The organism is Inquilinus sp. CA228 (assembly GCF_052078665.1).
Lineage (GTDB): Bacteria > Pseudomonadota > Alphaproteobacteria > DSM-16000 > Inquilinaceae > Inquilinus.
Genome location: NZ_JBQJIK010000059.1, coordinates 1 through 52,479 on the forward strand (window position 1 = coordinate 1; position 52,479 = coordinate 52,479).

At 70.4% G+C, this 52,479-nt stretch carries 52 protein-coding genes; 19 read left to right on the top strand and 33 right to left on the bottom strand.

The window, feature by feature from the left end:
* Positions 1-235: 235 nt before the first annotated feature.
* Positions 236-751, bottom strand: coding sequence for a peptide deformylase (def, locus tag ACTOWL_RS25980; RefSeq protein WP_441324188.1), 516 nt, complete (start codon positions 749-751; stop codon positions 236-238).
* 133 nt (positions 752-884) lie between these two features.
* Here def and ACTOWL_RS25985 point away from each other — a divergent pair, with 133 nt between their 5' ends.
* From ACTOWL_RS25985 to ACTOWL_RS26000, 4 genes are all read left to right on the top strand, one after another.
* Positions 885-1,511, top strand: coding sequence for a hypothetical protein (locus ACTOWL_RS25985; protein WP_441324189.1), 627 nt, complete (start codon positions 885-887; stop codon positions 1,509-1,511).
* Positions 1,512-1,533: 22 nt separating this feature from the next.
* Positions 1,534-2,691, top strand: a complete 1,158-nt coding sequence (locus tag ACTOWL_RS25990) for an aminotransferase (RefSeq protein ID WP_441324190.1) — start codon at positions 1,534-1,536, stop codon at positions 2,689-2,691.
* A gap of 146 nt (positions 2,692-2,837) precedes the next feature.
* Positions 2,838-3,434, top strand: coding sequence for a DUF1345 domain-containing protein (locus ACTOWL_RS25995; RefSeq protein WP_441324191.1), 597 nt, complete (start codon positions 2,838-2,840; stop codon positions 3,432-3,434).
* A gap of 567 nt (positions 3,435-4,001) precedes the next feature.
* The gene (locus ACTOWL_RS26000; RefSeq protein WP_441324192.1) at positions 4,002-4,574 is read left to right on the top strand and encodes a DJ-1/PfpI family protein; all 573 of its coding nucleotides are present in this window, start codon (positions 4,002-4,004) and stop codon (positions 4,572-4,574) included.
* A gap of 47 nt (positions 4,575-4,621) precedes the next feature.
* Here the strand turns inward: ACTOWL_RS26000 and ACTOWL_RS26005 are convergent, their stop codons facing one another.
* From ACTOWL_RS26005 to ACTOWL_RS26050, 10 genes are all read right to left on the bottom strand, one after another.
* Positions 4,622-5,584 carry an isopenicillin N synthase family dioxygenase gene (locus ACTOWL_RS26005; protein WP_441324193.1) on the bottom strand — a complete coding sequence of 321 codons (963 nt, stop codon included), beginning with the start codon at positions 5,582-5,584 and terminating at the stop codon, positions 4,622-4,624.
* Between the two features lie 215 nt (positions 5,585-5,799).
* Positions 5,800-6,837, bottom strand: a complete 1,038-nt coding sequence (locus ACTOWL_RS26010) for an ABC transporter ATP-binding protein (RefSeq protein ID WP_441324194.1) — start codon at positions 6,835-6,837, stop codon at positions 5,800-5,802.
* 10 nt (positions 6,838-6,847) lie between these two features.
* The gene (locus tag ACTOWL_RS26015) at positions 6,848-7,960 is read right to left on the bottom strand and encodes an ABC transporter ATP-binding protein (RefSeq protein ID WP_441324195.1); all 1,113 of its coding nucleotides are present in this window, start codon (positions 7,958-7,960) and stop codon (positions 6,848-6,850) included.
* 19 nt (positions 7,961-7,979) lie between these two features.
* A complete protein-coding gene (locus tag ACTOWL_RS26020; RefSeq protein ID WP_441324196.1) occupies positions 7,980-8,897 on the bottom strand; it encodes an ABC transporter permease subunit in 918 nt (305 codons plus the stop codon).
* 10 nt (positions 8,898-8,907) lie between these two features.
* Positions 8,908-9,828, bottom strand: coding sequence for an oligopeptide ABC transporter permease OppB (gene oppB / locus ACTOWL_RS26025; RefSeq protein ID WP_441324197.1), 921 nt, complete (start codon positions 9,826-9,828; stop codon positions 8,908-8,910).
* 111 nt (positions 9,829-9,939) lie between these two features.
* On the bottom strand, positions 9,940-11,544 hold the full coding sequence (locus ACTOWL_RS26030; protein ID WP_441324198.1) for a peptide ABC transporter substrate-binding protein: 1,605 nt from the start codon (positions 11,542-11,544) through the stop codon (positions 9,940-9,942).
* Positions 11,545-11,792: 248 nt separating this feature from the next.
* The gene (locus ACTOWL_RS26035) at positions 11,793-12,806 is read right to left on the bottom strand and encodes a COX15/CtaA family protein (RefSeq protein ID WP_441324199.1); all 1,014 of its coding nucleotides are present in this window, start codon (positions 12,804-12,806) and stop codon (positions 11,793-11,795) included.
* A 115-nt stretch (positions 12,807-12,921) separates the two neighbouring features.
* Positions 12,922-13,152: a hypothetical protein gene (locus tag ACTOWL_RS26040; RefSeq protein WP_441324200.1), complete on the bottom strand. Its 231-nt coding sequence runs from the start codon at positions 13,150-13,152 to the stop codon at positions 12,922-12,924.
* A 56-nt stretch (positions 13,153-13,208) separates the two neighbouring features.
* Complete coding sequence (locus tag ACTOWL_RS26045; RefSeq protein WP_441324201.1) at positions 13,209-14,156, bottom strand: DnaJ C-terminal domain-containing protein; 948 nt, start codon at positions 14,154-14,156, stop codon at positions 13,209-13,211.
* 88 nt (positions 14,157-14,244) lie between these two features.
* Complete coding sequence (locus ACTOWL_RS26050) at positions 14,245-15,213, bottom strand: Gfo/Idh/MocA family protein (protein WP_441324202.1); 969 nt, start codon at positions 15,211-15,213, stop codon at positions 14,245-14,247.
* Positions 15,214-15,355: 142 nt separating this feature from the next.
* Here ACTOWL_RS26050 and ACTOWL_RS26055 point away from each other — a divergent pair, with 142 nt between their 5' ends.
* From ACTOWL_RS26055 to ACTOWL_RS26070, 4 genes are all read left to right on the top strand, one after another.
* Positions 15,356-16,099: an SDR family oxidoreductase gene (locus ACTOWL_RS26055; RefSeq protein WP_441324203.1), complete on the top strand. Its 744-nt coding sequence runs from the start codon at positions 15,356-15,358 to the stop codon at positions 16,097-16,099.
* Between the two features lie 48 nt (positions 16,100-16,147).
* A complete protein-coding gene (locus tag ACTOWL_RS26060) occupies positions 16,148-16,990 on the top strand; it encodes a fumarylacetoacetate hydrolase family protein (protein WP_441324204.1) in 843 nt (280 codons plus the stop codon).
* A gap of 158 nt (positions 16,991-17,148) precedes the next feature.
* On the top strand, positions 17,149-17,511 hold the full coding sequence (locus ACTOWL_RS26065; RefSeq protein ID WP_441324205.1) for a hypothetical protein: 363 nt from the start codon (positions 17,149-17,151) through the stop codon (positions 17,509-17,511).
* A gap of 152 nt (positions 17,512-17,663) precedes the next feature.
* Positions 17,664-17,846 carry a hypothetical protein gene (locus tag ACTOWL_RS26070; protein WP_441324206.1) on the top strand — a complete coding sequence of 61 codons (183 nt, stop codon included), beginning with the start codon at positions 17,664-17,666 and terminating at the stop codon, positions 17,844-17,846.
* A gap of 8 nt (positions 17,847-17,854) precedes the next feature.
* Here the strand turns inward: ACTOWL_RS26070 and ACTOWL_RS26075 are convergent, their stop codons facing one another.
* Together ACTOWL_RS26075 and ACTOWL_RS26080 are read right to left on the bottom strand one after the other, a co-directional pair.
* Positions 17,855-18,769, bottom strand: coding sequence for a DMT family transporter (locus ACTOWL_RS26075; RefSeq protein ID WP_441324207.1), 915 nt, complete (start codon positions 18,767-18,769; stop codon positions 17,855-17,857).
* Positions 18,766-19,530, bottom strand: a complete 765-nt coding sequence (locus tag ACTOWL_RS26080) for a class I SAM-dependent methyltransferase (RefSeq protein ID WP_441324208.1) — start codon at positions 19,528-19,530, stop codon at positions 18,766-18,768. Before ACTOWL_RS26080 ends, ACTOWL_RS26075 begins: the two co-directional genes overlap by 4 nt.
* A 158-nt stretch (positions 19,531-19,688) precedes the next feature.
* Here ACTOWL_RS26080 and ACTOWL_RS26085 point away from each other — a divergent pair, with 158 nt between their 5' ends.
* Genes ACTOWL_RS26085 through ACTOWL_RS26095 form a run of 3 tightly spaced genes read left to right on the top strand, consistent with a single transcriptional unit; the run spans position 19,689 to position 21,567 of the window.
* Entirely contained in the window at positions 19,689-20,549 is an 861-nt protein-coding gene (locus ACTOWL_RS26085) for a helix-turn-helix domain-containing protein (RefSeq protein WP_441324209.1), read from the top strand.
* A 23-nt stretch (positions 20,550-20,572) separates the two neighbouring features.
* Positions 20,573-21,271: an AzlC family ABC transporter permease gene (locus ACTOWL_RS26090; protein ID WP_441324210.1), complete on the top strand. Its 699-nt coding sequence runs from the start codon at positions 20,573-20,575 to the stop codon at positions 21,269-21,271.
* Positions 21,268-21,567, top strand: coding sequence for an AzlD family protein (locus tag ACTOWL_RS26095; RefSeq protein ID WP_441324211.1), 300 nt, complete (start codon positions 21,268-21,270; stop codon positions 21,565-21,567). The genes ACTOWL_RS26090 and ACTOWL_RS26095 overlap by 4 nt, the downstream gene beginning before the upstream one ends.
* A gap of 6 nt (positions 21,568-21,573) precedes the next feature.
* On the opposite strand, the gene ACTOWL_RS26100 is transcribed toward ACTOWL_RS26095, so the two are convergent.
* From ACTOWL_RS26100 to ACTOWL_RS26130, 7 genes are all read right to left on the bottom strand, one after another.
* Positions 21,574-22,017 carry a type II toxin-antitoxin system VapC family toxin gene (locus tag ACTOWL_RS26100; protein WP_441324212.1) on the bottom strand — a complete coding sequence of 148 codons (444 nt, stop codon included), beginning with the start codon at positions 22,015-22,017 and terminating at the stop codon, positions 21,574-21,576.
* Positions 22,018-22,026: 9 nt separating this feature from the next.
* A complete protein-coding gene (locus ACTOWL_RS26105; protein ID WP_441324213.1) occupies positions 22,027-22,272 on the bottom strand; it encodes a type II toxin-antitoxin system prevent-host-death family antitoxin in 246 nt (81 codons plus the stop codon).
* A 69-nt stretch (positions 22,273-22,341) separates the two neighbouring features.
* Positions 22,342-24,285, bottom strand: coding sequence for an acetate--CoA ligase (gene acs / locus ACTOWL_RS26110; RefSeq protein WP_441324214.1), 1,944 nt, complete (start codon positions 24,283-24,285; stop codon positions 22,342-22,344).
* Positions 24,286-24,420: 135 nt separating this feature from the next.
* Positions 24,421-25,677, bottom strand: a complete 1,257-nt coding sequence (locus tag ACTOWL_RS26115) for an LVIVD repeat-containing protein (RefSeq protein ID WP_441324215.1) — start codon at positions 25,675-25,677, stop codon at positions 24,421-24,423.
* A gap of 51 nt (positions 25,678-25,728) precedes the next feature.
* A complete protein-coding gene (locus ACTOWL_RS26120) occupies positions 25,729-26,838 on the bottom strand; it encodes a substrate-binding domain-containing protein (RefSeq protein WP_441324216.1) in 1,110 nt (369 codons plus the stop codon).
* A gap of 1 nt (position 26,839) precedes the next feature.
* On the bottom strand, positions 26,840-27,943 hold the full coding sequence (locus tag ACTOWL_RS26125) for an ABC transporter permease (RefSeq protein ID WP_441324217.1): 1,104 nt from the start codon (positions 27,941-27,943) through the stop codon (positions 26,840-26,842).
* Positions 27,944-28,164: 221 nt separating this feature from the next.
* The gene (locus tag ACTOWL_RS26130) at positions 28,165-29,724 is read right to left on the bottom strand and encodes a sugar ABC transporter ATP-binding protein (RefSeq protein WP_441324218.1); all 1,560 of its coding nucleotides are present in this window, start codon (positions 29,722-29,724) and stop codon (positions 28,165-28,167) included.
* A gap of 148 nt (positions 29,725-29,872) precedes the next feature.
* Between ACTOWL_RS26130 and ACTOWL_RS26135 the strand changes: the two genes are divergently transcribed.
* The 4 genes from ACTOWL_RS26135 (at position 29,873) to ACTOWL_RS26150 (ending at position 35,384) form a co-directional block, all read left to right on the top strand.
* A complete protein-coding gene (locus ACTOWL_RS26135; protein ID WP_441324219.1) occupies positions 29,873-30,667 on the top strand; it encodes a helix-turn-helix domain-containing protein in 795 nt (264 codons plus the stop codon).
* A 131-nt stretch (positions 30,668-30,798) separates the two neighbouring features.
* The gene (locus ACTOWL_RS26140; RefSeq protein WP_441324220.1) at positions 30,799-33,294 is read left to right on the top strand and encodes a mechanosensitive ion channel family protein; all 2,496 of its coding nucleotides are present in this window, start codon (positions 30,799-30,801) and stop codon (positions 33,292-33,294) included.
* Complete coding sequence (locus tag ACTOWL_RS26145) at positions 33,284-34,057, top strand: class I SAM-dependent methyltransferase (RefSeq protein WP_441324221.1); 774 nt, start codon at positions 33,284-33,286, stop codon at positions 34,055-34,057. The genes ACTOWL_RS26140 and ACTOWL_RS26145 overlap by 11 nt, the downstream gene beginning before the upstream one ends.
* 250 nt (positions 34,058-34,307) lie before the next feature.
* Entirely contained in the window at positions 34,308-35,384 is a 1,077-nt protein-coding gene (locus tag ACTOWL_RS26150; RefSeq protein WP_441324222.1) for an OmpA family protein, read from the top strand.
* 28 nt (positions 35,385-35,412) lie between these two features.
* Here ACTOWL_RS26150 and ACTOWL_RS26155 read toward each other — a convergent pair whose 3' ends face one another.
* The 6 genes from ACTOWL_RS26155 to ACTOWL_RS26180 form a co-directional block, all read right to left on the bottom strand.
* Complete coding sequence (locus ACTOWL_RS26155) at positions 35,413-35,973, bottom strand: RES family NAD+ phosphorylase (protein WP_441324223.1); 561 nt, start codon at positions 35,971-35,973, stop codon at positions 35,413-35,415.
* Positions 35,974-35,984: 11 nt separating this feature from the next.
* Positions 35,985-36,524, bottom strand: a complete 540-nt coding sequence (locus ACTOWL_RS26160; RefSeq protein WP_441324224.1) for a hypothetical protein — start codon at positions 36,522-36,524, stop codon at positions 35,985-35,987.
* A 101-nt stretch (positions 36,525-36,625) separates the two neighbouring features.
* Entirely contained in the window at positions 36,626-38,704 is a 2,079-nt protein-coding gene (locus ACTOWL_RS26165; protein ID WP_441324225.1) for a hypothetical protein, read from the bottom strand.
* A gap of 2 nt (positions 38,705-38,706) precedes the next feature.
* A complete protein-coding gene (locus tag ACTOWL_RS26170; RefSeq protein ID WP_441324226.1) occupies positions 38,707-41,463 on the bottom strand; it encodes a DUF4159 domain-containing protein in 2,757 nt (918 codons plus the stop codon).
* A complete protein-coding gene (locus tag ACTOWL_RS26175) occupies positions 41,457-42,374 on the bottom strand; it encodes a DUF58 domain-containing protein (protein WP_441324227.1) in 918 nt (305 codons plus the stop codon). Before ACTOWL_RS26175 ends, ACTOWL_RS26170 begins: the two co-directional genes overlap by 7 nt.
* A gap of 7 nt (positions 42,375-42,381) precedes the next feature.
* Complete coding sequence (locus tag ACTOWL_RS26180; RefSeq protein WP_441324228.1) at positions 42,382-43,389, bottom strand: AAA family ATPase; 1,008 nt, start codon at positions 43,387-43,389, stop codon at positions 42,382-42,384.
* Positions 43,390-43,500: 111 nt separating this feature from the next.
* On the opposite strand from ACTOWL_RS26180, the gene ACTOWL_RS26185 reads away from it, so the two are divergent.
* From ACTOWL_RS26185 to ACTOWL_RS26195, 3 genes are read left to right on the top strand one after another with little or no spacing between them, the layout of a single operon-like run.
* The gene (locus ACTOWL_RS26185) at positions 43,501-44,004 is read left to right on the top strand and encodes a DUF1285 domain-containing protein (RefSeq protein ID WP_441324229.1); all 504 of its coding nucleotides are present in this window, start codon (positions 43,501-43,503) and stop codon (positions 44,002-44,004) included.
* Entirely contained in the window at positions 44,001-44,615 is a 615-nt protein-coding gene (locus tag ACTOWL_RS26190) for a CoA pyrophosphatase (protein WP_441324230.1), read from the top strand. The genes ACTOWL_RS26185 and ACTOWL_RS26190 overlap by 4 nt, the downstream gene beginning before the upstream one ends.
* Entirely contained in the window at positions 44,612-45,814 is a 1,203-nt protein-coding gene (locus tag ACTOWL_RS26195) for a CCA tRNA nucleotidyltransferase (protein ID WP_441324231.1), read from the top strand. Before ACTOWL_RS26190 ends, ACTOWL_RS26195 begins: the two co-directional genes overlap by 4 nt.
* Here ACTOWL_RS26195 and ACTOWL_RS26200 read toward each other — a convergent pair.
* From ACTOWL_RS26200 to ACTOWL_RS26215, 4 genes are read right to left on the bottom strand one after another with little or no spacing between them, the layout of a single operon-like run.
* The gene (locus ACTOWL_RS26200) at positions 45,811-46,386 is read right to left on the bottom strand and encodes a LysR substrate-binding domain-containing protein (RefSeq protein ID WP_441324232.1); all 576 of its coding nucleotides are present in this window, start codon (positions 46,384-46,386) and stop codon (positions 45,811-45,813) included. The two genes, ACTOWL_RS26195 and ACTOWL_RS26200, sit on opposite strands and share 4 nt — an antisense overlap.
* Positions 46,383-47,252: a carbohydrate ABC transporter permease gene (locus ACTOWL_RS26205; protein ID WP_441324233.1), complete on the bottom strand. Its 870-nt coding sequence runs from the start codon at positions 47,250-47,252 to the stop codon at positions 46,383-46,385. The genes ACTOWL_RS26200 and ACTOWL_RS26205 overlap by 4 nt, the downstream gene beginning before the upstream one ends.
* The gene (locus tag ACTOWL_RS26210) at positions 47,249-48,178 is read right to left on the bottom strand and encodes a carbohydrate ABC transporter permease (RefSeq protein ID WP_441324234.1); all 930 of its coding nucleotides are present in this window, start codon (positions 48,176-48,178) and stop codon (positions 47,249-47,251) included. Before ACTOWL_RS26210 ends, ACTOWL_RS26205 begins: the two co-directional genes overlap by 4 nt.
* Positions 48,179-48,189: 11 nt before the next feature.
* On the bottom strand, positions 48,190-49,506 hold the full coding sequence (locus ACTOWL_RS26215; RefSeq protein ID WP_441324235.1) for an ABC transporter substrate-binding protein: 1,317 nt from the start codon (positions 49,504-49,506) through the stop codon (positions 48,190-48,192).
* A gap of 138 nt (positions 49,507-49,644) precedes the next feature.
* Between ACTOWL_RS26215 and ACTOWL_RS26220 the strand changes: the two genes are divergently transcribed.
* Positions 49,645-50,442: a DeoR/GlpR family DNA-binding transcription regulator gene (locus ACTOWL_RS26220; protein WP_441324236.1), complete on the top strand. Its 798-nt coding sequence runs from the start codon at positions 49,645-49,647 to the stop codon at positions 50,440-50,442.
* Between the two features lie 2 nt (positions 50,443-50,444).
* Here ACTOWL_RS26220 and ACTOWL_RS26225 read toward each other — a convergent pair whose 3' ends face one another.
* The 3 genes from ACTOWL_RS26225 to ACTOWL_RS26235 form a co-directional block, all read right to left on the bottom strand.
* A complete protein-coding gene (locus tag ACTOWL_RS26225) occupies positions 50,445-51,062 on the bottom strand; it encodes a phosphoribosyltransferase family protein (protein WP_441324237.1) in 618 nt (205 codons plus the stop codon).
* Positions 51,059-51,739, bottom strand: a complete 681-nt coding sequence (locus tag ACTOWL_RS26230) for an energy-coupling factor transporter transmembrane component T family protein (protein ID WP_441324238.1) — start codon at positions 51,737-51,739, stop codon at positions 51,059-51,061. The genes ACTOWL_RS26225 and ACTOWL_RS26230 overlap by 4 nt, the downstream gene beginning before the upstream one ends.
* The coding region (locus tag ACTOWL_RS26235) for an ATP-binding cassette domain-containing protein (protein ID WP_441324239.1) at positions 51,736-52,479 on the bottom strand (744 nt) is incomplete at its 5' end. The genes ACTOWL_RS26230 and ACTOWL_RS26235, both read right to left, overlap by 4 nt.

Consider the following 52,479-nt stretch of genomic DNA (forward strand, 5'->3'; position numbering starts at 1 on the left):
ATCAAACCGGATAGCGGCCGTCGTGCTCTGGCCTTCGGGACTCTGCATCATCGCCTCCAGGGTTGGTTCAGCAACCTCAACCTCTCACAGGCGCGGTCGCTATCCACTCCCCATAGGGTCTTGACCCGGGCATCCAGAAATGTCGATGCCGCTCTGGGTGGCCCTGGATTGCCGGGTCAAGCCCGGCAATGACAGAAAAAGGAATTAGGAGTGGGTCTGTGAGAGGACCGCGCCGTTACGACGCGTGGTCCTTCTTCCACTTCTGGACCTTGCGCAGGATCATGTTCCGGCGCAGCGCCGAGATGTGGTCGACGAACAGCACGCCGTTCAGATGGTCGATCTCGTGCTGCACGCAGGTGGCCAGGAGGCCGGTCGCGTGCGTCTCCTGCGGCGCGCCGGCCTCGTCCAGGTAGCGGAACTTCACCTCGGCCGGGCGCACCACCTCGGCCCATTGCTCGGGCAGCGACAGGCAGCCCTCCTCGGCTGTCTGCAGATCCTCCGACGCCCAGGTGATCTCCGGGTTGATCAGGCGCAGCGGCGTCGGCGGCTCGTCCTTGCCGGCGATGTCGATGACGATGATCCGCTCCAGCACGCCGATCTGCGGCGCGGCCAGGCCGATGCCCGGCGCGGCATACATCGTCTCCAGCATGTCGTCGGTCAGCTGGCGGATGCGGTCATCCACCGCGGTGACCGGCTTCGCCTTGGTCTTGAGACGGGAATCAGGGGCGATCAGGATCGGGAGCTTGGCCATGGCGCGATCCAGATAGGCATGTGGCGGACAGGGGTCAAGCTTCGCCATCGGCGGGGCTGCTGTGCCAAGTGGCTTGTGTTACGGTGCGCCCGCGCCGCTGGGGCGCGACGGAGAGACAGACAGGACGAGAGCCGTGACTGCGATAGCCAAGCCCGAAACATCGCTGCTCGCCGACATGGCGCCGGAGGAGCAGGAGCGGCTGCGGTCGATCGCCGAGGAGGTCCGCAGCGGTGCCAATTGGGTGGTGCGCAAGCGCAAGCTGCTCGACACGCTGCTGGCGATCGAGGCGGCGATCGGCGGCACGCCGAACGAGGCGCTGATCGGCGACGACAGCGACTTCGCCGCGCTGCGCGACGAGATCCGCAAGATGGAGGAGGCGGCCCAGGCCGCCGCGGCCGCCGCCGGCGAGGCGCCGGACGAGCCGCTGGACGAGGATGAGCTGGCCGCCGCCGCCAATGAGATCGCCTTCCTGACCGGCCTGCCGACCTATGTCGGCGCGGTGCTGGAGCTGCTGGACGAGGGTGAGATCGTCGCCGTCGAGCAGGCCGCCTTCTACCACCTCTCGGCCCATCCGGAGCATCAGCGCGCCGCCGATGCCTGGTTCGACGCGGACATCCGCAACGACAAGGCGTTCCGCAAGTTCCTGCGCGCCAACCGCGATTATTCCGACCTGCTCGACCGGTTCGAGGAGATGCTGGACGTGGTCGAGGAGGGGCCGGAGGACGAGGAGTTCGAGGACTCCCCGGCAACCCGGCACTGACACCGGCGGCCTGAGCCCCAGGATGAAGCCCGGAAACGCCATCTTCTCTGGCCTCGGCACCACGGTGTTCGAGGTCATGTCCCGGCTGGCGCGGCAGCATGGCGCGGTCAATCTCGGCCAGGGCTTCCCGGACGGGAAGGGGCCTGAGGACGTGCTGCGGGTTGCGGCCACCGCCGTCACCGACGGCTGGAACCAGTACCCGCCGATGCTCGGCCTGCCCGAGCTGCGCCAGGCCGTGGCGGCGCATGACAAGCGCTTCTACGGGCTCGAGGTCGACCCCGACAGCGAGGTCGTGGTCACCTCCGGCGCCACCGAGGCGCTGGCGGCGGCGCTGTTCGCGCTGATCGAGCCGGGCGACGAGGTGGTGCTGTTCGAGCCGCTCTACGACGCCTATCTGCCGCTGGTCCGCCGCGCCGGCGGCGTACCGAAATTCGTCCATCTGACACCGCCGGACTGGTCCTTCGACCGGGCGGCCCTGGCCCGGGCCTTCTCGCCGCGGACCAAGGCGGTGCTGTTCAACAACCCGCTGAACCCGGCGGCCAAGGTGTTCGGGGCGGCCGAGCTCGACCTCCTGGCCGAGTTCGTCGAGGGCACCGACGCCTACGTCATCTGCGACGAGGTCTACGAGCATCTGGTGTTCGATGGCCGGCGGCACCAGCCGCTGATCGCCCGGCCCGGCATGCGCGAGCGCTGCCTGAAGATCGGCTCGGCCGGCAAGACCTTCTCGCTGACCGGCTGGAAGGTCGGCTATGTCACCGCGGCGCCGGCGCTGGCGATGCTGCTGGGTAAGGCGCACCAGTTCCTGACCTTCACCACGCCGCCGAACCTGCAGGCCGCCGTGGCCTACGGCCTCGCGAAGGGCGACGACTATTATGACGGCGTCGTCGCCGAGCTGCAGGGCAAGCGCGACCGCTTCGCCGCCGGGCTGCAGCGGCTCGGGCTGGCGGCGCTGCCCTGCGACGGCACCTATTTCGTCAACCTCGACATCGGCTCGACCGGCTTCAACGGCGACGACCAGGCCTTCTGCCGGCACCTGATCGAGGAGGTCGGCGTCGCCGCCATCCCGGTCTCGGCCTTCTATGCCGAGTCTCCGCTGTCGACCGTCGTCCGCTTCTGCTTCGCCAAGCAGGATTCGGTGCTGGACGAAGCCCTGGCGCGGCTGGCCAAGCGTTTCGGCTGAGCGCCTGTCGGCGTCGGCTCTGGACAGCCGCGCGCGGGAATGCCTTCCTCGCGGAAGCGATCCTGCGAAGGGAGGCTGCCCTGTTCGGCCCGATCCGCAACCATCTGCGGCACCACACCCGCTTCTATTCCGGCGCGCTGCTCGGCGTGGTGCTCTGGTTCGCCCTGGGCGGCAGCGCCAGCGGGCCGATCGCCGTCGTGATCGCCGGCGACGCCTTCTTCGGCCTGTATCTCGCCTGGACGGCGGTCCTGGCCCGGCATGCGACGGCCGAGTCCTTCCGGCATCGCGCCGATATCGACGACGAGGGCCTGCCGCTGATCGTGCTGATCACGATGATCGCGGCCGGCCTCGGCGTGGCCTCGATCTTCAGCCTGCTGAACCAGGCGGAGGGGCCGGCGCCGCAGCACCTGGTCCTGGCGGTCGCCGGCGTGGCGCTGGGCTGGGCCACGCTGCACACGGTCTTCGCCTTCCGCTACGCCCATCTCTACTACGGCAAGGCGGGCGTCGAGCGCGGCAAGCGCCAGGATGCGCGCGGGCTGGAGTTCCCGGGCGACGAGGAGCCGGGCGTGTGGGACTTCCTCTACTATTCCTTCGTCGTCGGCATGACGGCCCAGGTGTCGGACGTGCAGGTGACCGATTCCACCATGCGCCGGCTGACCCTCGGCCACGGCATCCTGTCCTTCTTTTTCAACGCCGTGATCCTGGCGCTGGCGGTCAATATCGCGGCTGGCTTGGCGAACTGACGGGCGGGCTTGACAGGACCGGCCATTCGCCCGACCTTTATCGCAGGTGCAACAAACGAAAGGAGGTGATCCGATGTCTAGCGCTCCGGTGACCTTGATCTCCGCGGCGGCCCTGATGGGACGTGCGTCGGATCGGGCGACGTCGGCAACCTCCGGTCTGCCGGCCTGACACCGACCATTTCGTCGCGGTGATCCGCGAGCGCCGGCACTCAAGACCGGCGCCTCACCGAACGTTGAAACTCGAACCGCCGCCCTTCGGGCGGCGGTTCTGCTTCTGCTTGCCGCCGCCTTCCGGGGCGGCGATCTTGCGTCGGGCCGATGGTTCCGGAAGCGGACCGAGCCCCAGCATTGTGCAATGCACCCATGCGATGGGTCTCCGGCATTGACTTTCGACGTCCCCACCGCCACTTCTACGATCGAATTCAATCACCATCCCGGCATGGTTTCGCCGCTGCCCCGCGATACGCGGTCTGCAGCGCAGGACGGCGCCTCGTGCGCGTCCGTCAGGCCACCATGTGGGTCCGGAGGGGATCCGCCGGGACCGGCTTCAGCAAGGGAGAATAATACATGCAGAACGACAAGCCTCTCGCCGGCAAGACGATCGCCATCCTCGTGTCGAACGGGTTCGAGGAAGTCCAGATGACCGAGCCGCAGCGGGCCCTGCTCGCCGCCGGTGCCACCCTGAAGATCGTCTCGACCGAGCAGGGGCTGGTCAATGGCTGGCATGAGAAGGCGTGGGGTCACTACTTCGCCGTCGACGTGCCGCTGTCGAACGCGCTGGCCGCGGATTTCGACGCCGTCCTGATCCCGGGCGGTGAGCGCGGCGTGGCCAAGCTGGCCGCCAACCCGCACACCAAGCGCATCCTCCGCGGCTTCACCGATGCCGGCAAGCCGATCGCCGCCCTCGGCGTCGCGCCGCAGCTGCTGGCGCTGTCCGAGCGGCTCCAGGGCCGCACCGTGGTCGCCAACGACGCCGTCCGCGAGACCCTCGAGGCCGCCGGCGCCAAGCTGGCCGACGACACCGTGGTGGTCGACGGCAACCTGATCACCGCCCGCGACGACCTCGACATGGCCGCGTTCAAGGGTTCGGTGGTCGAGCACTTCACGACCGTCGCCGCCTTGGTGGCCGCGGCCGCCTGATCCTTCAGAACCAAGTTTGAAGGGCGCCGGTTTCCGGCGCCCTTTTTTTATGCGCTGCCGCCCGGCGCGCGATGGGCGTAGGTGGCGTCGAGGCGCGAGCGCAGATAGTCGGCACCCAGCACCGGCGGATAGCGGGCCGGCCGGTCGGCCGTGACGCAGCCGGGCAGCGCCTCGACCAGCGCCTCCGGGTTGGGGTCGAGGAAGAAGGCGACCGAGTACCGCTCCTGCTCCGGCGGCCGCACGCGGTGCGGCGTCGAGACGTAGACGTCGTTGGTCCAGCGCATCAGGCAGTCGCCGATGTTGCACAGGAAGCCGCCGGGCACCGGCGGCGGGTCCAGCCACACCCCGTCCCGCCGGCGCACCTGCAGCCCGGCCACGCCATCGGTCGCCAGGATGGTGACGTTGCCGTAATCGGTGTGGGTGCCGGCCCCCATCTGGCCCGGCGCCACCGTGCCGGGCCGCGGCGGGTAGTGCAGCAGCCGCAGGATGGCCATCGGCGCGTCGAGCCGGCTCTCGAAATGCTCCGGGTCGAGGCCGAGATCGACGGCGAAGCCGCGATGCAGCAGCCGGCCCAGGCGCCAGGCCGCGTCGAAATAGGCCAGCATGGTCTCGCGCCAGCCGGCGATCTCCGGCCACAGGTTGACGCCGCGGAACGGTTTGCCCGCGACCACCTCGGGGTGGTCCGCCGGCAGGTCGAGGCCGATGTTGAAGGCCTCCTTCAGGTCGGTCGGCTTGGTCTCGTCCAGCGTCTCGGTGCCGACGCCGACATAGCCGCGATTGTGCGGCGACCGGGTGATCGACAGCGCCGCCTTCTCGGCCGCCGGCCGGCCGAAGAAATCCCGGGCCGCGGCGAAGACCCCGCCGGTCAGGGCCGGGTCGATGCCATGACCGGTGACGGCGAAGAATCCGACTCCGCGGCAGGCTTCGCCGAGGGCGCCGGCCACGCCCCGCAGCCCTTCCGCCCCGCCGAGCCGCAGCGGGGTCAGGTCGATCACCGGGATGTCGGTCATGCGCGGCTCCGCTGCTGGGATGGCCCGATTACAGCGGGAAGGGCAAAGAGGCACAAGCCCGTGGGTATAGCGTGTTGCCTCTCCCGCCTGGCGGGAGAGGTCGGGCGTCCGCAGGACGACCGGGTGAGGGCTGGCCCAGGCCTCGACAAACTCCCCTCACCCGGAGCCGCTTCGCGTCTCCGACCTCTCCCGCAAGCGGGAGAGGCAACGCAAGTTTACGCCGCCTCGTCGCGTCGGGCCGGGGTCGGGGTGTCCCAGAAGTGGCAGGCGGCCTGATGGCCGGGGCTGCCGACCTCGGTCAGCTGCGGCGCCACCTGGGCGCACAGATCCTGCGCCTTCGGACAGCGGGTGCGGAAATAGCAGCCGGTGGGCGGGTTCAGCGGGCTCGGCAGGTCGCCGGTCAGCACGATCCGCTTCTTGCTGCGCTCGGCGTCCGGATCGGGCAGCGGCACCGCCGAGATCAGCGCCTGGGTGTAGGGGTGGCGCGGATTGTCGTAGATGTCGTCGCGGTCGGCGATCTCGGCCAGCTTGCCGAGATACAGCACCATGATCCGGTGGCTGATGTGGCGCACCACCGACAGGTCGTGGCTGATGAAGATCAGCGACAGGCCGAACTGGCGCTGCAGCCGCATCAGCAGGTTGACGATCTGGCTCTGGATCGAGACGTCGAGGGCCGAGACCGGCTCGTCGCACACGATCAGCTTCGGGTTCAGGATCATCGCCCGGGCGATGCCGATGCGCTGCGCCTGGCCGCCGGAGAATTCGTGCGGGTAGCGGTTGATCATCTCCGGCCGCAGCCCGACCAGGCCCATGATCTCCTCGACCTTGGCCCGTCGCGCCTTCTTGCTCAGCTTGCCCTCGAACACGTCGAGCGGCTCGCCGATGATCTCGCCCACGGTCATGCGCGGGTTCAGCGAGGCCAGCGGGTCCTGGAAGATGATCTGCAGGTCCTGCCGCTTCTCGCGCATCGCGTGGCTGTCGAGATTGGCGATGTTCTCGCCCATCCACACCACCTGGCCCGCGGTCGGCGGGATCAGCTGCAGCACGGCGCGCCCGAGGGTCGACTTGCCGCAGCCGGATTCGCCGACGATGCCCAGGGTCTCGCCGGCCTTGAGGTCGAAGCTGATGCCGTCGACCGCCTTCAGGCTGTCGCGATGGCTCGACCACATGTGCCGCTTCGGCATCGAGAAATGCACGCGCAGCTCGCGCACCGAGAGGATGGTCTTGCCGTCCGGCTGCTGGGTGTCAGTCATGGCGCGGGCCTCAATGACGGGTCCGGGCGGCGCGATCGGCGTCGATGACGGCGCGATCGGCCTCGGTCAGGGGCAGCTGGGCCAGGTGGCAGGCCTTGGCCCGCCGCACGTCGCCCGTCTGGAGGCCGTCGCCACAAGGGCGCAGCACCGGCTCTTCCACCAGGCAGCGGGCATGGGCGTAGCGGCAGCGCGGCTGGAAGTTGCAGCCGGGCGGCAGATCCTGCAGGTTCGGCGGCTGGCCGCCGATCGACGGCAGCTCGGCATGCCGGTCGGAGTTCAGCCGCGGCATGCTCTGCAGCAGCCCCTCGGTATAGGGGTGCTGCGGGTTGTAGAAGATGTCCCGCACCGACCCGGTCTCGATCACGTTGCCGGCATACATCACCATCACCCGGTCGGCGAGGCCGGCGATGACGCCGAGATCGTGGGTGATCAGCACGATCGAGGTGTTGAACTCGCGCTTCAGGTCGCGCATCAGGTCCAGGATCTGGGCCTGGACGGTGACGTCCAGCGCGGTGGTCGGCTCGTCCGCGATCAGCAGGTCGGGCTGGCACAGGAGGGCCATGGCGATCATCACGCGCTGCCGCATGCCGCCGGAGAATTCATGCGGATACATGCCGATGCGGCGCTTGCCCTCCGGGATGCGGACCAGGTCCAGCATCTCGATCGAGCGCTTCAGCGCCTGGCCCTGGTTCATCCCCTTGTGCTGCACCAGCACCTCGGTCATCTGCCGGGAGATCGGCAGATAGGGGTTCAGCGACGTCATCGGGTCCTGGAAGATCATCGACATCTTCGAGCCGCGGAAGCGGTTCAGCTTGGCCGGCGGCAGGCCCAGGATCTCCTGGCCGCGGTACTGCACGCTGCCGGTGGCGCGGCCGTTCGAGGCCAGCAGACCCATCACCGACATGAACAGCTGGCTCTTGCCCGAGCCGGATTCGCCGACGATGCCGATGGTTTCGCCGGCGGCGATGTCGAGCGAGATGCCGTTCACCGCGGCGACCATGCCGTCGCCGGTCTTGAACCGGGTCACGAGGTTGCGGATCGCCAGGATGGTCTCGGCCTGGGCGGCGGGGGAGGCCACGGTGCCGGTCATCGGGGTCGGGGTGGTCACGAGTGTTGCGGTCATTGTTCGGAGGCCTTGGGGCTCAGCGATCGCGCGGGTCGAGGGCGTCGCGCAGCCCGTCGCCGATGAAGTTGAGGCAGAACAGGGTGACGGCCAGGAACACGGCCGGGAACACCAGCATCCACCAGGCGATGGTCATGCTGCGGGCGCCTTCCGAGATCAGCACGCCCCAACTCGTCATCGGCTCCTGCACCCCGAGGCCGAGGAAGGACAGGAAGCTCTCCAGCAGGATCACCTGCGGCACGGTCAGCGACATGTAGACGATGACCGGGCCGAGCGTGTTCGGGATCACATGCTTGCGGATGATGCCCCAACTCGACACGCCGCAGGCATGGGCCGCCTCGATGTACTCCTTGCGCTTGATCGACAGGGTCTGTCCGCGGACGATGCGCGCCATGTCCAGCCAGTTCACCGCGCCGATGGCGACGAAGATCAGGAAGATGTGCCGGCCGAAGAACACCATCAGCAGGATCACGAAGAACATGAACGGCAGCGAATACAGCACGTCGACGACGCGCATCATCATGCTGTCGACCCGGCCGCCCAGGAAGCCGGAGGTGGCGCCGTAGGCCACGCCGATCACCAGGCTGACCAGGGTGCCGACGATGCCGACCATCAGCGAGATCTGGCCGCCATAGAGGGTGCGGACCAGCAGGTCGCGGCCGTTGGCCTCGGTGCCGAAATAATGCGCGGCCGTGCCGTCGGCCGAGGCCGCGAAGCTCGGCGCCGCGGTGAAGGCGGTGTAGTCGACCTCGTCCAGCCCCCAGGGCAGGAGATAAGGCCCGACGAGGCAGGCGATCGCGATGATCGCGAGCATCGCCACGCTGGCGATGGCGGCCTTGTTGCCGCGCAGGCGCCGCCAGGCGTCCTGCCACAGGCTGCGGCCCTTGATCGGCTTGGCGACGGGGGGCGGAAGGGTTCCGATGGTGGCGTCGGTCATCGCCGCGTCCTCAATCGTAGCGCACGCGCGGGTCGAGCGCGCCGTACAGCAGGTCGACCATGAGATTGAACAGGATGATCAGCACGGCGAAGAAGATCACCGTGCCCATCACCAGCGTGTAGTCGCGGTTCAGCGAGGCCTGCACGAAGTAGCGGCCGATGCCGGGAATGCCGAAGATCTGCTCGATCACGACCGAGCCGGTGATGATGCCGGCGGTGGCGGGGCCGAGATAGGACACGACCGGCAGGAGCCCGGCCTTCAGCGTGTGGCGGACGATGGTGATCCGCTCCGGCAGGCCCTTGGCGCGGGCGGTGCGGATGAAGTTCGAGCGCAGCACCTCGATCATGCTGGCCCGGGTCAGCCGCGCGATATAGGCGGTGGGCGGCAGGGACAGCGCGATGATCGGCAGGATGAAGGAGGTCCAGCCGCCGGCGATGCCGCCCGCGGGCAGAATCCTCCAGGTCACGGCGAAGATCAGAATCAGCAGCGGCGCCACGACGAAATTCGGGATGGTGATGCCGACCATGGCGATCGCCATGGCGCCGTAGTCGCCGGGCGTGTTCTGCTTCAGCGCGGCGATGGTGCCGAACAGGATGCCGAAGAAGGCGGCGATCACGATCGCGATCAGGCCGAGCTGCAGCGAATAGGGAAAGCCCTGATAGATCAGGTCGTTGACCGAATAGTCCTTGTATTTGAACGACGGCCCGAAATCGCCCTGCAGGACATTGCCCATATAGCGGCCGAACTGCATGTAGAGCGGTTCGTCGAGATGATAGGCCTTCTCGAGATTCCGCTTGATCTCGATCGGCAGCGGCCGGTCGTTGGCGAAGGGGCCGCCGGGCGCCAGCCGGATCATGAAGAACGCGATCCCGATGATCACGAGGATGGTCGGTATGGCGCCGAGGATGCGGCGCACGGCATAGGTCAGCATCGTTTCAAATCCCTGCCCCCGTCCGAATGCCGGACATGTCGTGGGGGTGAAAAGGGCGATGCCCGCCCACCGGCGCGAACCGGGGAGCGGGCATCGTCACGGAACCGGTCTTTACCGCTCGACGGACAGCCAGCGCGACAGGTGGTAGTCCTGCACGTTGTCCTGCCAGCCCTTCACCGCGGGCGAAACGGCATGCTTGGTGGTGTAGAAGTAGATCGGGATGATCGGCAGATCCTGGATCATCATCTTCTCGCCCTCGACCATCAGCTCGCCGCGCTTCGCGAGATCGGTCTCGAGGCCGGCCTTCTTCATCAGCTCGTCGAACTTCGGATTGTTGTAGTCCGACGTGTTCTGCTCGCCGATGTACTGGGTCTCCAGCTCGAGGAAGTTGTTGGCGTCGTTGTAATCGCCGATCCAGCCGTGGCGGGCGATGTCCGGGAACTGCTTCTTGTCGCGGGTCTCCTGGAAGGTGCCCCATTCCTGGTTCTGCAGGGCGACGTCGACGCCCAGCGTCTTCTTCCACATTGCGGCGATGGCGACCGCCACCTTCTTGTGGTTCTCGCTGGTGTTGTAGGTGATCTCCAGCTTCAGCGGCTTGTCCGGGCCGTAGCCGGCCTTGACGAACAGCTCCTTCGCCTGGGCGTCACGCTCGGCCTGGGTCATCTTCGCCGCATCGGGCTCGAAGCCCGGATAGTTGTCGGTGCCCGGCGGCACGAAGCTGTAGGCCGGCAGCTGGTCGGCCTGGGTCACATGCTTGATCAGCGTGTCGCGGTCGATCGCCAGATACAGGGCGCGCCGCAGGTCGGCGTTGCTCTTCCACGGCTCCTTGGTGAGGTTGAAGGCGTAGAAGTAGGTGCCGAAATACGGCGTGATGTGGATCTGGTCCGGGATTTCCTTGCGCAGGGTCGGGATCTGCTGGCTCGGCAGCTCATAGGTCATGTCGAGCTCGCCGGCCTTGAAGCGCTGCAGCTCGGCGTCGATGTCCTCGGTCGGGTAGAACATGACCGTGTCGATCTTGACGTTGGCCGCGTCCCAGTAGTTCGGGTTCTTGACCACCTTGACGTAGCCCTGCGGCACCGCCTCGGCCAGCATGTAGGCCCCGTTCGAGACCATGTTGCCCGGCTTGACGAACTCGTCGCCGAACTTCTCGTAATTGGCCTTGCTGATCGGGTGGGTCGAGTGGTGCAGCAGCGACGACAGGAAGTACGGGGTCGGCGCCACCAGCTTGACCTCGAGGGTGTGGTCGTCGATCGCCTTGACGCCCATGTCCTCGAGCTTCTTGCCGTCCTTGCCTTCGCGGATGTCGCGGGCATTGACCACCTGGTCGAGGAAGTAGCCGTAGTCGCTGGCCGTCTTCGGGTCGATCAGCCGGCGCATCGAGAACACCCAGTCGTCGGCGGTCACCGGGGTGCCGTCCGACCACTTGGCGCTCTGGCGCAGCTTGAAGGTGTAGGTGAGGCCGTCGTCGGAGACGGTGTAGCTCTCGGCCTGGCCGGGAACCGGCTCGCCCTTGGCGTCGGCCATCAGAAGGCCCTCGAAGAGGTCCATCTGGATGAAGGATTCGGGCACGCCCGAGGATTTGTGGACATCCAGCGTCTCCGGCTCGGAGCCGTTGCCGCGGTTGAGCACCATCTCGGCCAGGGCCGCGCTCGAAACGCTGCCCAGGAGGGCGGCGGCGAGCAGCCCGCGCGCCAGGATTTTGGTGAAGCTGTGCATGTGTTCGCCCCTACTGTTTCCGGTTTCCCGGTCACTGGTTTGTTTGCAAGACGCACCCCAACGGGCGCGTGCTCGTCCGTCTCCCACCAGCCAGGAGTGATGGCGTGGACGGTATCGTTTCGACCGCATTTGAGCAATCGAATTCGCGGGTCTGCTATGAATCCGGCGCGGGTTTCATGCCTTGCAAAAGTCGCAAAAAGGAAAGTTTCGAATCGGCGTTGCGCTTGTTCTTTACTTTCTTCTTGGCCTCATCTGAGCCGCGATTCCGAAACCGGCCGGGTTACGAAACGAAGCGCGAGCAGCAGGGCGAGCAGCAGCAGCGCCCCCGCCTGGTGCATCGCCCCCAGCCAGACGGGCACCTGCGCCAGCAAAGTGGAGATGCCGAGGCCGACCTGGACTGCCACCATCAGCCCGGCCAGATGGCCCCAGCCGACCACCGGCGTGCGGCTGCAGCGGGCGGCCAGGGACAGCACCACCAGGGCGGTGCCGATCGCCAGCCAGCGATGGGTGAACTGCACCAGGGCGGTGTTGTCGAACCAGTTCAGCCAGGCCGGGATGATGCTGAAGGCTTCCGGCGGCAGGAACCGCCCGTCCATCAGCGGGAAGGTGTTGTAGACTTGGCCCGCGTCCAGCCCGGCGACGAAGGCGCCCCAGCACATGGTGACGGCGACGCAGCCGATCGCGATCGAGGCGTGCCGGCGCAGCGACCGCGCCTTGGCGAAGTCGCCCGGCCGGGGCAGCACCAGCCCATAGGCGGCCCACAGGATCAGGGCGTAGAGCAGTACGGCGAGGCCGAGATGGGCCGCCAGCAGGTAGTGGCTGACCGAAGGCCGGTCGACGAGGCCGCTCGCCACCATGACCCAGCCCAACAGGCCCTGCAGCCCGCCGAGCACCAGGAGGCCGAGCAGCCGCAGCCCCAGGCCCCAGCCCAGCACCCTTCGCCAGGCGAACCAGGCGAGGCCGGCGGCGAAGACCAAGCCGGTCAGCCGGTCCCAGAAGCGGTGCAGCCACTCCCAGAAGTAGATCGACTGGAACGCCTCCAGCGACATGCCGGCGTTCATGTAGCGGTATTGCGGCGTCGCCTTGTAGGCGGCGAAGGCGTCGGCCCAGGCCTGGTCGGACAGGGGTGGGAGCGTGCCGGTGATCGGCGCCCATTCGACGATCGACAGGCCGCTCTCGGTCAGCCGCGTGATGGCGCCGATCACCGCCGCGGCGAAGACCATGGCGGCGGAGAGGAAAAGCCACGCGGCGACGGGGCGCATGGAGTGTACGGCGGCAGCAGGACGCAGGGCCGCGGTGGCTGGGGCGGAGTGCATGAATCGGCTTATCGCGCCGGCCCGCGGCGGCGTCAAATCTGTAGTTGTCGCAGCGCGAGGTTCAGGGGCTGGTCTCGGCGAGATCCAGACGCCGCTCGATCCGGTCCAGGCGGGCCTCGACGTGACCGATCCGAGCTTCTACCCGCTCGATGCGTCGATGAACGCCCGCCAGATTTTCCACGACGGCCGTCATTCTGACCTTCAGGTCACTCACATCCTCAGCCAATCGATCGATCTTCTGATCGATCTGGCGGAGGTAACGCAGGATCAGGCTCTCCAGCGCGTCCGTCATGTTGTCAGCATGGCAACGACCGGCTCCGCTGTCCACGGCAGGGCCGGTCCCAGGCGTCAGCGGATCTTGCCCTTGCGCGGGTCGTAGGGGTGGCGGGCGCCCCAGTCCTCGACGAAGCGGGCCAGCTCCGGATCGGCAGGGTCGGGCAGGGTGACGGCGAGCCGGACATACTGGTCGCCGCGATTGCTGCCGGTGGGGTTGCGCACGCCCTTGCCCTTCAGCCGCAGCACCGCGCCGCTGTTCGACCCCTTCGGGATGGTCAGCATCACCGGGCCCAGCAGCGTCGGCACCTCGACCCGGCCGCCCAGCACCGCCTCCTGCAGCGACACCGGCAGGGTCATGCGGATGTCGGCGCCGTCGCGCTCCAGCACCGGGTCGGGGATGATCCGGACCTCGATCAGCGCATCGCCGGGAACGCCACGCCCGCCCTTCTCACCCTGGCCGCGCAGGCGGATGGTCTGGCCGTCGGTCAGCCCGACCGGCAGGGTGACCTTGAGCGACCGGCCGTCGGCCAGCGTCACCGTGGTCTCGCCGCCTTCGACGGCAAGGCGGAACTCGGCCCGCAGCGTGTAGCTGATGTCGCGGCCTTTGCCACCGCCCTTGCCGCCGCCGGCCCGGGCGCCGCCCTGGCCGAACATGCCGCGCAGGATGTCGTCGATGTCGCCGGAATCGGTGAAGGCATCGTAATTGTCATAGCGCTGATAGCGCGTGCCGCCGGCGCCGCTCCCGGGCCCCGTCCCGGCGCCGGTCCAGCCGGCGGGCCGGCGGGCATGGCCGCGGTCGGTGCCGTTGGCGTCGATCTCGCCGGCGTCGAAGCGGCGGCGCTTCTCGGCGTCGCTCAGCAGGTCATAGGCGACCGACACCGCCTTGAACCGATCCTCGGCGCGCGCGTCGCCCTGGTTCAGGTCGGGGTGGTGCTTCTTGGCGAGCTTGCGATAGGCCCGCCGGATCTCGTCCTCGCTGGCGGTGCGGGCCACGCCCAGCACGGCATACGGGTCATCCATGGCTCGGATCTCGGGAGGTAAGTCTTTGATCCGGATAGATGATGGCGTGCCGTCCCGGTTTCAACATTCCCCTTCGCCCTGCCGGTCTTCAATTTTCGGTTGCGTCGCCGTCCTGGAAGCGCCGGCGCCAGTCGGCCAGCTGATGCGTGATGTCCAGCGCCGCGGCCAGCGCCGCCCGGCCCTCCGGCCCGGTGACCGCCGGTGGGCGGCCGTTGCCGACGCTGTCGAGGAAGCTCTGGATCTCCAGCTTCAGCGGGTCGCCGGTCTCGAACTGCTGCTCCTCCTGGTACAGCTCCGGCTGGCCGTCGCGGCCGCGGGTCTTGCGGATGAAGGTCAGCTTGGCCTCGCTCAGGTCGACCATGATGTAACCGTCCTGCTGGAAGATCCGCATGGTGCGGTGGCGCTTCCAGCTGACCCGGCTGGCGGTCACCGTGGCGGTGCAGCCATTGGCGAATTGCAGGCGGGCGTTGACGATGTCGTCGGCCTCGCTCAGCACCGGCGCGCCGACCGCGTCGATCCGGTCGACCGGCGATCCGACGATCTTCAGCACCAGGTCGATGTCGTGGATCATCATGTCGAGCACGACATTGACGTCGGTGCCGCGCGGCTTGAAGGCGGAGATGCGCTGGCATTCGATGTAGCGCGGCCGGTCCAGGATCTTGGCCAGGCCCTGCACCACCGGGTTGAACCGCTCCAGATGGCCGACCTGCAGCACCAGCTTGCGGTCGGCGGCCAGGCGGCTCAGCGCGTCGGCCTCCTCCAGCGTGTTGCTGATCGGCTTCTCGATCAGGACGTGGATGCCGGCCTCCAGGCAGGTGCGCGCCGTGTCGAAATGGGCGTTGGTGGGCACCGCGACGCTGACCGCGTCGACCTGGCCGATCAGCTCGGACAGGTCGGTCACCGCCCGGACGCCGAGCTTGGTCGCCAGCGCCCCGGCCCGGCCGGGGTCGGTGTCGCAGACCGCGACCAGCTCGGCCTCGGGCAGTTCCGCATGCTTGGCGGCGTGCAGGCTGCCGAAATAGCCCGCCCCGATCACCGCGGTCCGGGTCCGCTTCATGTCGTCTCCACGCTCGTCAGCAACACTGCTCCGCCTTCCTAACGCTGTTGCCTACGCTTTGACCAGCGGTGATACGCTTCCGCTTGACGGGCGCGCCGCTCGGGGCGAGGAATACGTCCGACTTAACAAACGGGTTCACGACATGGCTGGCAGGCTGGCGGGCAAGACGGCGGTGCTGACCGCGGCGGGGCAGGGGATCGGCCGGGCGGTGGCGCTGGCCTTCGCCCGCGAGGGGGCGGCGGTGCACGCCACCGACATCAACCAGGCCGCGCTCGAGGCGCTGGCGGCCGAGGCGCCCGGCGTCAAGGTCACCCGGCTCGACGTGCTCGACCACGGCGCGATCAAGGCCTATGCGGCCGAACGCGGCGCCGTCGACGTGTTGTTCAACTGCGCCGGCTTCGTCCATGCCGGCACCATCCTCGACTGCGAGGAGAAGGACTACGACTTCTCCTTCGACCTCAATGTCCGCTCGGCCTACCACATGTGCCGGGCCTTCCTGCCGGCGATGATCGCGGCCGGCGGCGGCACCATCGTCAGCGTCGCCTCGGTCTGCTCCTCGATCAAGGGCCTGCCGAACCGCTTCATCTACGGCGCCACCAAGGCGGCGCTGCTGGGGCTGACCAAGTCGATCGCGGCCGATTTCGTCGGCCAGGGCATCCGCTGCAACGCGATCTGCCCGGGCACGGTGGAGACGCCGAGCCTGCATGACCGCATGGCGGCGCAGGGCGATGTCGAGAAGGCACGCGCCGCCTTCGTGGCGCGGCAGCCGATGGGCCGCCTCGGCACCGCCGAGGAGATCGCGTCGCTGGCGGTCTACCTGGCCTCGGACGAGGCCTCCTACCTCACCGGCCAGGCGATCAACGTCGACGGCGGCATCACCATCTGACCGCGGCTCCGAGCCGCCCAACACCCGCGTTCCAGGGAGAGAACACCGATGAAGCTGCTGCGCTACGGCCCCGTGGGGCAGGAGAAGCCGGGCCTGCTCGACGCCGAAGGCCGCATTCGCGACCTGTCGGGCGCCGTGCCCGACATCGCCGGCGACGCGCTGACCCCCGCCGGCATCGCCAAGCTCAAGGGCATCGACCCGTCCTCGCTGCCGGTCGTCTCCGGCAATCCGCGGCTCGGCGCCTGCGTCGCCGGCACCGGCAAGTTCATCTGCATCGGCCTGAACTACTCCGACCATGCCGCCGAGACCGGCGCCACCGTGCCGCCGGAGCCGATCATCTTCATGAAGGCCACCAGCGCCATCGTCGGCCCGAACGACGACGTCGAGATCCCGCGCGCCAGCGAGAAGACCGACTGGGAGGTCGAACTCGGCATCGTCATCGGCAAGCCGGCCAAATACGTGTCCGAGGCCGACGCGATGAGCCATGTCGCCGGCTTCTGCGTCATCAACGACGTGTCCGAGCGCGCCTTCCAGACCGAGCGCCACGGCCAGTGGACCAAGGGCAAGAGCTGCGACACCTTCGGCCCGACCGGCCCGTGGCTGGTGACGCCGGACGAGGTCGGCGACTACGACAACCTGCATATGTGGCTGGAGGTCGACGGCCACCGCTATCAGAACGGCTCGACCAAGACGATGGTCTACAAGACGCCGTTCCTGGTCAGCTATCTCAGCCAGTTCATGGGGCTGCGCACCGGCGACATCATCTCCACCGGCACCCCGCCGGGCGTCGGCATGGGCCAGAAGCCGCCGAAGTACCTGAAGGCGGGCCAGACCATCCGCCTCGGCATCGAGAAGCTGGGCGAGCAGGCGCAGAAGACGGTCCAGGCCTGAGGACCAGTCCCCGGATGACACGGGCGCCATCATGCCCGTGTCGTCCGTCGCATTAATTTGCGGTAAGTCGCCTTGCCCGCGACGGCGGCGCACCATCTCTTCGTGTGAATAGGGACACGCCCGCTTCGGCGTGCCGCGTTCAGACAGATGGTGTCACCATGCTGAAGCTGTTCCGCATCACCCCGCGCCGCGCCACGCTGATGGCGGCGCTCGGCACTGCCCTGGCCCTGCCGCTGATGGTCCCCACCCCCGCCGAGGCCTGGTGGCGCGGCGGAGGCTGGGGCTGGGGCTGGCATCCGGGCGTGAGCATCGGCATCGGCCTGCCACTCTACGCGCCGCCGCCGGTCTATTATGCGCCGCCACCCCCGGTCTATTACGGGCCGCCGCCGGTGGTCTATGCGGCCCCGCCGCCGGCCTACTATGCGCCGCCGCCGCGCGTGGTCTACGCCGCGCCGCCGGTCCGGGCCTGGGTGCCCGGCTTCTGGAGCCGGGGCGTCTGGATCGAGGGCCACTGGCGCTGAGCTGAGGCCCCGGCGCGCGCCGCCAGGTTTTCCGACGCCCGCTGTGCCCCCGGTCACAGCGCCGGCATGCCAACTCCGCCATAGTCCTGCATGCGCCTCGGTCGGATGGTCCGGCCGGGGCGTTGCGCTGGAATGAAGCGCGGAGTTGAAAAATGAGCCTCATCGGAACGACCGGCGTCGTGCCGGACGAAACGGTGGCGCAGAGCCGCGGCTGGTGCGCTTCGAAGTCGGAGACCCGGTCCGCCCAGGTGTCCTGGTCCGAGGTCGCGGTCGCCTGGGTGGCCGTGCCCGTCGTGCTCAGCGCCGTCACGGCGATCATCGCCCTGTTGTCTTGAGCTGGCAGTCAGCGTCGCGGCAGCGTCAGCAGCCCGACGCCGCCCAGCACCAGAAGCGCTCCTACAACCTGCAGCCCCGTCAGCCCCTCGTCCATCCCGGCCCAGGCCAGGAGGATGGTCGAGATGGGGCCGAGCGCCCCCAGCAGCGCCGCCCGCGGCGCGCCGATCCGCTTCAGCGCCTCACTGGTCGCCCAGACCGGCAGCACCGTGCCGATCACCGCGATCCAGGCGGCGATGCCCAGCACCTTGCCGGACACCAGCAGGTGGTCGGCCGGGCGCAGCACGAAGAACTGGGCGATGCAGGCGACGCAGGCCGACATCATGGCGATGGCGGTGAAGCGGGTGCTGCCGATCCGCGGCACCGTCTCGCTGCCCCAGACCAGATAGGCGGCATAGCCCAGGGCACTGAGCAGGATCAGCCCGGCGCCGCCCAGCCGGGCCGCGTCGAAGCTGTCGGCCGCGGCGTCCAGCACCAGGAACAGCCCGGCATAGGCGACCGCCAGGCACAGGATCTCCCGCCGCTGCGGCCGCCGGCCGAGCATCACCGCCGACAGCATGAGCACGAAGGTCGGGTACAGGAACAGGATGATCCGGCCCAGCCCGGCCGGCACCGTGCGCAGACCCAGGAAGTCGCAATAGCTGGCAATCCAGTAGCCGAGCAGCCCCAGCGCCACGGTGCGCAGCAGGTCGCCCGGCGCCAGCGGCCCCGTGGCGCGGCGCCGGGCCCAGGCCCACATCGCCACGAAGAAGGGCAGCGACAGGCCCATGCGCAGCGCCAGCAGCGTCTCGGCGTCGACGCCCTCGGCATAGCCCAGCCGGATCAGCACCGGCCGGGTGGAGAAGGCCAGCACGCCGAGGATCGCCAGCAGATAGCCGATCGCCTCGCCGCGCCGGCCGCTTTCGGCCCTTGCCGCCGCGGTCATGATTCCAGCGTCGCGGCGAAGCGCAGCCGGACGTAATCGGCGCTCCAGTTGCCGGACTGATCGCGCAGGCTGGGCGCCAGCAGCGCCTCGACCTCGTCCAGGATCTCGGCCCGCGGCACGCCACCGACGCCGTCGAGCAGTGGGTTGGCGAAGGTGTCGAGCCAGCCGCGCATGCCGGTCGGCAGCGGCGTCGGCCGCGGCACCAGGCCGATCGTGTCGACCCGGAAGCCCTGCGCCTCCAGCCTCTCGGCATATTCGGCCGGGGTCGGAAAGAACCAGGGCATCCGGGCGGCGCCGTCCAGGCCGCGGGCGTTCAGCGCCGCCACCAGGGCGGTGACGATCGCCGCGACATTGCCATGGCCGCCGAACTCGCCGACGAAGCGGCCGCCCGGCTTCAGCGCCCGCCGGACGCCGGCGATCACGGCATCGGGCTGCCGCATCCAGTGCAGCGCGGCGTTGCTGAACACGGCGTCGAACTCGGCGGCGAAGGCCAGGGCCTGGCCGTCGGCGATGCGGGCGTCGAGCCCCAGGGTGCGGGCGGCGGCCACCAGCTCGGCCGAAGCATCGGCGCCGACCACCTCGGCGCCGGCCGCGGCCAGCTTGGCGGTCAGGGCGCCGTCGCCGCAGCCGAGATCGAGGATGCGCTCGCCCGGCCGCGGCGCCAGCAGCTCGAGCACCGGCTGGCCCAGATCGGCGACGAAGCGCGCGTTGCGGGCATAGCCCTCGGCGCTCCAGGACTGCGCTTCCTTGATCGTGCTCATGGCGGTCGTTCCCTGTTGTACCGGCAGACTATCGCGCCGACACGCGTCCCTCGGCCAATGCCCGATGGGTGTATCGGTCGTGACAGCGCAAAGCGGGCCCGCCCCGATATGCCGATTTTCTACAAGACGGGGCCGACCCCGGCCCTATGATCGGGCCGATGGACAGCATCACGCAGGAACAGGCGGTGGCGGCCGAGCCGCTCGCACAGGGCGAGCGGTCGCGGTTCTTCACGGCGTCGGGCTTCGACGGGCTGGAATGCCTGGAGGCGACGTTCCGCACCCATCGCTATGCCCTGCACATGCACGAGACCTACGCCATCGGTGGCATCTTCGCCGGCTGCGAGACCTTCCTCGCCCGCGGCGAGCAGCGCTATGGCGGCCCCGGCGACCTCGCTCTGGTCAACCCGGAGGATGCGCATGACGGCGAGCCCTATGGCGGCGGCTACCGCTACCGCATGACCTATCCCTCGGTCGCGCTGATGCGGCGCCTGGCGTCGGAGATCGCCGGCCGGCCGGTGACCGAGACCCCGTTCTTCCCCCAGCCGGCGGTGCACGACCCCGACACCGTGGCCCTGTTCGCCGAGGCCTTCGCGGCGCAGGCCCGGGGCGACGCCCTGGCGATGGACGAGCTGGTGCTGCGCGCCTATGGCCGCTGCCTGATCCGCCACGCCGCGTTCCGGCCGGCCGAGCCGGCGTCGGATTCGCGCCGCATCGCCCGGGTGACCCGGCTGATGCGCGACCGCTATGCCGAGGAGCTGTCGCTCGACGATTTCGCGGCCGAGGCCGGGCTGTCGCGCCACCACCTGATCCGGGCCTTCCGGCGCGAGCTGCGGATGACGCCGCACGCCTATCTGCTGAACCTGCGCGTCCAGGCTGCCCGGCGCCGGCTGCGGGCGGGCGAGGCGCCGGCCGAGGTCGCGGCCGCCACCGGCTTCTGCGACCAGGCCCATCTGACCCACGCCTTCAAGGCGCGGCTCGGCGTCGCCCCCGGCGCCTACCGGGCCGGCCTCAGCCTCTAACGACCCCAACTCCGGTTCCCCGCATGACCCGAGACCTCCGGCGCGATGCCCTGGACGGCATCCGCGACATCCTCCCGCCCGCCATCGCCGCGATCCCGATCGGCCTGCTGTGCGGCGCGCTCGGCGCCGCCAAGGGCCTGTCGCCGGCCGAGATGGCGCTGATGTGCGCCCTGGTCTTCGCCGGCGGCGCGCAGTTCGCCGCGATCGACCTGTGGTCCTGGCCGGTGCCGGTGGCGACGCTGGTGGTGTCGACCCTGCTGATCAACTCGCGCCACATCCTGATGAGCCTGTCGCTGGCCCGCCGCACCGGCCACTTCACCTGGGCCCAGCGCCTGCTCGGCTATGCGGTGCTGGCCGACGAGAACTGGGCGATGGCCGAGCGGCGGGCCGCGGGGCGGACGCTGACGCCGGCCTATTTCCTGGGGATGGGCGGCTTCTTCTATCTGAACTGGCTGGTCTGGGGGACACTCGGCGCCGTGATCGGCGCGGCGATCGGCGACCCGGCCCGGATCGGCGCCGACTTCGCCTTCACCGCCCTGTTCATCGGCCTGGTCGTCGGCTTCTGGCGCGGCCATCGCAGCACCTTCACCATCGCCGCCAGCCTGGTCACCGCCGCCCTGGTCTATCACCTGGCCGGCCCGCCCTGGCATGTCGCGGCCGGCGCCCTGGCCGGGATCGCCGCCGCCTGGCTGGCCGCCGAGCCGGAGGAGGTGCCGGCATGACCGTCGATCCGACCACGCTCGCCGCCATCCTGGGCATGGCGGTGGTGACCTACCTGACCCGGATCTCCGGCCTGTTCCTGGTCGGGCGGCTGCGGCTGCAGGGCCGGCTGAAGGCGGCGTTCGACGCGGCGCCGCCGGCGGTGCTGACCGCGGTGATCGCGCCGATGGTGCTGGCCACCGGCTGGCCCGAGACCGCGGCGGCGGTGGTCACTGCGCTCGCCGCCACCCGCCTGCCGCTGCTCGCCACCATCCTGGTCGGCGTGGCGGCGGTGGTGGCGCTGCGCGCCATCGTCTGACGGCCTTTAATCCCGCTGGTCGTTGGCGTTCGCCGCGCCGAGCCACGGGTCGACGATATCGACCCCCAGGTCGCGAAAATCCTTGGTGTTGCGCGTGGCCAGGGTGGCGCCATGCACCATCGCGGTCGCGGCCATCAGGGAATCCAGCGGGGCGAGCGTTCGGCCCCCGGCCGCTGCGAAGGCGCGAAGGCGTCCAGCCTCCTCCGCGACGATCATGTCGACAACCAGGATGCGATCCTCGAACCGCTTCTTCGTCGCGTCGATGAAGGCGAGCAGCTTTGACTTTCGGGTGGCGTCACTGACCCGCTCCAGGCCGTAGGCCAATTCATGGAACAGGATCGTGCTCATCCAGAGATCCGCCTCGCGTTTCAGGAACGCGACGACCTGGGGCGACGGGGCAGGCCTCGCCAGCTCCGACACGACATTGGTGTCGAGGATGTATTTCGTCACCGCCGAGGCTCACTCCGCATCGAACGGGTCGGCTCGGGACTCACCGCGGGGCGGCAATTCGATCTCGATCCCGGTCGGCGCATGCTCGACCAGCCAACGACCGAGATGCTGGCCCCGGGCCTGTGTCAGCGCCTTGAACGTCCTGGCGGAGATCACGACACAGGGATCCTGCGTTCCGATCACCTGCGGCTCGCCGGCCTTGGCGCGCCGCAGGATTTCGGACAATTGGGCCTTGGCGTCCTGGACAGTCCACATGGCGACCTCCATCGCAATATGGACCAGTCTAGACTAGATCGCTTTCCCGATCCAGCGAGGAGGAGTCCGCTACTCCCGGTTCATCCTGTTGTCCACCAGGTCGGTCACCACCGCGGGATCGGCCAGGGTCGAGGTGTCGCCCAGCGCCTCGTGCTCATTGGCGGCGATCTTGCGCAGGATACGGCGCATGATCTTGCCGGACCGGGTCTTCGGCAGCCCCGGCGCCCACTGGATCAGGTCCGGCGTGGCGATCGGGCCGATCTGCTTGCGCACCCACTGCGCCAGCTCCTTCCGCAGCTCCTCGGTCGGCTGCTCGCCGGCGATCAGGGTGACATAGGCGTAGATGCCCTGGCCCTTGATGTCGTGCGGATAGCCGACCACCGCGGCCTCGGCCACCTTCGGGTGGGCGACCAGCGCGCTCTCGACCTCGGCCGTGCCCATGCGGTGGCCGGAGACGTTCAGCACGTCGTCGACCCGGCCGGTGATCCAGTAGTAGCCGTCCTCGTCGCGGCGGCAGCCATCGCCGGTGAAGTACAGGCCCTTGAAGGTGGCGAAATAGGTCTGGATGAAGCGCTCATGATCGCCGAACACCGTGCGCATCTGGCCGGGCCAGCTGTCGGCGATGCACAGATTGCCCTCGCCCGCGCCCTCCAGCGGCTTGCCGTCGCCGTCGACGATCAGCGGCTTGACCCCGAAGAAGGGCAGGGTGGCGGAGCCGGGTTTCTGGGCGATGGCGCCGGGCAGCGGCGTGATCAGGATGCCGCCGGTCTCGGTCTGCCACCAGGTGTCGACGATCGGGCAACGGCCGTCGCCGACCACGCGGTGGTACCACAGCCAGGCCTCGGGGTTGATCGGCTCGCCGACCGAGCCGAGCAGGCGCAGCGAGGCGCGGCTGGTCTTTTTCACCGGCCCCTCGCCGTCGCGCATCAGGGCGCGGATCGCGGTCGGCGCGGTGTAGAAGATGTTGACCTTGTGCTTGTCGACCACCTGCCAGAAGCGCGAGGTGTCCGGATAGTTCGGCACGCCCTCGAACATCAGCGTGGTGGCGCCGTTCGCCAGCGGCCCGTACAGGATGTAGCTGTGCCCGGTGACCCAGCCGACATCGGCGGTGCACCAGTAGATGTCCCCGTCATGGTAGTCGAACACGTATTGGTGGGTCATCGCGGCGTAGACCAGATAGCCGCCGGTGGTGTGCAATACCCCCTTCGGCTTGCCGGTCGACCCCGAGGTGTAGAGGATGAACAGCGGGTCCTCGGCCGCCATCTCCTCCGGCGGGCAGTCGGCGGAGACCGTCGCCGCCGCCTCGTGCAGCCAGAGGTCGCGGCCCTCGGTCCAGCCGATCTTGCCGCCGGTGCGGCGCACGACGATGCAGCTGGTGACCTCCGGGCAGCTCTTCAGCGCCTCGTCGGCATTGGCCTTCAGCGCCACGCTGCGGCCGCCGCGCAGCCCCTCATCGGCGGTGATCAGGATGGTCGAGCCGCAGTCGAGGATGCGGTCCTTCAGGCTGTCGGGCGAGAAGCCGCCGAACACCACGGAATGGATGGCGCCGATGCGGGCGCAGGCCAGCAGGGCATAGGCCGCCTCCGGGATCATCGGCAGGTAGATGGTGACCCGGTCGCCCTTCTTGACGCCGCGCGCCTTCAGCACATTGGCCAGGCGGCTGACCTGCTCGTGCAGCTCGCGATAGCTGATGTGGCGGCTGTCCTTGGGGTCGTCGCCCTCCCAGATGATCGCGGTCTGGTCGGCACGCTTGGCCAGATGCCGGTCGATGCAGTTATAGGCGGCGTTCAGCGTGCCGTCCTCGAACCAGCGGATCCGGACATCGCCGGTGTAGCTGGTGTTCTTGACCTTGGTGAACGGCCGGATCCAGTCGACCCGCTGGCCGTGCTCGGCCCAGAAGCCGTCCGGATCCTGGACGGAGCGCTCGTACATCGCCCTGTACTTGGCCTCGTCCACCCAGGCGCGCTTGGCCCAGTCGTCGGACACGGGAAAAAGGCTGGTGTCGCTGCTCATGGGGTCTCCCCGATCGATCTTTTCTCTCCGCGCCGGCCGGGTGGGCGCACCCCGGCCGGACAATCCCGCATTCATAGCAAGAGGAGCGCGCCCATGGCCACGGCTTGATCGGGAGAGACGCAGCGAGGCGGCCGCTTAACCGGTGTATTCCATGATCGACAGGCCGCCATTGTAGTCGTTGGCATAGACCAGCCCCTGGGCGTCGACGAAGATGTCGCAGGACTGGATCACCCGGGCCCGGTTCGGCCGGTGGTCGACCAGCCGGGTCGGCGTGGCCGGCACCAGGGCCGCGGTCTCGACCGGGCGGAACGGGTCGCGGATGTCGTGCACCCGGATCCCGGCATTCTGCCAGGTCGAGAAGATCAGCTCCGAGCTGACGAAGCTGCCGGGCCGGTTCTCATGCACGTTGTGCGGTCCGAAATGCCCGCCCTTGGCGGCGTAGTCGGCCTCGTCCGGCTGCGGGAAGGTCGAGATGCTGACCGGGTTCGCCGGCTCGCGGATGTCGAACAGCCAGATGTGCTTGACCCCGTCCTCCTGGTGGTCGAGCACCGCCTCGTCCAGCACCACCAGCAGGTCGCGGTCGGGCAGCGGCAGGCAGTTGTGGGTGCCGCCGCCGAAGGGCGGGCTCCAGTTGCGGTGCACGATCAGCTTCGGGTCGGCGCGGTCGGCCACGTCGATCGTCACCAGCCCGGCGTCGCGCCAGGCGCCATAGGCGGTGTCGCCATGGATGATCGGGTGGTGCAGGCCGTAGCGGCGCTGCGCCGGCCAGTCCGGCTTTTCTCCCGCCGCCAGGTTCATGCCGGGCAACCAGTAGCGGCCGGCGGCGCGCGGCCTGGTCGGGTCGCTCATGTCGACGGTCATGAAGATGTAGTCGGTGAAGCCGTCGAGCAGGGCCGAGACATAGGCCCAGCGGCCGCCGGTGTACCAGATTCGGTGGATGCCGCCGCCGTCGACCGGCATGAAGCCGATCTGCCGCGGCTCCGCCGGCTTGGAGATGTCGTAGACGGCCATCCCGGCGGTCCAGTTCCGCTCGGCCGGACCGGCGGTGGCCGCGGTGCCGACCTTCTCGCCCAGGGCGCCCTTGTAATAGGCACGCTCGTCCTGGAACTCCGCCGCCGCGAACATGTCCTTGGCGTTGATCACCAGCAGCAGGTCGTCATGGGTCTGCAGGTGGATGTTCCAGGTGCCGGGCGGCGCCGGCACATAGGCCACCGCCTTCGGGTCGCGCGGGTCGCGCACGTCGATGACGCTGAACCCCTTGGAGAACATGTGCCCGGTATAGGCATGGCCGCGATGGATCATCAGCTGCACGCCGTCCGGGCGGCCGCCCTGGTCGCTGTGGCCGATCAGCGTCAAATTCCGGGCATGGTCGGGGGTGGGGAGGTCGCTCATTGGCTCTGCCCTGGTTGCGGAGGGAAGGGGCCGCGGGCGCGGCCCCGGGGATCAGTTCACGCCCCAGATCTTCTTGTAGGCGTCGCGGTAGCCGTTCTCGGGGTCGTAGACATTGTCCGGCCCGCCATCGAACTTGATGTTGGCCGGGGTGAACAGATGCGCCGGCGCGACGTAGCCGCTGGGCTTCTCGCCGGCGAAGGCGCGGTTCAGTTCGTCGACCAGCTGCCAGCCATGCAGGCGCAGCGGCTCGGCCACGGTGCCGACCTGGTACTGGTTGGCGCGGATGCGCTGGAACGCGACCTCGCTGCCGTCGCCGGCCGAGACGTTGTGCGGCACCCCGTCGCCGCCGATGCCGGCCGAGGCCAGCGACGGCGCCATGAAGTCGAAATAGAGGTCATTGATGCCCAGCGCATAAGTCCACTGGTCGCCGAAGCGCTGCAGCAGCGCCGTGGTCAGCGGCCCCATCCGGGTGCCGGTGTCGCTCAGCGGCGTGTCCTCGACCGCCAGCAGCTTGCAGCCGGGGCAGCCGCGGATCACCTCGGCCATCGCGTCCGACTTGGCGATGGCGATGCGGTAGACCGAGTCGGTGAAGATGACGACGCCGGCCTTGCCGTCGGACTCGGCGATGGCGTAGGAGGCGGCGGCCCGCGCCACCTCCAGCGGGTCGGTGGTGATGCTGGTGAACACCGGCAGCGTGTCGCTCGGCCCCGGCTTGGCGAAGGAATGCCAGCCGACCACGACGATCTTCTGCTTCGCCGCGTCCTCGATCGTGGCCGCCTGCTCGGCGGCGTCGATCGCGCCCAGCACGATGGCGTCGGGCTGCAGCGCGATCGCCTGGTTCATCGCGGCGGAGCGGCCGGAGACGGTGGCCTGGCCGTCGATCACGCGAAAGTCCCAGCCGGCCAGCTTCGCCGCCTCGGCCATGCCCTCGCCGACGCCGCGGGCGCCGCCGTTGCGCTGGTCGGTCGAGACATAGACCACGGTCTTGCCGGGCTGCAGCTTCGGCCCGGTCGTCGGCCCGTCCCAGGGCGGGTTGGGCTTGGTCACCCTCTCCAGCACCGCCTTGGCCGCGGCCACGGCGTCCTGCGCCGCCGCCGGAAGAGGGGCCGCCATCAGGGCCGCGAGCAGAAGTGCCGATGCGAGTGCCGAACGCCGTATCATCTCAGATCCTCCCTGGTTCGCTTGGTTGTCCGGCTGCCGTCGCGGCGCCGGTTGTGGTGGTCGCGTCGGTGCCCTCGGGCCGCCGGCGGCGGGCCAGGCCACGCTTGCGCTGGGCATAGCCGGCCAAGCCGATCGCCAGCAGCAGGGTCAGGCCGTTGAACAGCGGCTCGACATAGAAGGCGCCGCCCAGCTGCTGGATGCCGGAGATGCCGACGGCCAGGATGGCGACGCCGATCAGCGTGCCCCAGACATTGACCCGGCCGGGCTTGATCGTGGTCGAGCCGAGGAAGGCGCCGACCAGCGCCGGCAGCAGGAACTCCAGCCCGACGCTGGCCTGGCCGATCCTGAGCTTCGCCGCCAGCACCACGCCGGCGAGGGCGCCGAGCAGGCCGGAGGCGACGAAGGCGCCGATGACGTAGCGCCGGGTCGGGATGCCGTTCAGCTCCGCCGCCCGCGGATTGGCGCCGATGGCGTAGAGGCAGCGGCCGACCGGCAGGAACTCCGCCGCGATCCACAGCATCAGCCCGATCGCCAGGACATAGAAGGCGGCGATCGGGATACCGAAGACCTGCAGGGTGTACAGCGCCAGGAAGCCGTTCGGCAGCACGCCGATGACCTGGCGGCCTTCGGTGTACCAGAGGGCGATGGCGTACAGCACGGTGCCGGTGCCGAGCGTGGCGATGAAGCTGTCGATCCGCGCGATCTCGACCAGCAGGCCGTTGACGAGGCCGAGGGCGCAGCCGAGCAGCAGGACGATCACCACCGCGACGCCCCAGTCGAGGCCGAGCTGGGTCTGCAGCGCGATCGCCACGATGTGCCACAGCACGATGCCGTAGCCGACGGTCAGGTCGATCCGCCCCGCCATCATCGGGATCATCGCGGCCAGGGACAGCAGCGCGATCACCGATTTGTCGCCCAGGATCGAGCGCAGATTCAGCATGGTCGGGAAGGTGCGCGGCAGCAGCAGCGAGAAGACCAGGATCAGGACGACGGTCAGGATCGGCAGGCCGTAGACCGGCAGCAGCCGGGCGACCCGCTGTGCCGGGTTGAGCGCGGCAAGCTCCAGCCGCGTCGGCTCCAGGGCGTTCGACTTGATCGACTGCATGCGGATCAGCCCTTCCTGTCAGGTCTGTGGAGAAATGGCAGAGTCGACATGCTGGAGCGCGTTGCCTCTCCCGCCTGGCGGGAGAGGTCGGGCGTCCGCAGGACGACCGGGTGAGGGTTGGCCCGGGCCTCGACAAAGGGCCCTCACCCGGAGCCGCTTCGCGTCTCCGACCTCTCCCGCAAGCGGGAGAGGCAACGCGCCAATGTCATTCAGAGACTGCCTCACTGCACCGTTCCCCGGGCATCGGGCGCCAGCGAGACGGCGTGGACCAGGCGTTCGACCGACAGCCCGTCCTCGTCGATCTCGGCGACGATCCGGCCGTCGCGGAACACCACGGCGCGGTGGCAGATCTGGGCGACCTCCTCGACATCGGTCGAGACCAGCACCACGGCCAGGCCACGCTGGACCGCGTCGGCCAGCAGGCGGTAGATCTCGGCCTTGGCGCCGACATCGACCCCGGCGGTCGGGTCCTCCAGCACCAGCACACGGCCGCCGATGCGCAGCCAGCGCGCCAGCACCACCTTCTGCTGGTTGCCGCCGGACAGGGTCTCGACCGGTGCGGACGGATCGTTCGGCCGCAGCCCGACCCGGCCGCCCAGCAGCGCCGTCTCGGCCGCCTCGTCGGCGGCGCCGCGCCAAGCCAGCAGGCCGCGGCCGCAGGCGGCGGGGTTGAGGAACATGTTCTCGCGCACGCTCAGGCCCGCGGCCACCGAATCGGCGTTGCGGTCGGCGGCGACGAAGCCGATGCCGGCGCCGATCGCCCGCGGCGGCGAGGCCAGGTCACAGGGCGCGTCGTCCAGGCGGATGGTGCCGGCCGCCAGCGGCAGCAGGCCGAACAGGGCGCGGCCGACCAGTTCCTGTCCGGCGCCGCGCAGCCCGACCAGGCCGACGATCTCGCCCCCTTGCACAGCCAGGTCGACCGGCCCGACATCGCCGATCACGAAGCCGTCCAGCCGTAGCACGGCGTCGCCGCCGCGGCGCGGCGGGCGCACGAACAGCGATTCCGGCGGCCGGCCGATGATCAGGCGGACCAGCGCCTCCGGCTCGGTCGCCGCGGTTTCCTGCACCGCCACCAGCCGGCCGTCGCGCAGCACCGCCAGCCGGTCGGCGATGGCATAGACCTCGTCCAGCCGGTGCGAGACGTAGATCATCGACACGCCGCGCGCCTTCAGCCCGCGCAGCACCCGGAACAGCCCCTCGACCTCCTCCTGCGGCAGGCTCGCCGTCGGCTCGTCCAGCACCAGGATGTCGGGGCGGGCGCCGAGCGCCCGGGCGATCGCCACCAGCGACTTCTCGGTCCGGGTCAGGGTCTGCACCCGCCGGCCGGGGTCGATGCCCTCGGCCACCAGGGCCAGCGAGGCGCGGGCCGTGGCCTCGACCCGCCGCCAGTCGATCAGGCCCAGCCGCCGCGGGAAGCCCTGGGCGAAGGCGATGTTCTCCGCCACCGTCATCCAGTCGATCAGGCCGAGATCCTGGTGGATGAAGGCGATCCGGCCGCGGCCGGCCCGCGCTTCGGTAGAATGCGGGTCGTAGGCCGTGCCGTTCAGCCGGATCTCGCCGGAATCGGGGGCGTGCACGCCGGCCAGCATCTTGATCAGGGTGGATTTGCCGGCGCCGTTCTGGCCCAGCAGCGCCAGGATCTCGCCCGGGTGCAGCGCCAGGTCCAGCCCGTCGACCGCCAGCGTGCCGCCGAAGCGCTTGGCCAGGCCGCGGAACTCCAGCACCGGCGCCGCCGACGCGGCAGGCGGGCTCGGCTCGGCCGGCGCCGATCGCAGCTCCATGGGCTTCCTCCTGCACCCCCACCTCGGCTCGGGCCGGGCGGATCGTTGAAGGAAGTGTGTCAGAAAGAAAGGATGAGCGTCTTCCGGAAATCGCCCATAATCTTACGCGAAGGGGCCAATCGAGCGCCCCGGCCATCGGGAGGCGCCCATGTCGCCATTCGTCACCACTTCGACCTGCCCCGAGCATGCCGAGCTGTCGCGCTGCGGCCGGCTGGCCGAATCTTCCCTGGGCGACTTCAAGCACAAGGTGGTGCATGTCCGCGCCGGCCGGCTGGAGCTGGAGGGGCCGCGCGGCGTCTGGGCGATCCTGCCGACCCACATGGTGTTCATCCCGGCCGGGCGGCCCTACGAGATCCGCACCGATGACGGGACGGAAGTGGCGGTGGTCCATCTCGACGCGCCGATGACGCCCTGGCACCACGACGGCTGCTGGGCCGCCGGCACCAGCCCGCTGGCGCGCGAGATGGTCGACTACGCCCTGCGCTGGCCGCGCGACCGCGACCGCGACGACCCCGTCGCCGGATCCTTCTTCCGCACCTTCGGCCTGCTCTGCGCCGACTGGTTCAGCCGCCACCGCATCCTGTGGCTGCCGACCGGCCAGTCGCCCGGCATCCGGGCGGCGATCCGCCACGTCATCGCCAATGTCGACGACGGCTCGCTGGAAGGGGCGGCCAGCGCGGCCAAGCTGTCGCCGCGAACGTTGCGCCGGCACTTCCGCGAGGACACCGGCATGACCTGGCGCCAGTTCGTGCGCGAGGCGCGGATGATGCAGGCGATGGAGATGCTGGCCTCGGGCCGGCACCGGATCAGCGACGTCGCCATGGCGGTCGGCTTCAGCAGCTTCGGCGCCTTCACCCAGGCCTTCAGCGCCTGCGTCGGCCGCACCCCGAGCGACTTCGCCCGCAGCCAGCGCGCCAGGCCCACCGCCGCCGTATCTGCCTGACCCGTAGCCCCGGCGCGCGGGGCACGCGGCGCATTGCTGCTGCGACGACAGGCGGCCTCGCCTTCTTTCGGCCGCTTTGGCATGCAGGGTGGTGGCCTCTCCCCATCCATCACGGTGCCATCCGGCCGACCATGACCTTTCGTGCCCTGTTCCTCCGCCTGCTGCTGCTGTTCGCCGTCGTCTGCGCCGCCCTGCCGGCGGCGGCCCAGACCAACCCGGATTTCGACAAGCAGAACGCGGGGTGGCAGAACACGGTCCGGCAGCTCTACGTCAAATTGTCGGCGCAGAACCTGTCGGATGACGACTACAACGGCCTGCGCACTCAGCTGGCCGCCGTGGTCGACCAGGCCCAGGCGGCGGCGGATGCCGCGAACGACGCCCTCGGCAAGATCAAGCAGGTCAGCGACGCGCTGGGCCCGCCGCCGGCGGAAGGCGCGCCGCCGGAGACGGCCGATGTGGCGAAGCAGCGGCAGCAGCTGGCGGATGCCCTCGCCAAATTCAACGGGCAGGTGCGGCAGGCCGAGGCGATCAAGACGCAGGCCCAGCTGCTGCAGCAGACCGCCGATGCCGCGCGCGTCGACCAGTTCCGGCGCGACCTGCTGACGGTGGCGCCGGCCACCTTCGACCCGAGGACCTGGTTGCCGATCCCCGACCAGGCCGGCTATCTGGCGACGCGGCTGCTGCTGCCGTTCCAGGATCAGCTCGGCCCCGGCTGGGACGGGGTGGGCGAGATTGCGCGCCGCATCCTGTTCGCGGCCGTCGTCCTCGGGATCGGCTGGCTGGCGCGGCGCTGGCTGCTGCGGCGGTTCGGCCGGCGCCCGGCCGAAAGCGTGCCGTCCCTGCGGCGCCGGGCGGCCGCGGCGCTGGTGCACACCGTCGCCCATGGCGTGCTGCCGGCCATGATGACGCTGGCGGTGGCGGTGGTCTGCGCCGGCTGGCTCGGCGACCGTCCCGCCAGCTATGTCGCCATGATCGCCCTCGGGGTCCTGGCCTGGGGCATCGTCGCCTATTTCGTCGCCTCGGCCGCGATCTCGGCCGCGCTGACGCCCGACGATCCGCCCTGGCGCCTGGTCGACCTGACCGATGCCTCGGCCCGCACGCTCTGCCGCAGGCTGCGGGCGGCGGCAGTGGTCTGGGCCGTCGCCGGGGTGACGCTGGCCATGGCCGATGGCCGCATCCTGATGCAGAACGAGCTCCGGTCCCTGCTGGTCGCGGCGGCGCTGGCGGCGGGCGCACTGGCGCTGCTGGCCCTGCTGCCGGGATCGCTGTGGGGCTATCGCGCCGATCTCCAGGCCCTGCCGGAGGGGGAGCCGGCCGACGACCAGCGCGCCGCCGCCAGGCCGTCCGGACGCTGGCCGCGGGCCCGCCTGCTGGCGGCTGTCCTGACCGTCGCCGTGCTGGTCGCCGGGGTGATCGGCTATCAGAAGCTGGCGCTCTACATCACCTATCTGCTGGCGGCCGCGATCGGCATCGGCGCCGCCGTCCTGGTCCTGCGCAGCGTGATGCAGGAAGCCATCGGCCGGTTCATGACCCAGCCGGTCGGGCGGATGGCCCGGGTGCGCCATTCGCTGTTCCCGAACGATCGCGGCCTCTGGGTGTTCGAGACCGGCGCCGCCCTGTGCACCGACATCGTCCTCGGCCTGGCCGCGCTGGTGGCGCTGGCCCCGGTGCTCGGGCTCAGCGGCACCGACCTCGCCGCGATCGGCACGGCGGTGCTGGACGGGGCGACGATCGGCGGCGTCCGCATCGCGCCGCTCAACATCCTCGGCGCCGTCGCCGCCTTCACCGTGGGGATCATCGCCACCCGGTTCCTGCAGCGCCGGCTCGACGCCCGCTTCATCGAGAAGCTGCAGATCGACCGCGGCCTGAAGAACTCGATCCGCACCGGCATCGGCTATCTCGGCGGGCTGATCGTCGCCATCTTCGCGGTCGGCCTGCTCGGGCTCGACCTGTCGAACCTGGCCCTGATCGCCAGCGCGCTGTCGGTCGGCATCGGCTTCGGCCTGCAGAACATCGTCCAGAACTTCGTCGCCGGCCTGATCCTCTTGGTCGAGCGGCCGGTCAAGGTCGGCGACTGGGTGGTGGTCGGCGGGGCCGAGGGCGTGGTCCGGCGGATCAGCGTCCGCGCCACCGAGATCCAGACCTTCCAGCGCTCCTCGGTGATCGTGCCGAACGGCAACCTGATCTCGTCCCAGGTCGTCAACTGGACCCACAAGGACAAGAACGGCCGGGTCGACATCCCGGTCTCGGTCGCCGCCTCGGCCGATGTCGAGCAGGCGCGCGAGATCCTGCTGGCGCTCGCCAAGGAGGACAAGCGCGTCAGCGCCTTCCCGGCGCCGGTGGTGGCGTTCAAGAGCTTCGGCACCGCCACGCTCGACCTCGAGCTGCGCTGCCACATCTCCGACGTCGACAACTTCGCCGGCGTCGGCACCGATCTGCGCTTCGCCATCTGGAAGGCGTTCCGCGAGGCCAACCTCGCCTTCCAGCCGATCGCGGCCGACATCTCGCTGCCCCAGGCGGTGCAGGTGCTGGCGACGGCGGTGCGCGAGCGCGACGGCACCCGCGGCGCGGCCCATGGCGATGCTCCTCAGCCCGAGAAGGCCCGGGAATCCTCGCATGCTGCATGACCTCGGCCGGGTCGTCGGCGCCATCGCCCGCGACCGGCTGGACGAGGCGGCGGTGTATCGGAGCGAGCGGCTCTACGCCCGGCCGCTGGCGCCGGCCGGGCCGCCGGGCGTGCTGGAATGCCCGATCTGCGGCACCCGGGCGCGGCGCTTCCTGCGCTTCGGCCTGGAAGGGCGGCGCAACGCCATGTGCCCGGGCTGCGGCAGCGTCGAACGGCACCGCTTCCTCTGGCTCTATTTGACCGCCCGGACCGACCTCCTGACCGGCCGGCACCGGGTGCTGCACGCGGCGCCCGAGCCGTGGCTGGAGGCGCGGCTGCGCGGGCTGCCGAACCTGCGCTACCGCTCGGTCGACCGGTTCAGCCACTTCGCCGACATCCAGGCCGACCTGACGGCGCTGCCCTTCGCCGACGCCGCCTTCGACGTGGTGATCGCCAACCATGTGCTGGAGCACATCCCGGACGACGGCGCCGCGATCGCGGAGCTGGCCCGGGTGCTGCGCCCGGGCGGCCGCGCCATCCTGATGGTGCCCTTCGACCCGAAGGGGCCGACCCAGGAGGGCGCCGGCATCGCCGACCCGGCCGAGCGGATGCGCCGCTTCGGCCATCCCTACCACTACCGCATCAACGGCCGCGACTTCCCCGGCCGGCTGGCAGCGGCCGGGCTGACGCCGGTTGCGGTCGACAGCCGGGTCCTGCTGCGGCCGCATCTGCGCCGCCGCTTCCGGGTGAACCGCAACCACCTGTTCGACTGCCGCCGAAGCTAGCCGTTGAAGTCAGGACGAACCATCGCAGCTCGCGGTTAACTCGCATTTAGTTAAAGATTGTCTCGTCATCGGCATTCATCGAAGCTTTAGAATTGGTAAAGATATCGCGACCTATCCGTTTTGAATTCTTTGTTTTCAGGTTGATCCTTCATCGAAGCCTCCGTATTGATGCGGAAGGGGGCGGAGCGAAACCCTGCATAGAGATGTTGGGAGCGGACGCCTGGCCCGAACTCTGACCAGGATGCGGCACATGAAGATTTTAGCTCTGTGCGCGGCGGGAATCGTTGCCGTGCTTCTGGCCACGCCCGTCATGGCCCAGCAGCCGGCGAGGGGGATCTATCTCGGCGCCGGCGCCGGCGTGAACATCCGGCAGGACCAGCGCTGGACCATCGACGACCCGGCCACCGACGGCCATGCCGACGTCGCCTTCGATACGGCGCCGGCCGGCAACATCTATATCGGCTATGATTTCGGGGCGATTCGCGCCGATCTCGAGGGCAGTTTCCGCCAGAACGACATCGGCACGACCCGGCTCAGCTACGATTCCTTCCAGTTGAACCGGTTCGTCACGGTTCCCGGCGCCGACGACGTCAAGGTCAACGTCAAGGGCCATGAGCGGACCATCGGCCTGATGGCCAATGTCTATTACGATTTCGAGTTCGGCTCACCCTTCGTGCCCTATGTCGGCGGCGGCATCGGCGTCGGCTTCAACAACTGGAAGGTCAAGGCCAAGGATTTCGACATCGACTTCGAATACGATTCGCCGCTGTTCGCCTATCAGGGCATCGCCGGCGTGTCCTACTACATCACGCCGAAGCTGGCGGCGAATGTGGAGTACCGCTATTTCGGCGAGACCGACGCCGAGTTCACCTCGGGCAGCACCAAGATCAAGCTCGGGGCGCCGGCGAACCACACCATCCTGGCCGGCATCAAATATGTCTTCGAGTTCGGCGCCGCCTCGGGCGAGCCGGCGCCGGAGACCCCGGTCGACACCGGCCAGCGCAGCTATCTGGTGTTTTTCGACTTCGACAGCTCGCGCCTGACGCCGGAGGCGCGGTCGATCGTCTCCGCCGCCGCCAGCGACGCGCTGCGGGGCGAATCGACCCGCATCGACGTCACCGGCCACACCGACCGCTCCGGCACCGACGCCTACAACCAGGCGCTGTCGGTGCGCCGGGCCGAGGCGGTGCGCCGCGAGCTGGTCACGGACGGGGTCGCCGACAGCCTGATCATCGTCCGCGGCGTCGGCGAATCCGACCCGCTGGTCCCGACCGCCGACGGCGTCCGCGAGCCGCAGAACCGCCGGGTCGAGATCGTGATGAACTGAGGGGCGGGAGCGCGCCGGGTTTGGGATGTCAGGGAGCCAGGCCGATGCGGTACCGATCGAGCATGGCGTCGAGCCAGGGGGCCTTGCTCATCGGTTCGCCCCCGGCTCCTGCCGGCGTCTTGAGCGCCGGCGCGGCCCGATCGAACAGGGCGATGCAGAGCTGTTCGTTGTCGTGACGGCTGAAATAGGCGATGCCATCGACCTCGTCCCGGTGGTCGAAGATCCATCGGGAGAATATCTGTGAGTCGTCGTATCCGGCGGATGCGCTGATGATGGCGGTTTGGCCGAGAGCGGCGAGCCCCGCGCCATAGGCTTGAGCCAGGCGCACCTTGTCCATCGCGACCTCGGTCGTCGCGCGAGCGGCAAGGAACTGACGATCCAGGAGGGTGCCGCCGACGTCGCGAAGGCACGTCTCGGCGAAGGCGGCCTCCCGAGTGGCGCCGAGATAGAGCACGCCGTATTGCTTCTTCGGATCGTCGTAGCGGCCCGCCGCGGATTTGCCGAAATATCGGTACCCATACTGGATCCGGTGACACCGGAAGACCGGGCCCTGGATCTCGACGACGGGGAGCGACGCGGGCAGCGCCATTCAGCGCTGCCTCATCCAGGCACGTGCTCGCCAAATGCCTCCGCGGCCTTCAGCACGGGCTCGACATCGCCGCGATCCAGGAGGTCGATCGGCTTCTGGTTGCCCAGCCTGCTGTCGGCCGTGAGCAGCCAATGGAGCTTGACGAAGGGGTTGTCGACCCTCAGGCAGTCGAGAACCCTGGCCAGATGAGGCCGGACCGCGGGGCGCGTGAACTGGAACGCCGGGAAACGGACATGCCCCTCCGGGTCCCGAACGGCGAAGAGCTTTCCAGCCTTTCTCTGCTTGTCGACGGCCTGCGGGCTGATCTGCAGGTGTTCCGCCACGCGCCGGGTGGAAAAGGTTCCGCCTGCGGCCTCCAGATCCTGCTCGATCATCGCACGACCGCGCTCGAGCGCCCGAAGCGTGGCCTCGCTCTGCCTGGTGGATGCAAATGCGCGTAAATTCACGACGATTTTGGTGACTGTACGACCTTCAGCTGCCTTAGCGGAACGGGGGCGACGCGAAGGGCGCTGCTGCCGATCAGCATCGTCTGATTGCTTGCGGCTATCCATGTCTGCAATATCGGACTGGTTGGTGTGGTTGTCAACCTGACCAACCTCTGATCACAAGACTCGCCGATAGGGCGGGCGTCGGCGTGGCATGGCGATGCGCTCTACCGTCCCTCGCGTCTCCAAGCCGCCATCAGCCCGCCGAGGCCGAGGAACAGGGCGATCAGCGGCGGCAGCAGCGGCGTCTCGGTCATGCCGGTGACGGTGTAGTCGCCATTGCCGCGCAGGCCGATCCAGCCGGCGCCGGCCGCGGCCCGGTCCGGCCGGGTGCGGCGGATGCTCGGCACCCCGTCGGCGGCCAGCCAGGCGACCCCGCCACCGCTGGCCTCGGTCACCGGCGCCAGCTTGTCGGTCACCGCCCGCATGTCGCTCAGCTCCGGCGGGTTCAGCGTGCCGACCACCGCCAGCGCGGTCTTGTCGCCGTCTGTGACGCGGTAGATGCCCGGCCCCTGGGCGTTGACCCGGCCGGCATAGAGGCCGGGCGAGGCCTCGCTCAGCGTCACGCTCTGGGTCTTGCCGTCCGGGTCGGTCACGGTGACCGGCGGGTTGCTCTGGTCCAGGTTGCGGCGGCGGATCTCGATGCGCTGCCCGGCCGCCTCGGCACGCAGCACGTTCTCCTCCAGCTCCGGCTCGCGCATCAGCCAATGCGCCAGCCGGCGCAGCAACTCCGCCTGCGGGCCGCCGCCCTCGAAGCCGCGGCTCCACAGCCAGATCTGGTCCGACGCCATCTGCGCCACCCGGCCCTCGCCGACCCGATTGAGGATCAGGAGCGGCCGGCCGCCCAGCCCGGTCATCACCACGTTGCCGCCATGCGGCACCACGTCGATCTGGCGGAACCAGCGGCCCCAACTCGGGCCCCCGCCCGGGCCGCCGGTGGATCCCTCCAGCGTCGCCGTCACCGGATGGCGCTGGCCCAGCTCGGTCACCACCGGGCGGAAGCCCTGCTCCAGCACCTCGCCGGTCGGCTCGGCCGGCAGGATGTTGCCGATCGGGGTGCGGTACAGGCTCAGCGGCTCGGCGAAGGCCTCGCCCGAGACCTCGAGGAAGGCGCCGCCCTCCTCGACGTAGCGGGCGATGTTGCCGAGATAGAGGTTGGGCAGCACACCCATCCGCCGGTAGCGGTCGAAGATGATGAGGTCGAAATCCTTGAGATTGGTCTCGAACAGCTCGCGGATCGGGAAGGAGATCAGCGACAGCTCGTTGATCGGCGTGCCGTCCTGCTTCTCCGGCGGCCGCAGGATGGTGAAGTGGACCAGGTCGACCGAGGGGTCGGATTTCAGGATGTTGCGCCAGGTGCGCTCGCCCGGATGCGGCTCGCCCGACACCAGCAGCACGCGCAGCCGGTCGCGCACGCCGTTGACGACGATGGCGGCGCGGTTGTTGGCCTGGCTCAGCTCGCCCGGCAGCCCCTCGACCGCGAATTCGAACACGGTCGGGCCGCCATGGTCGAGGCGGAAGCTGACCTGGGTGTCGCGCCCGACCGGCAGCTGCAGCGCCTCCGGCGCGCCGGCGTCCTTGGTCGCGGTCACGGTGGCGACGGCGCCGGGCTCGGCGTTCGGCAGGTCGTCGACCCGCAGGGTCACGGTGACGTCCTGGCCGACCAGGCCGAAGCTCGGCGCCTGGGCCACGACGATGCGGCGGTCGAACTCGTCCGGCCGCCCGGTCAGCAGGGTGTGCACCGGGCCGAAGGAGCCGCGGACCGCCGGGTCGGTCGGCACGTCGTGCACCTGGCCGTCGGTGATCAGGATGGCGCCGGCCAGCCGCCGCCGCGGCACGTCGGCCGTGGCCGCGCCCAGCGCCTCGAACAGATGGGTCTCGTCGAGCGGAGCGCTGGCGCCTTCGCCGACGGTGACGACGCGCGTCTCGAGATCCGGGAAGGCCGCCAGCTTGGTGCGGAGGTCGGCCAAGGCGGAGTCGATCCGGGCCGGGCGGTCCTCGATCTGATCGGAGGGCGAGCGGTCGACCACCACCACGGCGACGTCGCGGATCGGGTCGCGCCTCTCCTCCACCAGCGACGGGTTCAAGAGGGCCGAGGCCAAGGCGAGGAAGGCGAGGGTCCGCCAGCCCAGCCCCGGGGCGCGGCGCCAGGCGCCGATCAGCAGGGCCAGCACCGCGAGGCCGAACAGCGGGCCGAGGACGGTCCAGGGCAGCAGCGGCGAGAGGGCGACGGAGGCGGCGTCCATGGTCACTGCCCCAGCCGTTCCAGGATCGCCGGCACATGCACCTGGTCCGACTTGTAGTTGCCGGTCAGGGCGTACATCACTAGGTTGACGCCGAAGCGGTAGGCCATCTCGCGCTGGCGCTCGCCGCCCGGCACCACCGGCAGCATCGGCGCGCCGCCCGGCCCGGTCGCCCAGGCCCCGGCCCAGTCATTGGCGCCGATGATGATGGTCGAGACGCCGTCATTGACCGTGGCGTCCGCGGTCTCCACCCACAGGTCGCCGCCGGCGTAGCGGCCGGGGAAGTCCTGCATCAGGTAGAAGGCGCGGGTCAGGATATGGTCCGGCGGCACCGGCGTCAGCGGCGGGATGTCGAGGCCCTGGGTCAGCTCGCGCAGCTTGTCGGCGCCCGGCCCGGCCAGCGCCCCGCCGCCGCCCATCGCCTGGTCGCGGGTGTCGAAGAAGATGGTGCCGCCGGTGCGCAGGAAGGCGTTCAGCTTGCCGATCGCGGCGTCGGACAGGGCCGGCTGCTCCGGCGTCACCGGCCAGTACAGCAGCGGGAAGAAGGCCAGCTCGTCGCTCTCGACATTGATGCCGACGGCGCCTTCCGCATTCACCGAGGTGCGGTCGCGCAGCACCTGGGCCAGGCCCTCCAGCCCGGCCTGGCTGACGCTGTCGACATCCTGCTGCCCGGTCTCGACATAGGCGAGGCGGACATGGTTGGCCATGGCGATGGTCTGGGAATCGTCCTGCGCCCGCATCGGTCCGGGCGCCAGCAGCGAGGCGGCGACGGCGCCGGCGACCAGCAGCGAGGCCGTCGCGGCGCGCCGCGGCGGGGTCAGCAGGCCGCGCATGAACAGGGCGATCAGCCCGTCCAGGATCAGCAGCACCATGGCCAGGGTGAAGACCCAGGGCCGCAGGTCGACCTCGGCCGGGGCCTCGTAGCCCGCCACCGCGACGCCGGCCGGCAGGTTCGAGATCGGCTCCAGGCTGGTCACGGCCGCGCCGAGGTTGAGGGCGCGGCGGTTGTCCTCGGTGCCGTAGAAGCCGGGCGGATGCTCCGGCCCCGGCACGGTGCTGGCGAAGGCGGGGCCGGCGATCGGCAGGGCCAGCGGCGGCGGCGGCACCAGCCGGCCGAGCCCGTCCAGCAGCTTGACCGGCGCCAGGCTGGCCTGGCCGCTGTCGCCGCCGACGCCGCTGCCCAGCGCCACCACGCGGCGCAGCATGTCGACGAACAGGCCGGAGAAGGCGAGGTTCGACCAGCCGGGGCCGGCCGTGGTGTGGATCAGCACCAGCCAGCCGCGGCCGCGCTTCTCGGCGGTGACGATCGGCGTGCCGTCGGTCAGCCGGGCCCAGGTCTTGTCGGCCAGGTCGGGCGACGGGTCGGCCAGCACCTGGCGCTGGATGCGCACATCGGCCGGGATGGCCAGGCCCTGGAACGGGCTCGTGGCGTCGAACGGCGCCAGCGGCATCGGCGCGGTCCAGGACATCGCGCCGGACAGGGTGCGGTCGCCGAAGCGCAGCGGCACCGGCACCAGCGGGTCCGGATTGGCCGCCAGGATCGGCCCGGCGAAGCGGATCAGGGCGCCGCCGCTCTCCATCCAGCGCTCCGCCGCCTGGCGGTCGGCGTCGGAGGACAGGGTGCCGTCGGGCACCAGCAGGGCGGCCAGCCGGTCGGTCGGCTGGGTGCCGCCCAGGAGGTCGACGACGCTGCCGCGGCGGATCTCGGCGAAGGGCTCCAGCGCCCGCTGCAGATAGTAGCTCTCGGTCAAGAGCGGCTGGGCCCGGGCGGTGTCCTGCGGCGCGGCCAGCCCGACCGGCCGGCGGCGCCAGCGCTCGTCGACCAGCACCGTGGCGCCGGCCGTGGTCTCACCCTCGATCGACACCGCGGCGATGGCGTTGCGCGCGGTCGATGGCAGCTCGAACCGGGCCTCGGCCTGGCGCTGCCCGGCGGGGAAGCGGACCTCAGTGCGCGCCAGCGGGCGGCCGTCCTCGGCCACGGCGCGCAGCACCAGCGGCACGTCGCCGACGGCGGCGGCGCGCTTCACCGGCACGGTCAAGGCGGTGTCGACCACCTGCGGCGTGCCGACCAGATGCGCCAGGTCGAAGGCCTGCGGGGTCAGCACCTCCAGGCTGCCGAAGCGCTGCAGCCGGGCGGCGAGGTCGCGCACCCCGTCCGCCTCCGCCTCGGCGGTGATGCCGTCGCTGGCCCAGACGACATGGGTCGATCCGGGCAGGCGCAGCGCGTCGGCGGCCTTCAGCGCCGCCGCCCGGTCGGTCGGCCAGGGGCTGGGCGCCAGATTGTCGATCAGCCCGCGCGCCTCGCCCGGGCGCAGCAGGCGGCTGGCCGCGACCGGCTCGCCCGGGGCGGTCGGCGCGGTGGCCAGCAGCACCACGTCGCGCCCCGCCCGCTCGGCCTTGTCGACGGCGGTGCGCAGGGCCTCCTGGCGCTGCGGCCAGCCCTTGCCGGCGGCCCAGCCATTGTCGACCACCAGCAGCACCGGGCCGCTGCCGGGCAGGGCCGAGCCCGGGTTCAGCACCGGATGCGCCAGGGCGATGATGATCAGCGCGGCCAGGGCCAGGCGCAGCAGCATCAGCCACCAGGGCATCCGCTCCGGCGTCTCCTCCTGCGTCTGCAGGCCCAGCAGCAGGCGGATCGCCGGGAAGCTCAGGCGCCGCGGCGCCGGCGGGGTGACCCGCAGCAGCCAGTAGATCACCGGCAGCAGGATCAGCGCCGCCAGGATGGCGGGCGCCAGGAACACGAGGCCGCCGAGCGTCACCATCTGGCCCTGCCGGTCGCGGCCCCGGACATCACGCCCCACAGGCTCAGCAGCGCCGCCTCGGCCGATTTGTCGGTGCGGTGCACGGCGAAGCTCCAGCCGGCGCGGCGGGCGATCGCCGCCAGCCCGTCCTGGTGCTCGGCCAGGCGCTCGCGATAGGCGTCGCGCACCGACCGGACCCGCGGGATCAGCGCCGATTCGACCTCCTCGATGCCCTCGAAGCGGATGCGGCCCTCGAAGGGCAGCGTCGCCTCGGCCGGGTCGAGAACCTGCAGGATATGGCCGCGCACGCCGCGGGCGGCATAGGCGGCGACCGAGGCGCCGAACTCGTCGAGCGGCGCCAGGCAGTCGCCCAGCAGCACCATGGCGGCGTGGCGCGGCACCCGCAGCTCCCACGGCACCGCCTTGCTGGAATCGTCGGACGTGCCGCGGTCCAGCGCCGCGGCCAGGCGCAGCAGGCTGGCGCGGCCGGTCGCCGGCGGCGTGTCGCCGCCGATCAGCGCCACCCGCTCGCCGGCCCGGTTCAGCAGCGAGGCGAGGGCCAGCAGCAGCACCTCGGCGCGCTCGCGCTTGGTCGGCAGCGCGCGGTCGGAGCGGTAATCCATCGACGGCGAGGCGTCGCGCCACAGCCAGGCGGTCTGCACCGCGGCCCATTCGGTCTCGCGCTGGAACAGCCCCTCGGACTTGCCGGACTGGCGCCAGTCGATCCGGCCGATCGGCTCGCCGGCCTGGTAGCGGCGGAACTGCCAGAAGCTTTCGCCGACCCCGACCCGGCGGCGGCCGTGCACGCCCTGGGCCACGGTCGAGGCGACGCGGTCGGCGGCGATCAGCAGCGGCGGCAGCGTCGCCGCCAGCGCATCGGCGGCCTTGCGCCGCGCCGCGCCGGTCAGGGATGAGGAGGAGCCGTCCGCCACCTCGGCCTCAGCCCAGGCGCGCGACCAGCCGCTCGACGACGTCGGCGATGGTGGCGCCATCGGCCCGGGCGGCGAAGGTCAGGGCCATGCGGTGCTGCAGGATCGGCCGGGCCAGGGCGGCGACGTCGTCGACCGAGGGCGAGGTCCGGCCGGTCAGGAGGGCGCGGGCGCGGCAGGCCAGCATCAGCGACTGGCTGGCGCGCGGGCCGGGGCCCCAGCCGACCATGCGCTGCACCTCCGGCAGGTCGGTCGAATCGGGGCGGGCGGCGCGGACCAGCGACAGGATCGCCTCCAGCACCGTCTCGCCGACCGGCAGCCGGCGCACCAGGCGCTGGGTCCGCTGCAGCGTGTCGGCGCTGATCACCGCCTCGATCTGGGCCTCGTGGATTCCGGTGGTGGCCAGCAGCATCCGCCGCTCCGCCGCCAAATCGGGGTAGCCGACATCGACCTGCATCAGGAAGCGGTCCAGCTGCGCCTCGGGCAGGGGATAGGTGCCCTCCTGCTCCAGCGGGTTCTGGGTGGCCAGGACGTGGAACGGCTCCGGCAGCGGCAGGTAGCGGCCGGCGATCGACACCCGGTGCTCCTGCATCGCCTGCAGCAGCGCCGACTGGGTGCGCGGGCTGGCGCGGTTGATCTCGTCGGCCATCAAGAGCTGGCTGAACACCGGGCCGGGAATGAAGCGGAAGCTGCGGCGGCCGGTGTCGCTCTCCTCCAGCACCTCGGAGCCGAGGATGTCGGCCGGCATCAGGTCCGGCGTGCACTGCACCCGCCGCTCCTCGAGGCCGAGCACGGTGCCCAGCGTCTCGACCAGCCGGGTCTTGGCCAGGCCGGGCAGGCCGACCAGAAGAACGTGTCCGCCGGCCAGGATGGTGACGAGGCTCTGGTCGATCACCTCTTGCTGGCCGAAGATGACCCGGCCGATCATGCTGCGCACGGCGGCCAGCCGCTCCACGGCTGCATCGATGTCGCCGGGCGTGGCCGGGGTGTCGAGCTCGGTCGGGACGGTCGTTTGCATCGGCGTGCCGCTCTGTGAACTGACGGAATCTATTGCAAGAGTATGGCGGATTTGAGCGACGGCGAGTCCAAGAAAACGCAACCGGCCCAGGCGCAGTCTGACGCAGGCGCGATGAAGGCCGCCCTGGCGGCAGCCCGACAAGGCCCGACGGCTGCGGACGAGGCCTATGACATCCGCATCGGCCGCGACGGCACCTGGTACTATCACGGCAGCCCGATCCGCCGCCCGGCCCTGGTCAAGCTGTTCGCCACCGTGCTGCGACGCGACGCCGCCGGCGACTACTGGCTGATCACCCCGGCGGAGCGCGGGCGGATCACGGTCGACGACGCGCCCTTCGTCGCCGTGGCGGTGGAGGTGGCGGGGACGGGCCAGGACCAGGTCCTGACCTTCCGCACCAATCTCGACCAGCTGCGCGAGGCCGGGCCGGAGCATCCGATCCGCGTCGCCTTCGCGGCCGACACCGGCGAGCCGTCGCCCTATATCCGGATCGCCGAGGGGCTCGACGCGCTGCTGTCGCGCCCGGTGTTCTACGAGCTGGCCGAGATCGCCGTCAGCCAGGACGGCCGGATGGGGGTATGGAGCCACCGGACATTCTTCCTGCTGGACCAGGCGTGAGCGCCGAACCGCCCCCGGCCGTGGCCGATCTGGACCGGCTGCGGCACTACCGTCCCCGCCTGTCCCGCGGCGACCACGACCTGAACCCCGACCTGAAGCCGCTGGCGGGGCTGCGGCCGGCGGCGGTGCTGGTGCCGATCGTCCGGCGGCCGGAGGGCGACGCCATCCTCCTGACCCTGCGCACGCCGCATCTGACCGCCCATGCCGGCCAGATCGCCTTCCCCGGCGGCGGCGTCGATGCGGGCGACCCCGACCCGCTGGCGGCGGCGCTGCGCGAGACCGAGGAGGAGATCGGCCTGCCGCGCGGGAAGGTGGAGATCGTCGGCCGGCTCGACACCTATGTCAGCCGCACCGGCTTCGAGATCCAGCCCTTCGTCGGCCTGCTGACGCCGCCGCTCGAGACCGCGCCCGACCCGTTCGAGGTGGCCGAGATCTTCGAGGTGCCGCTGGCCTTCATCCTGGCCCCGACCAATCCGAAGCTGCACCGCATCACCGTGCAGGGGGTGGAGCGGCAGTACTATGCCTTTCCCTATCGCGACCGCTATGTCTGGGGCGTGACCGCGGGCATCCTGCGCAATCTCCGCGACGTGCTGCTCGGGACGACCGAATGACGACACCGCACTGTCTGTCGCCGCTGCCCGGCTGGGCCACCGACGCCGCCGCCCGGGCGGTGATCAACGCCCTGTCGATCCCCGGCTTCGACCCGCGCTTCGTCGGCGGCTGCGTCCGCAACGCGCTGCTCGGCCGCGATGCGGCGGATGTCGACATCGCCACGCCGCTGCGGCCGGAGGCGGTGATGGTGGCGCTGCGCAACGCCGGGCTCGGCGTGATCCCGACCGGGCTGGAGCACGGCACGGTCACCGCCCGCTCCGGCGGCAAGAGCTTCGAAATCACCACCCTCAGGGTCGATGTCGAGACCGACGGCCGGCACGCGGTGGTCGAATTCACCGCCGACTGGCGGGCCGATGCCTCGCGGCGCGACTTCACCATGAACGCGCTGTCGGCCGACCCCGAAGGCGTGGTGCACGACTATTTCGGCGGGGCGGCGGACGCCTTGGCCGGCCGGGTCCGCTTCGTCGGCGACCCGGCGCAGCGCATCGCCGAGGACGCGCTGCGCATCCTCCGCTTCTTCCGCTTCCACGCCCATTACGGGCAAGGCGAGCTCGACCCGGCGGCGCTGGCCGCCTGCGCCGCCGCTTCCGGCGGCCTCGACCGGCTGTCGGGCGAGCGGGTGCGGGCCGAGCTCTTGAAGCTGCTGGCCGCGCCCGACCCGGTGCCGGTCTGGCGGGCGATGGTCGAGGCCGGCATCGCCCGGCACGTGATCGGCGAGGATGGCGACATCGCCCGGCTGCAGGGGCTGGTCCAGGTCGCCCCCGGCTCCGATCCGCTGCTGCGGCTGGCGGCGCTGCTGCGCGGCGACGCGGCGGCGGTGGCGGCGCGGCTGAAGCTGTCGAATGATGAGCGCGACCGGCTGGTCGGGCTGCAGGACAGCGTCCCGGACAAGGCGCCGGACGAGGTCGGGGTGCGGCTGCTCTTGTACCGGCACGGCCGGGCCGGCGGCCGCGACCGGCTGCGCCTGGCCTGGGCCGCGGCGCCGAAGCGCTGGAGCTTCAAGCGCGCTCTGGCGGCGCTGGAGAAGGAGCACGTGCCGGCCCTGCCGGTGCGCGGCCGCGACGTGGTCGCCCTCGGCCTGTCCGGCCCCGCCGTCGGGCGCGCCTTGGCCGAGATCGAGCGCTGGTGGATCGCCCAGGGCCTGCGCCCCGGCCGGGACGAAAGCCTGGACCGGCTGCGCGAGCTGGCCGGGGTCTAGGCCGGCTGACCGGCGCCCGGCGCAGCCTCGCCGAGGACCCAGCGGCGGAAGGCGGCGATCTTCGGCGTGTTGCGGCGGGCCTCCGGATAGACCAGCCAATAGGCGTCGCCGTCGTCGCAGACCAGGTCGAAGGGCTGGATCAGGCGGCCTTCCGCCAGCTCGTCGGCGAAGAAGGCCGGGGCCAGGAGCGCCACGCCCTGGCCGGCGATGGCCGCCTTGCCCTCATACAGCTGCACCCGGGTGCGGCTGCCGGGCCGGTCCTCGAAGCCTTCGGCCGGCACGCCCGCAGCCGCGAGCCATTGCGTCCAACAGACATCGGTGGCGTCGATGATCGGCAGCCGCAGCAGGTCGGCCGGCTGGCGCACGCCGCCGATGCTGTCGGCGAGGCCGGGGCTGAGCATCGGCGTGAACTCGGAGGCCAGCAGCCGGTCGGCCGCCAGCCCCGGCCAGGCGCGGTGCAGCGGCAGATAGGCGTCGACGCAGGCGGTCAGGCCGCACAGGGTCGGCCGGGCCGTGGCGGCGAGCCGCGGCAGCCGGGCGGACAGGTCGCGATAGCGGCGCTCCCACCTCATTCCTTGACCGCCCCCTGGGTCAGCCCGGCGATGATGTGGCGCTGGAAGGTCAGCACCAGCAGCACCAGCGGCACCGTCACGACGACCGAGGCGGCGGCGATGTCGCCCCAGGGCACGTAGTAGAGGTTGGTGAAGTTGGCGATGCCGACCGGCACGGTCTGGGTGGCGATGTCGGAGGTGAAGGCGAGCGCGAACATGAACTCGTTCCACGCCGCGATGAAGCCGAGCAGCCCGGTGGTCACCACCCCGGGCAGCGACATCGGCAGGGTGACGCGGAACAGGATGGTCAGCGGCCCGGCACCATCCATCCGCGCGGCGTCGTCGATCTCGCGCGGGATGCTGTGGAAGTAGCCGAACAGCACCCAGATCACCAGCGGCAGGCCGAGCGCGACATAGACCACGACCAGCACCGTGTAGGTGTCGAGCAGGTCCATCGAGGCGGCGAGCAGGTACAGCGGCGCCACGATCGCGATCTGCGGGAACATCGAGATCGACAGGATCAGCCCGAGGATGCCGAAGCGGCCCTTGATGTCGAGCCGCGCCAGGGCGAAGGCGGCCAGCGCCCCGAGCACCAGGCAGAAGAGGGTGGTCGCCCCGGCCACGATCACCGAGTTCAGCAAATAGAGCTGGAATTGCTTGACCGTGAAGATGTTGACGAAATGCACCAGCGTGGCCGGGATCGGCAGCCAGCTCGGCGTCTCGGCGACCAGCGCCTTGTCCTCCTGCAGCGAAGTCGAGAGCTGCCACAGGAACGGGCCGGCGGACCAGGCGACGATCAACAGGGCGCCGAGATGCAGCAGCACGCCGCGCCAGAGCCAGACCGGCAGGCCGAGCAGCCGGCCGCGCATGGCGGAGAGCGGCGTCATCGCTCGGTCTCCCGCAGCTTGCGGATCAGGACGGCGCCGAACACCCCGGCGATCAGCACCTCGGTCGCGAACATCAGCGCGGCCATGGCCGAGCCGTAGCCGAACTGCAGCGTCGAGAAGAGCGTCTTGTAGGTCAGGGTCGATAGCGTCTCGGTCGAATCCGCGGGGCCGCCGCCGGTCAGCACATAGACCAGGTCGAAGATGCGGAAGGCGTCGAGCGCCCGGAACATCGCCGCGATCAGCAGCGTCGGCATCAGCAGCGGCAGCCGCACCCGCCAGAAGGTCGACCACGGCCCGGCGCCGTCGACCAGCGCCGCCTCGGACAGCGACCGCGGGATGGTCTGCAGCCCGGCGAGCAGCAGCAGCGCCATGAACGGCGTGGTCTTCCAGACGTCGGCGATGATGATGGTGAGCAGCGCCGTGTCGGTCGAGCCGTACCAGTTGATGTTCTGGTCGATCAGCCCGGTGACCCGCAGCAGGTGGTTGACGATGCCGTTCTGGCCGTCGAACAGCCAGCCGAACATCTTCGAGGTGACGACGGTCGGGATCGCCCACGGGATCAGCATCGCCGCGCGCACGAGGCCGCGGCCGATGAACCATTCGTAGAGGATCAGCGCCATGCCGAGGCCGAGGACGGTCTCGGCCAGGGTCGAGGCGAAGGTGAACTCGATGGTGTGCGCCCAGGCGTTCCAGAAGGTCGGGTCGGCGATCAGGTCCCGGTAGTTGTTGAGGCCGAGGAAGGCGTCGTCGGGCGCGGCCAGCGAGGTGTCGCGCAGCGACAGCCACAGGCCGAGCCCGACCGGATAGACCGAGACCGCGGCCAAGGCCCCCGCCGCCGGCAGCAGCAGGAGCAGGGCCGGGATCCGGACCGGCCCGAGGCGGGAGCGCCCCGGGCCGGCGATGCGATGCACGAGGGAGCCGGTCATCGCCATGCCGGTCACACCCCGACGATGGTGTCGATCCGGGCTTTGGCGCTCTCCAGCGCGCCCTTGACGTCGCCGCTGGAGAGCGCCTTCGAGATCTCCGACTGCAGCACCAGCGAGACCTGCGGGTATTTCGGCGTCACCGGCCGCGGCGTGGCGCCGAGGAACACCGGCTTCAGCTGCGCCATGAAGGGCTGGGCCTTGGCCAGGTCCGGATGGTCGAACACCGCCTGCCGGGTCGGCGCCAGGCCGAGCTGCAGGGCGAAGCGCAGCTGGGTCTCGGGCGAGGACATCCAGCGCACGAAGTCGACCGCCGCCTCCTGGTTCTTGGACGAGGCGTTGACGCCGTACTGGTAGCCGCCGAGCGAGGCGGCGCTGGACTTGCCGGGGAAATGCGGCAGCGGGGCGACGCCGACCTTGCCGACGACGCTGGATTCGCTGGCGTCCTGGGAGATGCCGTAGACATAGGACCAGTTGCGCAGGAACACCGCCTGACCCGCGGTGAAGGGCCGGCGCGACGGCTCCTCGTCCCAGCTCAGCAGGTCGGGCGGGCTGATCTTGTGGGTGGCGATGGTGTCGTGCATGAACTGCACCGCCTCGACCGCCGCCGGGTCGGCGATGCGCACGGTCCTGCCGTCGGCGTCGAGGATGGCGCCGCCATTCGAGCCGGTGAAGGAGACGAGGTCGCAGACCAGCACCTCGGCCTGCTTGCCCTGCCACAGGAAGCCCAGCCTGGCCTGGCCGGCGGCGGTGATCTTCTGGGCCGTCTCGACCAGCTCGGGCCAGGTTTCCGGCACCTTGGTGCCGGCCGCCTCCAGCAGGTCGCGCCGGTAGTACAGCATGCCGGAATCGACGAACCAGGGCAGCGCCACCAGCTTGCCCTGCCATTTGCAGCCGGCGACCAGGCCGGGGAAATAGGCGCCGATCTCGCTCGCGTCGACGTGCTCGTCGAGCGGCAGCGACCAGCCGGCGGCGGCGAATTCGGCGATCCAGATGATGTCCTGGGTGAACACGTCCGGCGCACCGTTGCGGCGGGCCAGTTGCTGCACCAGCGCCTGGTGCACCTCGGTCGAGGCGCTGGGCGGCGGCAGCTCGCGATAGGTGACATGGACCTTGTCTTGCGACGCGTTGTACGCGTCGACCAGCTGCGCGATCGTCTCCTTGCCGAAGAATTTCGCGCTGGCGAAGGTGATCTCGGTCGCCGCGCGGGCCGGCCGCGACCGGCCCAGGATCGGGGCCGCGGCCCCTGCCCCCAGCGCCACCCCGGACAGCTTCAGCAGATCACGCCGGAACAAACCGCCGGACTGCGTCCGGCCAGGGATCTTGGTCATTCCTCCCTCCCATTGTTGGAAACGGGAATCTGGCGCTGTTTTGTGCGTGTTTGTGCGCCTATTTCGATATAGGGCCGCAGCCATCTGGCAGAGTCAAGCGAGTTGTCTTAGAGTTTGTGCGGTTTTTTGCGAGGGACCATGACGTCAATCGACCAAGCCGCCGACGCGGCCCTGCCCGCGCGGCGACGCAACGAGCTGCTGCGCCTGGCCCGGACCCAGGGCCAGGTGACGGTGGCGGAGCTGTCGAGCCTGTTCGCGGTCTCGGCGGACACGATCCGGCGCGACCTCGACTTCCTGGAGGCCCGCGGCCTGCTGAGCCGGACCCATGGCGGCGCGGTGCCGGTCGACGGGCTGGTCGGGCGCGACGCGCCCTATGTCCAGCGCATGAACGTGCAGATCGACGCGAAACGGCGCATCGCGCGGGCCGCCGCCAGCCTGATCGGCGACGGCGAGACGCTGATCGTCAATGGCGGCTCGACCACGAGGCTGTTCGCGGCCGAGCTGGCGGGCCGGCGCGACCTCACCATCGTCACCAACAATCTCGAGCTGCCGCTGGCCGTGCCGGCGCAGGCGGTGCGCGACATCTATGTCCTCGGCGGCCAGTTCCGGCGCGAATCCCACGTCACCATGGGCCCGCTCAGCTTCGCCGGCGCCGGCGGCATCACCGCCGACACGGCGGTGCTCGGGGTCGGCGGCCTGTCGGCCTCGGCCGGCCTGTCGACCACGCTGCTGGAGGATGCCGGGCTGATCGCGGCGATGATGGCGGCGGCCCGCCGCACCGTCATCCTGGCCGATGCCAGCAAGTTCGGCCACGCCTCCTTCGCCCATATCGCGCCGCTTGACCGGGCGCATGTGCTGGTGACCGACCAGCCCCCGCCCCAGGACATCGCCGAGCTGCTGGAGCGCGCCCAGGTCGATGTGGTGGTGGCGGGATAGGCCTACAGCGTCTCGGGGATCGGCTCCCAGCCCTGCGCGCCCGGGCGGAATTGCGGGATGTGGCCGAGCGCCGTGACCAGGGCGGCATCGGCGCCCAGCACCAGCTCCCAGTCATGCGCCTCGGTCAGGATCACGCCGATGCCGGCCACCTCGGCGCCGGCGGCGCGCACCAGCGCCAGCGACCCGGCCAGGCTGGACCCGGTCGCCACCACGTCGTCCACCACCACGACCCGCTTCCCGGCCAGGAGCGGCACCGCGGCACGGTCCAGCAGCAGCCGCTGCTCGCCCTTCGAGGTGATCGAGGTGATGCTCTGCACCAGCGCGTCGCCGAGATGGATCTTGGGCGATTTCTGCAGGATGACGTAGCGGTCGAGGCCGAGATGGCGGCTGACCTCGATCGCGACCGGGATGCCCAGCGTGGCCGCGCCGACGACGACATCCGGCTTGAGCGGTGCCAGCCGCTCCGCCAAGGCGCGGCCGATATGGGCGCCGAAGGCGACACCGGCGTCGATCACCATCAAGAGCGAGATGGCGAAATCCGGCTTGATCGGCACGATCGGCAGATCGACGGGCAACCCCGCCACATCGACGCGCCAGGTCGGCTTGCTCTGCTCCGTCACATCCTGTCTCCGTTCCCGGCGGCCGGCAGCCGCTCCTCCACCAGCACCCCGACCCGGCGCCAGCTGCTGCGCCGCACCGCCGGGTCGAAGCCGTAGACCGACAGCGAGGTCGCGATCGCCTGGGCCATGCGGATGCTCTGCACCAAGAGCGGCACGCCGCGGGCCAGACCATAGCGCAGCCGGGTCCACAGCGGCACGTCGTCCAGCTCCATGCCGCGGGCGCGCTGGGCCTCGCCGATGCGCTCGAACTCGTCGCGCAGCATCGGGATCAGGCCGAAGATCAGGGCCAGCACCAGCGTCGCCATGGAAGGCAGGCGCAGCGCGCTGGCCGCGGCCAGGATCGAGCCGGGGCTCGACGTCTCCATGACGAAGAAGAAGGCGCCGGTGGTCGCCACCAGCCGGGCCGCCATGCGCAGCGCCGTGGCCGCGGCCTCGGCCGGCGGCGCGCCCTGCAGCCAGAGATTGAGCAGCCAGGTGGCGAAGACCAGGCCGAACAGGATCGCGGCGCCCTTCAGATAGCCGCGCAGGCCCGGCAGCCGCAGCGCCAGCAGCACCGCCAGGACCGCGGCCATCAGCAGCAGCGCCGGCAAGGGCGTGCCGACGATCCAGGCCACGGCGGTGACCGCGGCGGCGGCCAGCAGCTTGAGGAAGAAGTTCAGCCGCAGCAGCAGGCTCATGCCACCGCCTCCACCGCTTCCGGCAGCGGCGTCGGCCAGCCCAGCGCGGCGAAGGCGGCGGAGCGCCAGCCCGCTTCCGGCGGCCCGTCGTGCCGGATCTTGCCGCCATCCATGACCAGCAGCCGGTCGGCGACGTCGTCGACCAGCTCCAGGTCGTGCGAGACCAGGAGGGCGGCGCCGCCGCGGCCGCGCAGATCGTCGAGGAAACGGTCGAGCAGCGCCCGGCCGGCGAGGTCGCGCGCCAGCAGCGGTTCGTCGAGGATCACCAGCTCCGCCTCCGCCGCCGCGGCGCAGGCCAGGCCCAGCACCGCCTGCTCGCGCGCCGACAGGGCGAAGGGGCTGTCCCCCGCCCGGCGGTCGAGGCCGAAGCGCATCAGTGCCGCCTGTGCCTTGGCACGGACTTCGGCGCTGCCGACCGCGCGCGGATTGCCGGAGACGGCGAAGGCAGCCTCGTCCAGCACGGTCAGGTTGAACAGGATGCGCCGGACGTTCTGCGGCACGTAGGCGAGGCGGCGGGCCCGCCGGGCGACGGTCCAGCCGCCGGCGTCCTCGCCGCCCAGGACGATGCGACCGGCCGTCAGCGGCGAGAGGCCCAGGCTCGAGTGGCACTGGGTGGTCGTGCCGGTGCCTTTCGGCCCGTTCACCCCCGCCCCCTCGCCGGCACGGACGGCCAGGGCGACGCCCTCCAGCACCGGCCGGCCAGCGCCCCGGCGCAGGCGGCTGACCCGCCCGCACGCCGC

Bases quoted from the DNA above. Each gene is read 5' to 3' on its own strand.
- def (WP_441324188.1), bottom strand. From the start codon at position 751: ATGGCCAAGCTCCCGATCCTGATCGCCCCTGATTCCCGTCTCAAGACC.
- ACTOWL_RS25990 (WP_441324190.1), top strand. From the start codon at position 1,534: ATGAAGCCCGGAAACGCCATCTTCTCTGGCCTCGGCACCACGGTGTTC.
- ACTOWL_RS26000 (WP_441324192.1), top strand. From the start codon at position 4,002: ATGCAGAACGACAAGCCTCTCGCCGGCAAGACGATCGCCATCCTCGTG.
- ACTOWL_RS26005 (WP_441324193.1), bottom strand. From the start codon at position 5,584: ATGACCGACATCCCGGTGATCGACCTGACCCCGCTGCGGCTCGGCGGG.
- ACTOWL_RS26010 (WP_441324194.1), bottom strand. From the start codon at position 6,837: ATGACTGACACCCAGCAGCCGGACGGCAAGACCATCCTCTCGGTGCGC.
- ACTOWL_RS26015 (WP_441324195.1), bottom strand. From the start codon at position 7,960: ATGACCGCAACACTCGTGACCACCCCGACCCCGATGACCGGCACCGTG.
- ACTOWL_RS26020 (WP_441324196.1), bottom strand. From the start codon at position 8,897: ATGACCGACGCCACCATCGGAACCCTTCCGCCCCCCGTCGCCAAGCCG.
- oppB (WP_441324197.1), bottom strand. From the start codon at position 9,828: ATGCTGACCTATGCCGTGCGCCGCATCCTCGGCGCCATACCGACCATC.
- ACTOWL_RS26030 (WP_441324198.1), bottom strand. From the start codon at position 11,544: ATGCACAGCTTCACCAAAATCCTGGCGCGCGGGCTGCTCGCCGCCGCC.
- ACTOWL_RS26035 (WP_441324199.1), bottom strand. From the start codon at position 12,806: ATGCGCCCCGTCGCCGCGTGGCTTTTCCTCTCCGCCGCCATGGTCTTC.
- ACTOWL_RS26040 (WP_441324200.1), bottom strand. From the start codon at position 13,152: ATGACGGACGCGCTGGAGAGCCTGATCCTGCGTTACCTCCGCCAGATC.
- ACTOWL_RS26045 (WP_441324201.1), bottom strand. From the start codon at position 14,156: ATGGATGACCCGTATGCCGTGCTGGGCGTGGCCCGCACCGCCAGCGAG.
- ACTOWL_RS26050 (WP_441324202.1), bottom strand. From the start codon at position 15,213: ATGAAGCGGACCCGGACCGCGGTGATCGGGGCGGGCTATTTCGGCAGC.
- ACTOWL_RS26055 (WP_441324203.1), top strand. From the start codon at position 15,356: ATGGCTGGCAGGCTGGCGGGCAAGACGGCGGTGCTGACCGCGGCGGGG.
- ACTOWL_RS26060 (WP_441324204.1), top strand. From the start codon at position 16,148: ATGAAGCTGCTGCGCTACGGCCCCGTGGGGCAGGAGAAGCCGGGCCTG.
- ACTOWL_RS26065 (WP_441324205.1), top strand. From the start codon at position 17,149: ATGCTGAAGCTGTTCCGCATCACCCCGCGCCGCGCCACGCTGATGGCG.
- ACTOWL_RS26070 (WP_441324206.1), top strand. From the start codon at position 17,664: ATGAGCCTCATCGGAACGACCGGCGTCGTGCCGGACGAAACGGTGGCG.
- ACTOWL_RS26075 (WP_441324207.1), bottom strand. From the start codon at position 18,769: ATGACCGCGGCGGCAAGGGCCGAAAGCGGCCGGCGCGGCGAGGCGATC.
- ACTOWL_RS26080 (WP_441324208.1), bottom strand. From the start codon at position 19,530: ATGAGCACGATCAAGGAAGCGCAGTCCTGGAGCGCCGAGGGCTATGCC.
- ACTOWL_RS26085 (WP_441324209.1), top strand. From the start codon at position 19,689: ATGGACAGCATCACGCAGGAACAGGCGGTGGCGGCCGAGCCGCTCGCA.
- ACTOWL_RS26090 (WP_441324210.1), top strand. From the start codon at position 20,573: ATGACCCGAGACCTCCGGCGCGATGCCCTGGACGGCATCCGCGACATC.
- ACTOWL_RS26095 (WP_441324211.1), top strand. From the start codon at position 21,268: ATGACCGTCGATCCGACCACGCTCGCCGCCATCCTGGGCATGGCGGTG.
- ACTOWL_RS26105 (WP_441324213.1), bottom strand. From the start codon at position 22,272: ATGTGGACTGTCCAGGACGCCAAGGCCCAATTGTCCGAAATCCTGCGG.
- acs (WP_441324214.1), bottom strand. From the start codon at position 24,285: ATGAGCAGCGACACCAGCCTTTTTCCCGTGTCCGACGACTGGGCCAAG.
- ACTOWL_RS26115 (WP_441324215.1), bottom strand. From the start codon at position 25,677: ATGAGCGACCTCCCCACCCCCGACCATGCCCGGAATTTGACGCTGATC.
- ACTOWL_RS26120 (WP_441324216.1), bottom strand. From the start codon at position 26,838: ATGATACGGCGTTCGGCACTCGCATCGGCACTTCTGCTCGCGGCCCTG.
- ACTOWL_RS26125 (WP_441324217.1), bottom strand. From the start codon at position 27,943: ATGCAGTCGATCAAGTCGAACGCCCTGGAGCCGACGCGGCTGGAGCTT.
- ACTOWL_RS26130 (WP_441324218.1), bottom strand. From the start codon at position 29,724: ATGGAGCTGCGATCGGCGCCGGCCGAGCCGAGCCCGCCTGCCGCGTCG.
- ACTOWL_RS26135 (WP_441324219.1), top strand. From the start codon at position 29,873: ATGTCGCCATTCGTCACCACTTCGACCTGCCCCGAGCATGCCGAGCTG.
- ACTOWL_RS26140 (WP_441324220.1), top strand. From the start codon at position 30,799: ATGACCTTTCGTGCCCTGTTCCTCCGCCTGCTGCTGCTGTTCGCCGTC.
- ACTOWL_RS26145 (WP_441324221.1), top strand. From the start codon at position 33,284: ATGCTGCATGACCTCGGCCGGGTCGTCGGCGCCATCGCCCGCGACCGG.
- ACTOWL_RS26150 (WP_441324222.1), top strand. From the start codon at position 34,308: ATGAAGATTTTAGCTCTGTGCGCGGCGGGAATCGTTGCCGTGCTTCTG.
- ACTOWL_RS26155 (WP_441324223.1), bottom strand. From the start codon at position 35,973: ATGGCGCTGCCCGCGTCGCTCCCCGTCGTCGAGATCCAGGGCCCGGTC.
- ACTOWL_RS26160 (WP_441324224.1), bottom strand. From the start codon at position 36,524: ATGGATAGCCGCAAGCAATCAGACGATGCTGATCGGCAGCAGCGCCCT.
- ACTOWL_RS26165 (WP_441324225.1), bottom strand. From the start codon at position 38,704: ATGGACGCCGCCTCCGTCGCCCTCTCGCCGCTGCTGCCCTGGACCGTC.
- ACTOWL_RS26170 (WP_441324226.1), bottom strand. From the start codon at position 41,463: ATGGTGACGCTCGGCGGCCTCGTGTTCCTGGCGCCCGCCATCCTGGCG.
- ACTOWL_RS26180 (WP_441324228.1), bottom strand. From the start codon at position 43,389: ATGCAAACGACCGTCCCGACCGAGCTCGACACCCCGGCCACGCCCGGC.
- ACTOWL_RS26185 (WP_441324229.1), top strand. From the start codon at position 43,501: ATGAAGGCCGCCCTGGCGGCAGCCCGACAAGGCCCGACGGCTGCGGAC.
- ACTOWL_RS26195 (WP_441324231.1), top strand. From the start codon at position 44,612: ATGACGACACCGCACTGTCTGTCGCCGCTGCCCGGCTGGGCCACCGAC.
- ACTOWL_RS26200 (WP_441324232.1), bottom strand. From the start codon at position 46,386: ATGAGGTGGGAGCGCCGCTATCGCGACCTGTCCGCCCGGCTGCCGCGG.
- ACTOWL_RS26205 (WP_441324233.1), bottom strand. From the start codon at position 47,252: ATGACGCCGCTCTCCGCCATGCGCGGCCGGCTGCTCGGCCTGCCGGTC.
- ACTOWL_RS26210 (WP_441324234.1), bottom strand. From the start codon at position 48,178: ATGACCGGCTCCCTCGTGCATCGCATCGCCGGCCCGGGGCGCTCCCGC.
- ACTOWL_RS26215 (WP_441324235.1), bottom strand. From the start codon at position 49,506: ATGACCAAGATCCCTGGCCGGACGCAGTCCGGCGGTTTGTTCCGGCGT.
- ACTOWL_RS26220 (WP_441324236.1), top strand. From the start codon at position 49,645: ATGACGTCAATCGACCAAGCCGCCGACGCGGCCCTGCCCGCGCGGCGA.
- ACTOWL_RS26230 (WP_441324238.1), bottom strand. From the start codon at position 51,739: ATGAGCCTGCTGCTGCGGCTGAACTTCTTCCTCAAGCTGCTGGCCGCC.